This window comes from Pseudomonas sp. KB_12, from assembly GCF_052114545.1.
Classification (GTDB): domain Bacteria; phylum Pseudomonadota; class Gammaproteobacteria; order Pseudomonadales; family Pseudomonadaceae; genus Aquipseudomonas; species Aquipseudomonas brassicacearum.
On the sequence record NZ_JBFREY010000037.1, the window covers coordinates 1 to 50,422 of the forward strand.

Below are 50,422 nucleotides of genomic sequence, written 5' to 3' on the forward strand. Positions count from 1 at the left end.
CATTGCTCCGTGGGCCCGCCGCGAAGGGCCATCCATGGCCCAGCGCGGCTATCCCGGCATCCATGCCGGGATGCCCACTCCACAATGCCTGCGTTCGGCCAGCGTGGTTAACGGGGCGCCGAGATCAACGTCCACCGCGAGGCGGCCTAGTAGCCGGCCTGGCTCTTGCGGTCGTACACCCGTCAGATCTGTTTGAGCAGGACCTGTGGGAGCAAAGCTTGCTCGCGATTGCGGTGTGCCAGTCAACATCAAGTCGACTGAACGGACGCTATCGCGAGCAAGCTCGCTCCCACAGTTTGATCTTCAGTGACGGCCCGCTGCGGTGTGTCAAATGGCGCCGTCGGTGCGCAGTTTGGCGATCTGCTGCGCGTCGTAGCCAAGCTCGCCGAGCACTTGTGCGTTGTGTTCACCCAGTGCCGGCCCGACCCATTCGGAGGTGCCCGGGGTGTCGGAGAGTTTCGGTACGATCCCCGGCATCTTGAACGCCTTGCCGTCGGGCAACTTGGCCTGCAGGAACATTTCACGAGCCAGAAACTGCGGGTCGCTGAACATATCTTCGGCGCTGAAGATCCGACTGGCCGGCACCCCGGCCTGGTTCAATTGGTCGATAACGCTATCGAGCGGCAGCGAGTTGACCCAGCGATCGATGACGCCATACAGCTCGTCACGGCGGCTGTCACGGCCGTCGTTGCTGGCCAGTTGCGGGTCATTGGCCAGGTCGTCACGGCCGATGATCTGCATGAAGCGCTTGAAGATCGCGTCGCCGTTGGCGCCAATCTGCACGTGCTTGCCGTCAGAGCTGGTGTGGATGGACGAGGGGGTGATGCCGGGCATGATGTTGCCGGTGCGCTCACGGATGAAGCCGAATACGTCGAACTCCGGCACCATGCTTTCCATCATGGCGAAAATCGCCTCGTACAAGGCCACGTCCACCACTTGCCCGGTTCCGCCATTGATCTCGCGGTGACGCAGGGCCATCAATGCGCCGATCACGCCCCAGAGGGCGGCGATGGAGTCGCCGATGGAAATTCCGGTGCGCACCGGCGGACGGTCCTCGAAGCCGGTGATGTAGCGCAGGCCGCCCATGGACTCGCCTACCGCGCCAAACCCCGGCTGATCTTTCATCGGCCCGGTCTGGCCGAAGCCCGAAAGCCGCACCATCACCAGTTTCGGGTTCAGTGCGTGCAGGACATCCCAGCCCAGGCCGAGCTTTTCCAGTACGCCGGGGCGAAAATTCTCGATCAGGATATCGGCTTCGCCGATCAGTTTTTTCAGGATCGCCAGGCCTTCAGGGTGCTTGAGGTTCAAGGTCAGGGACTTCTTGTTGCGTGCCTGGACGAACCACCACAGCGAGGTGCCTTCGTACAGCTTGCGCCACTTGCGCAGGGGGTCACCGCCGTCGGGCGATTCAACCTTGATGACTTCGGCACCGAATTCGCCGCAGATGCGCGAGGCGAAGGGCCCGGCGATCAAGGTGCCGAGTTCGATGACTTTGACGCCGGCAAGGGGTTTGGCAGTAAGCGACATGACAGATCCTGTAGGACAAAGGCAGAACGAATAGAGCGTTTTATCATAGGCCAAGGCTGGTCGCCGCAGGTTGATGGTCGGCAATTCGTGGATTGCCCGCGTCATCGGTTAGACTTGCCGCCTTTCCTCGTATCAAGAAGCCCGTTCATGGCCCAGCCGTCCACGACCTATAAGTTTGAACTGAACCTCACCGACCTTGACCGCAATGTGTACGAGAGTGTGAAGCAGACCATCGCCCGCCACCCTTCGGAAACCGAAGAGCGCATGACCGTGCGCCTGTTGGCCTACGCGTTCTGGTACAACGAACTGCTGGCGTTTGGTCGTGGTCTGTCAGACGTCGATGAGCCTGCGCTGTGGGAAAAAAGCCTGGATGACCGTGTGCTGCACTGGATCGAAGTCGGCCAGCCGGATGCCGATCGCCTGACCTGGTGCTCGCGCCGGACCGAGCGCACCAGCCTGCTGGCCTATGGCAGCCTGCGGGTCTGGGAAGGCAAGGTGATCCCGGCGGTCAAGAACCTGAAAAACGTCAACATCGCCGCTGTACCCCAGGAAGTGCTCGAAACCCTGGCCCAGGACATGCCGCGGGTGATCAAGTGGGATGTGATGATCAGTGAGGGCACGATTTTCGTGACCGACGACCGTGGCCAGCATGAAGTCCAGCTGCAATGGTTGCTGGGCGAGCGTGGTTGAACCCACCGGGCCCTGTAGGAGCTGCCGAGCGAAGCGAGGCTGCGATCTTTCCCCTGGCGCTTGAGTCTCAAGCGAAAGATCAAAAGATCGCAGCCTTCGGCAGCTCCTACGGGGTCCAGCGTGAGCACGCGCTCTTGTCACAGTCTGCGATTCCTACAAAAAAATAGAGAAACGTCCGTTCCCCATGCGCATAGAACCCCGCCAACTGCCCGATACCCTGCCATTTCTCGGTGACCTGCCGCCCCTGTTGACCCGCCTGTACGCAGCGCGTGGTGTGCAGTCCGAGGCTGAACTGGACAAGAGCCTGGCGCGCTTGATTCCCTTCCAGCAGCTCAAGGGGATCGACGCCGCGGTGGATCTGTTGGTGACGGCGCTGGAGCAACGCCAGCGCATCCTGATCGTGGGCGACTTCGACGCCGATGGCGCGACCGCCAGCACCGTGGGCATGCTCGGGCTGCGCCTGCTCGGTGCGGCCCATGTCGATTACCTGGTGCCCAATCGCTTCGAATATGGCTACGGGCTGACCCCGGAAATCGTCGAAGTCGCCCTGGCCCGCGAACCGCAGTTGCTGATCACCGTGGATAACGGTATTTCCAGCGTGGAAGGCGTGGCGGCGGCGAAAGCGGCGGGGCTCCAGGTGCTGGTCACCGACCACCACTTGCCCGGCCTCGAACTGCCGGCAGCCGATGCCATCGTCAATCCGAACCAGCCGGGCTGCGAGTTCCCGAGCAAGGCCCTGGCCGGTGTCGGGGTGATTTTCTATGTGCTGATGGCCCTGCGGGCGCGTCTGCGCAGCCTGGGCTGGTATGCCAGCACACCCCAACCGAACATTGGCGAATTGCTCGACCTGGTGGCCCTGGGCAGCGTGGCCGACGTGGTGCCCCTGGACGCGAATAACCGGATCCTGGTGCACCAGGGCCTGGAGCGGATTCGCGCCGGACGCGCCCGGCCCGGCATCAAGGCGATCCTGGAAGTGGCCAAGCGCGATGCTTCACGGATTACCTCCACCGACCTCGGCTTTATCCTCGGGCCGCGTCTGAATGCGGCAGGGCGCCTGGACGACATGAGCCTGGGCATCGAATGCCTGCTCACCGACGACCCGGCCCTGGCGCGGGAGATGGCGGCGCAACTGGACGGCATGAACCAGGACCGCAAGTCCATCGAGCAGGGCATGCAGCGCGAAGCCCTGGCCCAGCTCAAGGACCTGCCGGTGGAGTCGATGCCGTTCGGTTTGTGCCTGTTCGATCCGCAGTGGCACCAAGGGGTCATCGGCATTCTCGCCTCGCGGATGAAAGAGCGCTATTTCCGTCCGACCATTGCTTTTGCCGATGCCGGGGACGGCTTGCTCAAGGGCTCGGGTCGCTCGGTGCCGGGTTTTCACATTCGCGATGCGCTGAGCGTGGTGGCGGCGCAGCACCCCACCCTGATCAGCAAGTACGGCGGTCACGCCATGGCGGCGGGGCTGACGCTGCCGGAGGCGAATTTTCCGTTGTTCGCCGAAGCGTTCGACGCGGAAGTGCGCCGGCAGTTGCGCGAAGAAGACCTGACCGGCCGGCTGTTGTCGGATGGCACCCTGGCGGTGGAGGAGTTCCACCTGGAACTGGCCCGGGCACTGCGCCACGCCGGCCCCTGGGGCCAGCATTTTCCTGAGCCGATGTTCCACGGCCTGTTCCAGTTGGTCGAACAGCGCGTGGTGGGCGAACGGCACCTGAAGGTCGTCCTCAAGAGCGAGTGCGGTTCGGTGAAGCTTGATGGCATCGCCTTTGGCATCGACCGCGAGATCTGGCCCAACCCTACTGTGCGCTGGGTGGAGCTGGCCTACAAGCTTGACCTCAACGAGTTCCGCGGTCAGGAAACGGTGCAGTTGATGATTGCCCATATCGAGCCGCGGTAGCCGATCGGCCTTTGTGGCGAGGGAGCTTGCTCCCGTTGGGCCTGTAGGAGCTGGCGAAGCCTGCGATCTTTTGATCTTGATCTTTCGCTCTCGACTCAATTGTCAGTGGAAAGATCGCAGCCTCGTTGCACTCGTCAGCTCCTACACAGCTCCTACTGCGTCCAGCGGGAGCAAGCTCCCTCGCCACAGGGTTTCAGGGGCGCCTTAAGTGAACTGCATTGCGCCACACCGTCGGTTTTTAAGTTCTGAACCCTCCGTCCTTGCGGGTTGTCGACTAGGCTCTAAGCACTGCTTGATAGCCCTTGTGACGTCTTGTCGAGTTTTTTGCCCGCGGGGGCGGGTGTTGCACCTTTTGTCACTCGTCGACTTTTCAAACAGAACCCTGGAGCCTGCCCACTGATTCGAGAGGTGCCCCATGAGTCTGCTGCTGGAACCCTATACCCTTCGCCAATTGACCCTGCCCAATCGCATCGCGGTATCGCCGATGTGCCAGTATTCGAGCACCGATGGCCTGGCCAACGATTGGCACCTGGTGCACTTGGGCAGCCGTGCCGTGGGCGGCGCCGGCCTGGTGTTCACCGAAGCCACCGCTGTTACCGCCGACGGCCGCATCACCGCCCAGGACCTTGGGCTTTGGAACGATGAACAGATCGAGCCGCTACAACGCATCACCCGTTTCATCACCGCTCAGGGGGCAGTGCCGGGCATACAACTGGCCCATGCCGGACGCAAGGCCAGCACCTGGCGACCCTGGCTGGGCAAGCATGGCAGCGTAAAACCGGCGGACGGCGGCTGGGTGCCGGTCGGCCCGTCGCCGATTGCCTTCGACCCACAACACACTCCTCCGGTGCAGTTGGACGAAGGACAGATCGCCGGTGTGATCCAGGCCTTCGTGGATTCGGCCAAGCGCGCCCTCACGGCCGGCTTCAAAGTGGTCGAGGTTCACGCGGCCCATGGTTATCTGCTGCATCAATTCCTCTCGCCCTTGAGCAATCAGCGGCGCGATCAATACGGCGGCTCGTTCGAGAATCGCATCCGCCTGGTGCTACAAGTCACCGAAGCGGTGCGGGCCGTATGGCCTGAAGAACTGCCGGTGTTCGTTCGCGTTTCCGCCACCGACTGGGTCGAGGACGGGTGGAACCCGGACGAAACCGTGGAGCTGGCGCGGCGCTTCAGGGCCCTGGGAGTGGATTTGATCGATGTGTCATCGGGTGGCACGGCCGCCAATGCGGAAATTCCCACCGGCCCGGGTTACCAGACACGCTTTGCCGAGCGGGTGCGCAAGGAGTCGGAAATCGCCACCGGCACTGTCGGCATGATCACCGAACCGGCCCAGGCCGAACACATCCTGCGCACCTGCCAGGCCGATATCATTTTCCTGGCCCGCGAATTGTTGCGCGATCCGTACTGGGCCCTGCATGCCGATGATGACCTGGGTGGTCGCAAGGCCACGTGGCCCGCGCAGTACCAGCGGGCAACGCATCGGGACCAGCCGATTCATGAGTCGGATTTGCGCGATTGAGTGTTTGGTAAAACAAAAAAGCCCCGGTCGTCATTGGCCGGGGCTTTTTGTTTATTGGGCTGGATTGTTCGGTGGTTGTACCGGCCTCATCGCGAGCAAGCTCGCTCCCACAGTGGATTTGTGTTGTTCACACATAACCTGTGGGAGCGAGCCTGCTCGCGATAGGGCCAGCCCAGATACCCGATCCCTATCAGGGATATTTGCGCTTATCCGGCGCCGGCGGGAAGTACTGGTACAACCAGGTCTCGCTCAAGGTGCGGTCCTTGGTACGAATGAACAGGCGCATCTGCACCGGCTCCACACTGTCGTCGGTCGGGTACCAGTCGAAGGTGATGCGGTAGCCCTTGATTGCATCCATCACCAGCACGTTGAAGTCTTTCACTTCACCGTGGGAGCAGGTCACCACCGGTTCGATGCCGGTGCCCGGCGGCAGTTGGTCGAGGCCACCGCCGCTGAAGTCGACGGCAAAGCGACGGGCCCAGACGGTCGGGTAATGCTCGCCCGGTGCCCAGCCTTCGATGAAACCGCCCATGCCTGAGCGGGTGGCGTCGACGTGGGCCAGGTCCGTGCTGACTGGCGGCAGCGCGCTCCAGTAGAGCTTGTAGCCATAGTTCAGCGAGTCGCCGGCGGCCACCGGTTTTTTCGGCGTCCAGAACGCGACAATGTTGTCCAGGGTTTCGCCGGTGGTAGGAATCTCCAGCAGGTCGACCGAGCCTTCGCCCCAGGCCGTCGTCGGTTCGACCCACAGGCTTGGGCGCTTGCTGTACCAGTCCACAGTGTCCTGGTAGCTGGCGAAGTCGTGGTCGGTTTGCACCAGGCCGAAACCTTTCGGGTCCTTGTCGGCGAAGGCGTTGAATTGCAGGGTGGCGGGATTGTTCAACGGCCGGCACACCCATTCGCCGTTGCCGCGCCACATGGCCAGCCGGTCGGAATCGTGGATTTGCGGGTGAATGGTGTCGCACATGCGCCGTTCGACGGTGCCACAGCTGAACATGCTGGTCATGGGCGCGATGCCCAACTGTTCGATGGCAGTACGGGCATTGATGTGCGCGTCGATCTCCATCACTACCCGGGTCGGCTGGCAATCAATGTCAAACCGATAGGCACCGGTGGCGCTGGGGGAGTCGAGCAGGGCGTAGACCACGAAGCGGGTGCTGTTCTTGTCCGGGGTTTCAAACCAGAATTTGGTGAAGTCCGGGAATTCTTCGCGCTTCTTGGCGTAGGTGTCGATGGCCAAACCGCGGGCCGACAGCCCGTATTGGCCGCTGGCATCCACGGCGCGGAAGTAGCTGGCCCCCAGGAACGAAAGGATGTCGTGCCGGTCCAGTTCCGGCGCCTTGAAGACGCGAAAGCCGGCGAAGCCCAGGTCACCCGTCAGTTGCGAGGTGTTGACCGTGGTTTTCTGATAGTTGAACAGCTCGGGGCGGAAGTGCACCTCACGGGCCATGCGCGTCTTCGGGTCGACGCTGTACATGCGCACCGGCTGCTTGAAGCCCATGCCGACGTGGAAGAATTGTGCGTCCAGTTGCCCGTCCAGCTCATTCCACAGCGAGTGATTGACGTCGTACTGGATGGCGTTGAACTGCAGCGGCGACATTTGGGCCAGGGTTTCTGGCAGGACTTGCTTGGTGTCGATATAGCGGCTCTCGGCCAGCCGCCGGGCCTGATCCTTCAAACCGTTGAAGTCGAAAGGACGGGCTTCGCCATCGGCAGTCTGATCGGCGGCCCAGGCGCGTGCGGCCATGAGCCCGGAGGCCGATAGCCCGGTGTAGGCGGCGAAGGCCATGGAGGCCTTGAGCAGATTCCTGCGGTGCATAAATACAACCTTTTCTCGAAACAGTCCCGAGCCGATCCTGGCAACAGCGACTGATAAGGGAGTTCGGACATGCCTTTGGCCAAACGCGACGAACGTTAGAACAGATGCCTGAGAGTTGGATCGGTTCACCGAGGCGCAAAATCATAGGGGAAATACGGGCTTTGAGAGCAAGGAAAGCGTGGCTTGGTCAAATTTTCTTACAGTTATTTCTTTTTTTATGTCGATTCCGACTTTTTTTGACTAATTACTCTAAAACTCCCTTTTCACGCTTTGAATCCTCCCTATTCTTTAGCGTGATAGGCGATCTAACCCGGATTCAGACGGCGCTATCAGGTCAACCTCGACGTAAAGAAGGACAACTCATGACAAAAATACAGGGCATTACCGAAATGCTGGGGATCTTTCCAGGCCTGACCAACCCACGCAGGACACGCCGGCTCAGCCTGGAAGAATTGAGACTGGTCGAGCGCTATCGGGAGTTGTCGGAAAACGACCGTATCGCCATGCGCTACCTAGTGGATGCGATGCGCAGTGTTTCGCGGTTTTGAAGCGTGGCGCAGGTGGGCGGCCGGAGCAGGAACGCCGGCCGACATCACTCCACCGACCAGTCCTGAGGGCGTTCGGTGCGCTGGTGCAGTATCCGCAGCACCTGCAGTTGTCCATGCTTGAGCCGGTAGGGGGCTACGAACGGGTAGCGGGTCAGCACCAGCTCTCGAATATCGGGAGCGACCGAAGGACGGCCCGAGCCGGGAAAGCGTTGCAGTTGGCGCAGTGTCTCGAGGATGGCGCTGATGACGTCATCGGCGTTTTGGTAATGTTCGTGGATCGAGTCGAGGTCACTCTGTGCTTTGTCGGTCAGTACGATGCTCGGCACGTTTTGCCCACTTAGCCTTCACGGCGTCCAGATCGGTCAGGTTTCCAGCGTCGGCATCGGCTATGCCTTCGCTGATGGCTTGCAGATGCCAGGATTCGGCTTCCACATATCGGACCAGTGCACGCTTGAGGTGATATTGACGGTCGCGGTCGGTGGCGGCGGCCAGCAAGTCCAGCTGTTGGGCCAGACCTTCTTCCACACGAAAGGACAAAACGGGCGAGGCCATGGCTGATCTCCAAGGTGTATACGTTGTAGACACCCTAGGGGCTGCCAGGATTTCCGTCAACCGGCGAGCGTGCACCGATCGACGAAAACCTTAGCAGGACGAACGCTGGGCAGGCGTGGGCATGTGTTGCCAAGGTTGTCTTGGTGTCAATGCTTGAACATCACATGCCGCACTACCGTGTAATCCTCCAGCCCATACATGGACATGTCCTTGCCATAGCCGGAACGTTTCTGACCGCCATGGGGCATTTCGCTGACGAGCATGAAGTGCGTGTTCACCCAGGTGCAGCCATATTGCAGGCGTGCCGACAGGCGATGGGCACGGCCAATGTCGGCGGTCCACACCGATGAGGCCAGGCCGTAGTCCGAATCGTTGGCCCAGGCCAGCACTTGTGCTTCGTCGAGGAACTGCGTGACGGACACCACTGGCCCGAAGACTTCCCGGCGGACGATTTCGTCATCCTGCAGAGCGTCGGCCAGCACCGTCGGCTCGAAGAAAAACCCGTTGCCGTCCACGGCCTTGCCGCCGGTGATCAGGCGGATATGCGACTGGGCGATGGCCCGTTCGACGAAACCGGCCACGCGGTCGCGGTGCTGGGCGGTGATCAGTGGGCCCATCTCGGTGTCTGGCGCGGTTTGCAGGCCGTACTTGATGCTGCCCACGGCGGCGCCGAGCTTCTCGACGAACTGCTCGTAAATGCCTTGCTGGGCATAGATGCGGCAGGCAGCGGTGCAGTCCTGGCCGGCGTTGTAGAAACCGAAGGTGCGGATGCCTTCAACCGCCGCGTCAATGTCGGCGTCGTCGAAAATGATCACCGGGGCCTTGCCGCCCAGTTCCATGTGCATGCGTTTGACGCTGTCGGATGTGCTGGAAATGATGTTCGAGCCAGTGGCAATGGAGCCGGTCAGCGACACCATGCGCACCTTCGGGTGGGTGACCAGCGGGTTGCCGACGGTTTGCCCACGACCGAATATCACGTTGAGCACGCCGGCCGGGAAAATTTCCGACGCCAATTCTGCCAGGCGCAGCGCCGTCAGCGGAGTTTGCTCCGATGGCTTGAGCACCACGGTATTGCCGGCAGCCAGGGCCGGGGCGATTTTCCAGGCGACCATCATCAGCGGGTAGTTCCACGGCGCGATGGAGGCGATGACGCCCACCGGGTCGCGGCGGATCATCGAGGTGTGCCCCGGCAGGTATTCGCCGCCTGCCGAACCACTCATGCAGCGGCTGGCGCCGGCAAAGAAGCGGAACACGTCGGCAATCGCCGGGATCTCGTCGTTCAGCGCGGCACTCAAGGGTTTGCCGCAGTTGTCCGACTCCAGTTCCGCCAGTTCTTCGCCGTGGGCTTCGATGGCATCGGCCAGCTTGAGCAGCAACAGGGAACGGTCCTTGGGCGGTACTTGCGACCAGGCCTCGAAGGCGGCATCGGCGGCGCGCACGGCGGCATCGACCTGGGCCTCGCTGGCTTCATTGATCTCCACCAGCACCCGGCCCAGCGATGGGTTGAACACCGCCTGGCCAGGGCCTTCGCCGTTCACCAGATGGCCGTTGATCAGCAGTTTGGTTTGCATGTCCATGTCCTCTTGAATGTTTCCCAAGTCCCCTGTGGGAGCGAGCTTGCTCGCGATAGCGGTGGATCATTCACCCTTTGCAGCGACTGACACGACGCCTTCGCGAGCAAGCTCGCTCCCACAGGATTTCGGTTCTGATTATTTCCCGCCGCTACCGGCCACGCTCTCACCGCCTCGGGTCAGGTAATACGCGCCCAATATCGGCACCATCGTGACCATCATCACCAGCATCGCCACTACGTTGGTCACTGGCACATCGCGAGGGCGGCTGAGTTGGTTGAGCAGCCACAGCGGCAAGGTGCGTTCGTGGCCGGCGGTGAAGGTGGTGACGATGATCTCGTCGAATGACAGCGCAAACGCCAGCATCCCGCCGGCCAGCAGCGCTGACCCCAGGTTGGGCAAGATGATGTAGCGAAAGGTCTGCCAGCCGTCGGCCCCCAGGTCCATCGAAGCCTCGATCAGGCTGTGGGAGGTTCGGCGCAGGCGGGCGATGACGTTGTTGTAGACGATCACCACGCAGAAAGTGGCATGGCCGACGACGATGGTGAACATCCCTGGTTCGATGCCCAAGGTCTTGAAGGTCGCCAGCAGCGCAATGCCGGTGATAATGCCCGGCAAGGCAATCGGCAGGATCAGCATCAGCGAAATGCCTTGCTTGCCGAAGAAATCGCGCCGGTACAGCGCCGCCGAGGCCAGGGTGCCAAGCACCATGGCGATCAGCGTGGCGATGGCCGCGACCTGCAACGACAGCTTGATCGCCTCCAGCACATCCGGGCGCGCGAAGGCGACGCTGAACCACTTCAAGGTCAGGCCCTTGGGCGGGAAGCTGAACGCGGCGTCCTCGGTATTGAAGGCGTAGAGGAAGATGATCAGGATCGGGAAGTGCAGGAACACCAGCCCGCCCCACGCCGCGATCCGCAAGCCCCACGAGGCCCGGTCTTGAGAGTCAGAGTGCATCGAAAGCTCCCAGTCGCTTGACGATGGATAAATACAGGGCGATCAGCACGATGGGCACCAGGGTGAACGCTGCGGCCATGGGCATGTTGCCGATGGCGCCTTGCTGGGCGTAGACCATGCTGCCGACGAAGTAGCCCGGTGGGCCCACCAACTGGGGCACGATGAAATCCCCCAGGGTCAGCGAGAAGGTGAAGATCGAGCCGGCGGCGATGCCGGGGATCGACAGCGGCAGGATCACCTGCATGAACGTCTGGTGTGGCCTGGCGCCCAGGTCGGCCGAAGCTTGCAGCAGCGATGGCGGCAGACGCTCCAGGGACGCCTGGATCGGCAGGATCATGAACGGCAGCCAGATGTAGACGAACACCAGAAAACGCCCCAGGTGTGAGGTGGACAAGGTGCTGCCACCCACGCCGGGAATCCCCAGCACGAACTGCAACACCGGCCCCAGGCCCAGGTGCTGGACGAACCATTGCGCCACGCCACCCTTGGCCAGCAGCAGCGTCCAGGCATAGGCCTTGACGATATAGCTGGCCCACATCGGCAGCATCACCGCGATGTAGAAAAACGCCTTGGTCTTGCCGCTGGTGTAGCGCGCCATGTAGTAGGCAATCGGGAACGCGACGATGGCGCTGGCGATGGACACCGCTATCGCCACGCTCAGGGTGCGCAAAATGATGTCGAAGTTCGACGGCTGGAACAGCGCCGCGAAATTCGCCAGGGTCAGGTCCGGCGTGACCGCCATGGTGAAGTCGTCGAAGGTGTAGAAACCTTGCCAGAGCAAGGTCAGCAGCGAGCCCAGGTAGATTGCGCCGAACCAGATCAGCGGCGGCACCAGCAACATCGACAGGTACAGGTTGGGGCGCCGGTACAGCAGGTTGGAAAAACGTCGCAACGGTGAACCGGGCGTGGGCGTTTGAGCGATGGCCAGGGTGTTCATCTCACACCTCGCCACTGACGGTGTCGTGCAGCGCGACCATCGCCTCCCGCGCCCAGCGTACGCTCAGGTGCTGGCCGGTCTGGTGCTGGGCGGTGTTGTCGAGCCACTGGGTGTTGGCCTGGCTGAGGTTCAGGGTCTGGCCGTTGGCAAGCTTCAACTCGTAGCGCGTGGCACTGCCCTGGTACTGGATGTCGTGCAGCAGGCCGTGGACTTCGATCTCACCACTGGCCAACGGACCCTCGGCGAAACGCACGTGTTCCGGGCGAATCGAGAACGGCTGTGGATAACCGCTCAGTTCCCGGGCCAGCTCGCCACGGATCACGTTGGACGTGCCGACGAATTCGGCGACGAAGGTGGTCGCCGGTTTCATGTACAGGTTGCGTGGGGTATCGACCTGTTCGATGCGGCCCTTGTTGAACACCGCCACGCGGTCGGACATCGACAGTGCTTCGGTCTGGTCGTGGGTGACGAAAATGAAGGTGATGCCCAGTTGGCGTTGCAGCTTCTTCAACTCGCCCTGCATCTGTTCGCGCAGCTTCAAGTCGAGGGCGCCCAAGGGTTCATCGAGCAGCAACACCCGCGGGCGATTGACCAACGCGCGGGCCAGGGCCACGCGTTGGCGCTGGCCGCCGGAAAGCTGCACCGGCTTGCGTTCGCCGTAGCCGCCCAGGGCAACCATCTCCAGCGCTTCGTCGGCGCGCTTGATGCGCTCGGCCTTGGCGACGCCTTTGACTTTCAGGCCGTAGGCCACGTTGTCGCGCACGTTCATATGGGGGAAAAGGGCGTAATCCTGGAACACCGTGTTGACGTCCCGTTGGTACGGCGCAAGCCCGGTGGCCTCTTCGCCATGGATGCGGATCGAGCCGGCACTGGGTTGTTCGAACCCGGCGATCAGTCGCAGGCAGGTAGTCTTGCCCGAACCGGACGGGCCCAGCATGGAAAAGAACTCGCCGTCCTGGATGTCGATGCAAACCCGGTCAACGGCTTTCACATCGCCGAACTGACGGGATACCTGGGTGAATTGGACTGCAAGCGTCATGGTGCGGGGCTCCAAAAAGCGGGACTGCTGTTGAATCGTTGCTGGGTTGCCGTGCACCAAACCTGTGGTAGCAGTGCTGTGGGAGCAAAGCTTGCTCGCGATACAGGCGCCTCGGCTCCCCGAGATACCGCGTCATCTTCATCGCGGGCAAGCCTTGCTCCCACACAAGAGCGGTGCTCAGCTCCAGTTTTTCGCCGACTGAGGCCTTACCGCCCGCCCATGATCGCAATGTAGTCCTGGGTCCAGCGGCTGTACGGCACGAACTTGCCGCCCTCGGCCTGTGGGGTTTTCCAGAAGGCGATCTTGTCGAACTGATCGAAACCGTTGGTCTTGCAGCCCTCGGCGCCCAGCAGTTCGCTGCCCTTGCACGCCGCCGGCACCGCCGGCAACGAGCCGAACCACGCGGCGACGTCACCCTGGACTTTCGGTTGCAGCGACCAGTCCATCCACTTGTACGCGCAGTTGGGGTGTTTGGCCTCGGCGTGCAACATCGTAGTGTCGGCCCAACCGGTGGCGCCTTCCTTCGGAATGGTCGAGGCGATCGGTTGCTTCTCGTTCATCAGGCCGTTGACCTGATACGGCCAGGCGCCGGATGCCACCACGCCTTCGTTCTTGAAATCGCTCATCTGCACGGTGGTGTCGTGCCAGTAGCGGTGGATCAGCGGCTGCTGGGCCCGCAGCAATTCCAACACTGCCTTGTACTGGGCTTCGTCGAGTTGGTACGGGTCCTTGATGCCCAGCTCAGGCTTGGCGGTCTTGAGGTACAGCGCCGCGTCGGCGATGTAGATCGGGCCATCGTAGGCTTGCACGCGGCCTTTGTTCGGCTTGCCGTCGGGCAGGTTCTGAGCGCTGAACAGCACGCTCCAACTGGTGGGCGCCTGCTTGAACACGTCGGTGTTGTACATCAGCACGTTTGGGCCCCACTGGTACGGGGTGCCGTAGGTCTGCTGGTTGACCACGTACCACGGTGCATCCTTGAGGCGCGGGTCGAGGTTTTTCCAGTTGGGGATCAGCGCGGTGTTGATCGGCTGCACGCGCTTGCCGGCAATCAGCCGCAACGAGGCGTCGCCCGAGGCGGTGACCAGGTCGTAGCCACCCTTGGTCATCAGGCTGACCATTTCGTCGGAGGTAGCGGCAGTTTTCACATTGACCTTGCAACCGGTTTCCTTCTCGAAACCGGTGACCCAATCGTAGGCCTTGTCGCTTTCGCCGCGCTCGATGTAACCCGGCCAGGCGACGATATCCAGTTGGCCCTCGCCGGCGCCGACGGCCTTGATAGGTTCGGCGGCCTGGAGGCTGACGCTGGTCAGCAGCGCCGTGGTGATTGCACTGAGCAATACGGTCTTGTGCGCGTACATGGAAATCCCTCTTGCTTTAATTATGGTCGGGGCAGTGTTCGAACAGGGTGAAGCGCCATGGGTGGCCTGTTATTAGAGTAGTGCTGTTATCTAGAGATGCTGGCCGTGGCGGGCCATGATGTGGCGCACCACGCTGTAGTCCTGGAGCGAATCGCTGGACAGGTCTTTGCCGTAGCCCGAACGTTTCAGGCCGCCGTGGGGCATTTCGCTGACCAGCATGAAATGGCTGTTGATCCAGGTGCAGCCGTATTGCAGGCGCGCCGCCACTTGCATGGCCTTGTCGAGGTTCTGGGTCCATACCGAGGACGCCAGGCCATATTCGGAGTCGTTGGCCCAGTCCACCGCCTGGCTGAGTTCGTCGAAGCGGGTCACGGTGACGACCGGGCCGAATACTTCGCGCTGGACGATTTCATCGCTTTGCTTGCAGCCGGCCAGCAGCGTGGGCTGGTAGTAGAAGCCGGCACCGGAATGCACCGCCGCGCCGGTAATGCGTTCGATGTGTGGTTGGCCGAGGGCACGCTCGACAAAACTGGCCACGCGGTCGCGCTGGCGAGTGCTGATCAGCGGGCCGATCTCATTGTCGGCGTCGCGCTTGCCGGCAAAGCGCAGGCTGCTGACCGCCGCGCCGAGTTCGGCCACCAGACGGTCGTGAATCCCGTCCTGGGCGTAGATCCGGCAGGCCGCGGTGCAATCCTGCCCAGCGTTGTAATAACCGTAGGTGCGCACGCCTTCGACCACGGCCTGGATGTCGGCGTCGTTGCACACGATCACCGGCGCCTTGCCGCCCAGCTCCAGGTGCGTGCGCTTGAGGGTTTTCGCTGCTGCCTGGAGGATCTTCTGTCCGGTGACGATATCGCCGGTCAGCGAGACCATGCGCACCTTGGGATGGCTGACCAGATGGCTGCCCACACCTTCGCCGCCCCCGCAGAGGATGTTGATGACGCCTCGTGGCAGGATCTGGGCCAGTGTTGGCGCCAGGGCCAGGATCGACAGCGGTGTGTGTTCCGACGGCTTGAACACCAGCGTATTGCCGGCGGCCAGGGCCGGGGCGATTTTCCACGCGGCCATCATGATTGGGTAGTTCCACGGTGCAATGGACGCCACCACGCCAATCGGGTCGCGGCGCACCATGCTGGTGTAGCCGGGCAGGTATTCGCCACTGAGCTGGCCGGTCTGGCAGCGCACGGCGCCAGCGAAGAAACGGAATACATCCACCGTCGCACTGAGGTCGTCCTGACGCGCCAGGTGCAGCGGCTTGCCGCAGTTCAGGGATTCGAGGCGGGCCAGCTCATCGGCGTTCCTTTCGATGGCGCTGGCGATGTCCAGCAGCAGGTTCGAGCGTTGTTGCGGCGTGGTGCGCGACCAGCCGTCGAAGGCCTGGTGGGCGGCGAGGATCGCAGCTTCGACCTGCTCGGTACTGGCCTCGGCGATGTGAGCCACTACTTCACCGGTGGCCGGGTTGAGAATCGGCTCGACGATGCCTGCACCGGGAACCAGCTCCCCATCGATCAGCAACGCGGTGCACAACGGGGTTTGCGTACCAGCCATTTTTATAGGTCTCAGTTGAAACAAAGAACCTGTGGGAGCGAGCTTGCTCGCGATAGCGGTCTGTCAGTCGAATCAATGTTGCCTGACCCACCGCTATCGCGAGCAAGCACAGCTCCCACAGGAAGGGGGCGCGTAGTCAGATTAGTGCTCAGCCACAAGGCCGACAAATTCGAAATACTCAAGGCTGCGTTCGATTAAATAGATGGCTTGCGCCCGCCATGGAGCTGTTCCCGGGCGACCGCCAGGAACGGGTCGACCGACGCCGGTCGCGCCGTGCCTCGGCGCCAGGCCAGGCCGACGTCAAGGGTCTGGTTGAGGTCGGCAATCGGTCGTGCTTCGATGATGTCGCCTTCCAGCGACCATGGACGGTAGGTCATGTCCGGCTGGATCGACACGCCCAATCCCGCCGCCACCAGGCTGCGCACCGCTTCGGTCGAGGCCGTGCGCAGGGTTATCTTCGGTTGCAGGCCGGCACCGCGCCACAGACGCTGGGCGTTGCGGTCCATTTCATCGACGTTCAGTTGGATCAGCGGTTCGCGGGCCACATCGGCCAGGTTGATGCTGTCGTGTTCCAGCAGTGGGTGCTGCGCCGGCAGCCACAAACGGTGTGGTGAGTGCGTCAGGACTTCGGTCTGCAGGGCGTGGCGGTCTTCCAGGTTGGACAGGATCAACACCCCGACGTCGATTTCGCCGCTGACCAGCAAATGCTCGATGTACGGGCGTTCGTCCTCCATCACGCGGATTTCCACGTTTGGATAGGCGCGCTGGAAACGGGTCAGCAGGTCAGCCAGGTAATAGCCGGCGACCAGGCTGGTAACGCCAATGGTGACTTGGCCGGCGATCTGGTCGGTGCTCTGTTGCAGGCTGCGCTTGGCGTTGTCGACGGTGGCCAGGATCAAATGGGCCTGGCGCAGGAATTGATGACCCTGGTGGGTCAGGGTCATGCCCTTGGCGTGGCGGTTGAACAGGCTGACGCCGATTTCCTGCTCCAGTTGCTGGATGGCCAGGGTCAGGGTGGATTGGGAAATGAACGCCGTTTGCGCAGCGGCGGAGATCGAGCCGGTTTCGGCCACGGCGATGAAATGGCGGATCTGGCGCAGGGTCATCATGGTCGAATACCCGGTGGGCGGTTTTATCAATGTGCTGGAGTGTATATCGTTTTTTTAGAAGGATAGGTGAGTGCGTCTTTGAATGAGCCAGGCAACATCTGGAAGCAATCTCGCCGCAGGCGCCGGGGCACTTTCGATCTAGGCTGGTGGCCTTACGTTGACCCGAAATGTGGAGACGACAAATGAACACCCGTGGATTGCTCGATCAGCTTCTCAAGTCCGGCCAGGAAATGTTGCAGAACAAGGCTGGCGGGTCCCAAGGCAAGTCGTCTGGCGGTCTGGGCGGATTGCTCGGCGGCTCCGGCAACCTGGGCGGGATGCTTTCCGGCGCGGGCGGCGGGGCACTGGCCGCCGGGGCCATGGGCCTGTTGCTGGGCAACAAGAAAGCCCGAAGTTTCGGCGGCAAGGCCCTGGCCTATGGTGGGCTCGCGGCCTTGGGCGTGATCGCCTACAAGGCCTATGGCAACTGGCAGGCCCAGCAAGGCACCGCGCCGAAAACCGAACCGCAGACCCTCGACCGTGTACCCCCGGCGCAGGTCGAGCAGCACAGCCAGGCGATCCTCAAGGCGCTGGTGGCGGCGGCCAAGGCCGACGGCCATGTGGACGAGCGTGAGCGGCAGTTGATCGAAGGCGAGTTCACCAAGCTCGACAACGACCAGGAACTGCAACACTGGCTGCACGCCGAACTGAACAAGCCCCTGGACCCCACCGACGTCGCCCGCGCCGCCAGCACCCCGGAAATGGCGGCAGAAATGTACATCGCCAGCGTGATGCTGGTGGACGAGGAAAACTTCATGGAGAAATCCTACCTCGATGAACTGGCGCGCCAACTCAAGCTGGAGCCGGGGCTGAAGGTGGAGTTGGAGAAACAGGTACGTCAGGCGACTGTATAGAACAGTCCCAACCACAGTCCCCTGTGGGAGCGAGCTTGCTCGCGAAGGTGCCCGGCCAGTCACAGCTGCGTTGCCTGACACCCCGCTATCGCGAGCAAGCTCGCTCCCACAGTGGTTTTGTGGTGTTTGGTAATCCTGTGTCCAACGCATTTCCTGTGGGAGCGAGCTTGCTCGCGATGGGGCCCGGTCAGTCACAGTGTTTTTGACTGATGCACCGCTATCGCGAGCAAGCTCGCTCCCACAGCTCAAAAATCCCCTCACACCGCCATACAGGCCCGACACCGCCCTCGGCTATACTCCCCAGCATTTCAAGTACCCGAGGTTTTACTGTGAAGAATTGGACATTGCGCCAACGCATCCTGGCGAGTTTTGCAGTGATCATCGCCATCATGCTGTTGATGGTGGTTGTCTCGTATTCGCGGTTGTTGAAGATCGAGGACAGTGAAGAAAACGTCCGGGTCGATGCGGTGCCAGGGGTGTATTACAGCTCCATGATTCGCGGTGGCTGGGTGGACAGCTACGTCTTGACCCAGCAAATCGTCGGCCTTTCGGGCAACCGGGAAATCACCGCCGAGGACAAGGCCCGCTACCAGGGCTTCGAGCAGCACCTGCGCGAAGAGATGCAGAACTACCAAAAACTGATCCAGAACCCGGCCGACCAAGCCTCTTTCGACGAGTTCGAGGTCAATCACCAGGCGTTCAACCAAGCCATGGCAAAGGTCCTGGACTTGTACCAGCGCAAGGACTACGAAGGGGCGCGGCAGGCCTTGGACAAAGAGCTGACGCCGGAATGGATCGGCGGCCGCGGGCATTTGAACCACATCATCGAGCGCAATCGTGAGCTGGCGGAAAACGCCACCCAGACCATCGGCGATGCGGTAACGGCGGCCAAGGTCGCCATGGGCCTGTCGTTTCTGGTCGCGCTGGTCGTCGCCGTACTCTGTGGCCTGTTGCTGATGCGGGCGATCATGGGGCCGATGAACCGCATCGTCGAGATCCTCGAGATCATGCGCAGCGGCGACCTGAGCGGGCGCCTGAACCTGGCGCGCAAAGACGAATTCGGCGCCGTGGAAACCGGCTTCAACGACATGATGGCCGAGCTGACCTCACTGGTGTCCCAGGCCCAACGCTCCTCTGTGCAGGTCACCACTTCGGTGACCGAGATCGCCGCCACCTCGCGCCAGCAACAGGCCACGGCCACCGAAACCGCCGCCACCACCACCGAGATCGGCGCGACGTCCCGGGAAATCGCCGCCACCTCACGAGACCTGGTGCGCACCATGACAGAGGTGTCCACCGCCGCCGACCAGGCCTCGGTGGCCGCCGGCTCCGGCCAGCAAGGCCTGGCGCGCATGGAGGAAACCATGCATTCGGTGATGGGCGCCGCCGACCTGGTGAACGCCAAGCTGGCGATCCTCAACGAGAAGGCCGGCAACATCAACCAGGTGGTGGTGACCATCGTCAAGGTGGCCGACCAGACCAACCTGTTGTCCCTCAACGCGGCCATCGAGGCCGAAAAGGCCGGCGAGTACGGTCGTGGTTTCGCCGTGGTCGCCACTGAAGTACGACGCCTGGCCGACCAGACCGCCGTGGCGACCTATGACATCGAGCAGATGGTGCGCGAGATCCAGTCCGCGGTATCGGCCGGGGTGATGGGCATGGACAAGTTCTCCGAAGAAGTGCGCCGGGGCATGGCTGAAGTGCAGCAGGTGGGTGAGCAACTGTCGCAGATCATCCATCAGGTCCAGGCCCTGGCACCGCGGGTGTTGATGGTCAACGAAGGCATGCAGGCCCAGGCCACCGGTGCCGAGCAGATCAACCACGCCTTGGTGCAGTTGGGCGATGCCAGCAGCCAGACCGTGGAGTCCCTGCGCCAGGCCAGTTCCGCCATCGACGAGCTGAGCCAGGTAGCCGTAGGGCTGCGCAGCGGCGTCTCGCGTTTCAAAGTCTGATGGGCGAACTCGAGACCCGGCGTGGCGCCGCACCGACGGCCCGCCAGTCGTTGTTCCTGGTGTTCTGCGTCGGCAACGAACGTTACGCCCTGCAGGCCATCGATGTGGTGGAAGTGCTGCCGCGCCTGCCTCTCAAGCCGATTGCCCGGGCGCCGTCCTGGGTGGCGGGGGTGTTTGCCTGGCGTGGCACGGTGGTGCCGGTGATCGACCTGTGCGCCCTGACCTTTGGCCAGAGCGCACAGGCCCGGACCAGTACGCGACTGGTGCTGGTGCGCTATCAGGGCGACGCGCAACAAACGGGACAGGTGCTGGGCCTGATCCTGGAACAGGCGACCGACACCGTGCGCTGTGACCCGGCCGATTTCAAACCCTATGGCCTGGACAACCGGCAGGCGCCGTACCTCGGCCCGGTGCGCGAAGATGCCCAGGGGTTGCTGCAATGGGTGCGGGTCAATGACCTGCTCGATGAATCCGTTCGGGCGCTGCTGTTTCCTGCGCCGCCGCTGAACCTCGACGACCTCGAGGCAACGCCATGAACAACGACCAGCGTTTTTTCGATTTTCTCAAGGAGCGCATCGGCCTGGATGTGACCTCCGTCGGCACCGCGATCATTGAGCGGGCCGTGCGCCAGCGCATCATTGCCGTGCCCGGGCGAACCGCCGATGAATATTGGCAGGGCCTGCAGTATTCGGCCCAGGAGCAGCAGGCGCTGATCGAAGCGGTAATCGTCCCGGAGACCTGGTTTTTCCGCTACCCCGAATCCTTCGCCACCCTCGCCAAGCTGGCAGTCAAGCGCCTGGCCGAGATCAAGCACCTGCGCGCGCTGCGCATCCTCAGCTTGCCGTGTTCCACCGGCGAAGAACCTTATTCGATTGCCATGGCCTTGCTCGATGCAGGCCTGGGACCGCATCAGTTCAAGGTGGACGGCCTGGACGTCAGCCCGCTGTCGGTGGCGCGGGCCAAGGAAGCGCGTTACGGCAGGAATTCCTTCCGTGGCGCGGAGCTGGGTTTTCGCGAGCGGTACTTCGACGCCGAAGACGAGGGCTACCGCCTCAGCGAGCGGGTGCGCGAACAGGTGCGTTTGCAAGTGGGCAACCTGCTGGATCCGGCCTTGTTGGTGAACGAGGCACCGTACGACTTTGTGTTCTGTCGCAACCTGCTGATCTATTTCGACCAGCCGACCCAACAGCAGGTGTTCGAGGTGCTCAAGCGCCTGACCCATCAGGACGGTGTGCTGTTTATCGGCCCCGCCGAGGGCAGCTTGCTGGGCCGACTGGGTATGCGCTCGATCGGGATCGCCCAATCGTTCGCCTTCAGCCGCCAGGGGGCTCCCGAGCCGCAACCGTTGCCGGCCTTGATGCCGACCCCGCTGCCGGTTCGTCAGCCACCGCCCCGCGTTGTCCCTCCGGTGATTCGACCGCGGCCGTTTGCGACGAGCGTGACGCCGATTGCCGAGCCCAAAAGCAGCGATGCCGCGACCTTGCTGGCCAATATTGCCGCCCTGGCCAACGCTGGCAAAAGCGCCGAGGCCCGCGTGGCTTGCGAGGCCTACTTGCGCAGCCACGCGCCAAACGCCCAGGTGTTCTATTGGTTGGGCCTGCTCAGCGACATGGCTGGCAGCGCCCTTGAAGCCCAGGGTTTTTATCGCAAGGCGCTTTATCTTGAACCGCAACACGCCGAGGCCCTGGTGCATCTGGCGGCGCTGCTGGCTTCCCAGGGAGACGCGGCCGGAGCCCGTCGATTGCAGGAACGCGCCGCCCGTAGCGGGCGCGCGGCAGACAGTGAGCACAAACGATGAGCGGTTCGGCTTCTTACACCGTCACCCATGACGATGCCCAGGCTATCGACGACTGCTGGAATCGCATCGGCGTGCATGGCGACAAATCCTGTCCGTTGTTGGTCGAGCATATTCACTGCCGCAATTGCTCGGTGTATTCGGCGGCCGCCACCCGGCTGCTCGACCGGTATGCCTTGCCACAGGATCAGCGGGATCTGTCCCTTGCCCCCGCGGACACCGATGTGGTCACGCGCTCGCTGCTGATGTTCCGCCTCGGCGAGGAATGGCTGGGCCTGACGACGCGCAGCCTGGTGGAAGTGGCGCCGTTGCAGCCGATCCATTCCTTGCCCCACCAGCGCTCGCGGGCCTTGTTGGGGGTGGCGAATGTACGCGGGGCGCTGGTGGCCTGCCTGTCGCTGGTGGAGCTCTTGGACCTGGAGCCCGGCGCAGCGGTGGTTGCCGGCGCACGGGTGATGCCGCGCATGTTGATTGTCGCGGCCAAGGGCGGGCCGGTGGTGGTGCCGGTGGATGAGGTGGACGGCATCCATGCCATCGATGAGCGCATCCTGGCGAGCGCTTCGCAATCGACGGGCAAGTACACCCGTGGCGTGCTGCCCTTCAAGGGTCGCAGCCTGCGCTGGCTGGATGAAGAACAACTGCTGTCCGCCGTGGCTCGGAGCCTGTCATGACCCCTGATCAGATGCGCGACGCCTCGTTGCTGGAACTGTTCAGCCTGGAAGCCGAAGCCCAGACCCAGGTGCTGAGCACCGGCCTGCTGGCCCTGGAGCGCGACCCGACCCAGGCCGAATACCTCGAGTCGTGCATGCGCGCGGCGCACTCCCTCAAGGGCGCGGCGCGCATTGTCGGGGTGGACGCCGGGGTCAGCGTGGCCCATGTGATGGAAGATTGCCTGGTCAGCGCCCAGGAGCGGCGCCTGGTGCTGGGCGCCGAGCACATCGATGCCTTGCTGCAAGGCACCGACCTGCTGACGCGTATCGCCACCCCGGGCAACAGCGTCGGCGCCCCGGACATCGACGCTTATGTGGGGTTGATGGGGCGGCTGCTTGATCCCAACGCGCCGCAGGCCCCGGCAATGGTCTTACCAAGCGTCGAGACACCGGTCGAGCCGCTACGCGTCGAGCTGCCGGAAGTGGAACTGCCCCCGACGACTGAGCCGGCCCCCAAGCGCAAACGGGTCACCGAAGGCGGCGAGCGGGTCTTGCGGGTCACGGCCGAACGCCTCAACAGTTTGCTCGACCTGTCGAGCAAGTCCCTGGTGGAGACCCAGCGCCTCAAGCCCTGGCTGGCGGCGATGCAGCGGCTCAAGCGCCAGCAAAGCAGCGGCTTGCGCGCCCTTGAAGAGCTGAACGTGCACCTCAAGGACCATGCCCTGAGCCTGCAAGCCCAGGAAGCCCTTGGCGATGCCCGCCGTTTGCTCGCCGAAACCCAGCAATTGCTGGCGCAGAAAACCGCCGAGCTGGATGAGTTCGCCTGGCAGGCCAGTCAGCGGGCGCAGGTGCTGTACGACACCGCGCTGGCCTGTCGCATGCGGCCGTTCGCCGATGTGCTTTCGGGTCAGGTACGCATGGTCCGTGACCTGGGCCGCAGTTTGGGTAAACAGGTGCGCCTGGAGATTGAGGGCGAGAAAACCCAGGTCGACCGCGATGTGCTGGAGCAGCTCGAAGCGCCGCTGACCCATTTGCTGCGCAACGCCGTGGACCATGGCATCGAACCCCCGGAGCAACGAATACTGGCCGGCAAGCCCGCCGAAGGCCTGATCCGCCTGCGGGCTTCCCATCAGGCTGGCCTGTTGGTGTTGGAGTTGGCGGACGATGGCGCCGGGGTGGACCTGGAACGGGTGCGCCGCAGCATCGTCGAGCGCGGCCTTTCCCCTGAGCAAACCGCCGCCAGCCTGAGCGAAGAGGAGCTGCTGACTTTCCTGTTCCTGCCCGGTTTCAGCCTGCGTGACAAAGTCACCGAAGTGTCCGGGCGCGGCGTCGGCCTGGACGCCGTCCAGCACATGGTCCGGCAACTGCGCGGTGCGGTGGTGCTGGAGCAGACGGCGGGCGAGGGCAGTCGTTTCCATCTCGAGGTGCCGCTGACGCTGTCGGTGGTGCGCAGCCTGGTGGTGGAGGTCGGCGATGAAGCGTACGCCTTTCCCCTGGCCCACATCGAACGCATGTGCGACCTGGCGCCGGAAGACATCGTCCAGCTCGAAGGTCGCCAGCATTTTTGGCACGAAGGCCGGCATATCGGGCTGGTGGCCGCCAGCCAATTGCTCAATCGCCCGGCGACGCAAGGCAGTAGCCAGACCCTCAAGGTCGTGGTGATCCGCGAGCGCGAGACGATCTACGGCGTGGCGGTGGAGCGCTTCATCGGCGAGCGGACGCTGGTGGTCCTGCCCCTGGACGAACGCTTGGGCAAGGTCCAGGACATTTCCGCCGGGGCCTTGCTCGACGACGGTTCAGTGGTGTTGATTGTCGATGTCGAAGACCTGCTGCGTTCGGTGGACAAGTTGCTCGATACCGGGCGCCTGGAGCGTATCGCCCGGCAGAACCAGGCCCAGGCCCCGCGCAAGCGGATCCTGGTGGTGGACGACTCCCTGACCGTGCGCGAGCTGCAACGCAAGTTGTTGCTCAATCGCGGCTACGACGTGGCGGTGGCGGTGGATGGCATGGATGGCTGGAATGCATTGCGCTCGGAGGATTTCGACTTGCTGATCACCGACATCGACATGCCACGCATGGACGGCATCGAGCTGGTGTCGCTGTTGCGGCGCGACAACCGCTTGCAGTCGCTGCCGGTGATGGTGGTGTCCTACAAGGACCGCGAAGAAGACCGCCGTCGTGGTCTCGACGCCGGGGCCGACTATTATTTGGCCAAGGCGAGTTTCCACGACGACGCCTTGCTCGATGCCGTGGTCGAATTGATCGGAGGGGCACGCGCTTGAAGATCGCCATCGTCAATGACATGCCCCTGGCGGTCGAAGCCCTGCGCCGCGCCCTGGCGTTCGAGCCGGCGCATCAACTGGTCTGGGTGGCCGCCAACGGCGCCGAGGCGGTGCAGCGTTGCGCCGAATACACCCCGGACCTGATCCTCATGGACTTGTTCATGCCGATCATGGATGGCGTGGAAGCCACCCGGCGGATCATGGCCGACAGCCCGTGCGCTATCGTGATTGTCACCGGTGACAGCCAGCAGAATGTCCACCGGGTGTTCGAGGCCATGGGCCATGGCGCGTTGGATGTGGTCGACACCCCGGCCCTGGGCGTCGGTAACCCGGCAGATGCGGCGGCGCCGCTGCTGCGCAAGATTACCAACATCGGCTGGCTGATTGGTGAGCGCAACAAGCGTGAACGACCTGCGCCAGCGGCGCAGCGTGCGGCAGTGTCGCGCAAGAGCCTGGTGGCCATCGGGTCGTCGGCGGGCGGGCCGGCGGCGCTGGAGGTGCTGCTCAAGGCGCTGCCGCGTGACTTTGCCCCGGCCATCGTGCTGGTCCAGCATGTGGACGAGGTGTTCGCTGCAGGCATGGCCGAGTGGCTGGGCAGTGTCTCGGGCCACACGGTGCGCCTGGCCCTGCACGGCGAGACGCCGCAGAGCGGCACGGTGTTACTGGCCGGGACCAATCATCATCTGCGTTTGTTGAAGGACGGCACCCTGGCCTACACCGCCGAGCCGGTGAACGAGATCTACCGGCCCTCCATCGACGTGTTTTTCGACAGTGTCGCCCAGTACTGGAGCGGTGATGCGGTGGGTGTATTGCTCACTGGCATGGGCCGCGACGGTGCACAAGGGCTTAAGCTCATGCGAGAGCAGGGCTATGTGACCATCGCCCAGGATCAGCGCAGCAGCGCGGTGTACGGGATGCCCAAAGCGGCGGCCGCCATCGACGCCGCCGCCCATATTCTCGCCCTGGATGCTATCGCGCCACGGTTGTTGGAGATTTTTACCCCATGATGAACCCCGCCAGCCTTGCGCCAGGGCGTACTCAGGTAAGCCACCATGAATGATCTGCAGCTCGACGAATTCAAGCGCGATGAAAACGCCGCCATGGTCTTGCTCGTCGACGACCAGGCGATGATCGGCGAGGCCGTGCGGCGTGGCTTATCGAATGAAGAAAACATCGACTTCCACTTCTGCTCCGACCCTCACCAGGCCATCGCCCAGGCCGTTCGCATCAAGCCGACGGTGATTCTCCAGGACTTGGTGATGCCCGGCCTGGATGGCTTGAGCCTGGTGCGCGAGTACCGTAACCATCCCGCTACCCGTGATATCCCGATCATTGTCCTGTCCACCAAGGAGGACCCGCTGGTCAAGAGCGCGGCGTTCGCCGCCGGGGCCAACGACTACCTGGTCAAGTTGCCGGACAACATCGAATTGGTGGCGCGTATCCGCTATCACTCGCGTTCCTACATGATGCTGTTGCAACGCGATGCGGCCTTTCGCGCACTGCGGATCAGCCAGCAGCAACTGCTCGACACCAACCTGGTGCTGCAACGGTTGATGAACTCCGACGGCCTGACCGGCCTGTCCAATCGCCGGCACTTCGACGAATACCTGGAGCTGGAATGGCGCCGGGCGATGCGCGACCAGAGCCAACTGTCGCTGCTGATGATCGATGTGGATTATTTCAAGTCCTTCAACGACAACTTCGGCCACCTGGAGGGCGACGAAGCCCTGCGCCAGGTCGCCACGGCGATCCGCGAGGCGTGCAGCCGTTCGTCCGACTTGCCGGCCCGCTACGGCGGCGAGGAGTTCGCCCTGGTCCTGCCGGGCACCTCGCCGGGCGGCGCCCGGCTGATGGCCGAGAAACTGCGCCAGAGCGTCGTCGCCCTGAAGATCCCACACACCACGCCCAACGCCGGCGCGAACCTGACCATCAGCATCGGCGTCTCGACCTTTACCCCCCAGCAGGGTAGCGATTGCCGGCAACTTATCTTGGCGGCGGACAAGGGGCTGTACATGGCCAAGCACAATGGGCGTAATCGGGTGGGGGTTGAATAAACCATCCTGAACAGCAGCAAGGTTGCTTTTGTGGCGAGGGAGCTTGCTCCCGCTGGGCTTGTAGGCGCTGTGTAGGAGCTGTCGAGTGCAACGAGGCTGCGATCTTTCCCCAGCCAATTGAGTCCCAAGCGAAAGCTCAAGATCAAAAGATCGCAGGCTTCGCCAGCTCCTACAGGACCCAGCGGGAGCAAGCTCCCTCGCCACAGGACCTGTAGCGTACAAGGAATTGGTGTTCCTAAAGCCGCCAGGCGGGCTGCCGCTGGCGCTTGATTACGTTATACTCGCCGGCTTTCAAAAGTTCGCCAACGAGTGCTGCCCGCCATGGAAATCAACCCGATCCTGAACACCATCAAGGACCTGTCCGAGCGCTCCGAAACTATTCGGGGGTATCTTTGACTACGATCAAAAGCATGAGCGTCTGACCGAAGTCAATCGCGAGCTTGAAGATCCGAATGTCTGGAACAACCCTTCGTACGCCCAGGAACTGGGCCGCGAGCGTTCTGCGCTGGCGCAGATCGTCGAGACCCTGGACGAGTTGTCCAGCGGCCTGGCCGATTGCCGCGACCTGCTGGACATGGCTGTCGAAGAGAACGATGAAGGCGCGGTCGGCGATGTAGTCGCCGAGCTGACACGCCTCGACGAGAACCTCGCCAAGCTGGAATTCCGTCGCATGTTCAGCGGCGAGATGGACATGAACAACGCCTACCTGGACATCCAGGCCGGTTCCGGCGGCACCGAAGCCCAGGACTGGGCCAACATCCTGCTGCGCATGTACCTGCGCTGGGCTGACAAACGCGGTTTCGACGCCACCATCATGGAACTGTCGGCCGGTGAAGTCGCCGGGATCAAGGGCGCCACCGTGCACATCAAGGGCGAATACGCCTTTGGCTGGCTGCGGACCGAGATCGGCGTGCACCGCCTGGTGCGCAAGAGCCCGTTCGACTCCGGCAACCGCCGCCACACCTCGTTCTCGGCCGTATTCGTTTCGCCGGAAATCGATGACAACATCGAGATCGAGATCAACCCGGCGGACTTGCGCATCGACACCTACCGTTCCTCCGGGGCCGGTGGCCAGCACGTTAACACCACCGACTCGGCCGTACGGATTACCCACGTACCGACCAACACCGTGGTCAGCTGCCAGAACGAGCGTTCCCAGCACGCCAACAAAGACACCGCGATGAAGATGCTCCGGGCTCGCCTTTACGAGCAGGAAGTGCAGAAGCGCAACGCGGCGTCCCAGGCGCTGGAAGACACCAAGTCGGACATCGGCTGGGGTCACCAGATCCGTTCGTACGTGCTCGATGCCTCGCGGATCAAGGATCTGCGGACCAGCATCGAACGCAGCGATTGCGACAAGGTGCTCGATGGCGATATCGATGAATACCTGATCGCCAGCCTCAAACAAGGGCTGTAACGCGACACCCATGCGGCGGGCAGGCACGCTTCCATCAAGGAGCATGACTCGCCCGCAAACTCCGGCCCGGGGCCGGGGGCAACGAACCTGTGATGGAATCCTTAAAGACATGAGCGACCTAGAACTCGACCCGCAAGCCCTGCAACAGGAAGAAAACTCCCTGATCGCCCTGCGCAAGGAAAAGCTTGCTGCCGAGCGCGCCAAGGGCCAGGCCTTCCCCAACGACTTCCGCCGCGACGCCTACTGCGACGTCTTGCAGAAGCAGTATGCGGACAAGACCAAGGAAGAGCTGGCCGAGGCGGCGATTCCAGTCAAGGTGGCCGGTCGTATCGTGCTCGATCGTGGTTCGTTCATGGTGATCCAGGACATGACCGGGCGCCTCCAGGTCTACGTCAACCGCAAGACCCTGCCGGAAGAAACCCTGGCCGCCGTCAAGACCTGGGACCTGGGCGACATCATTGCCGCCGAAGGCACCCTGGCCCGCTCCGGCAAGGGCGACCTGTACGTCGAGATGACCAGCGTGCGCCTGCTGACCAAGTCCCTGCGCCCGCTGCCGGACAAGCACCACGGCCTGACCGACACCGAGCAGCGCTATCGCCAGCGCTACGTCGACCTGATCGTCAACGAAGACGTGCGCCAGACGTTCCGCGTGCGCTCGCAAGTCATCGCCCACATCCGCAGCTTCCTGATGAAGCGTGACTTCCTGGAAGTCGAGACGCCGATGCTGCAGACCATCCCCGGCGGTGCGGCGGCCAAGCCGTTCGAAACCCACCACAACGCCCTGGACATGGAAATGTTCCTGCGTATCGCGCCGGAGCTGTACCTCAAGCGTCTGGTTGTGGGTGGCTTCGAAAAAGTCTTCGAGATCAACCGCAACTTCCGTAACGAAGGCGTTTCGACCCGGCACAACCCCGAGTTCACCATGCTCGAGTTCTACCAGGCCTACGCCGACTACGAAGACAACATGGACCTGACCGAGGAACTGTTCCGCGAACTGGCGCAGCTGGTTCTCGGGACTACCGACGTGCCGTATGGCGACAAGGTGTTCCATTTCGGCGAGCCGTTCGTGCGCCTGTCGGTGTTCGACTCGATCCTCAAGTACAACCCTGAACTGACGGCCGATGACCTGAACGACATCGAAAAGGCTCGCGCGATCGCCAAGAAGGCCGGTGCCAAGGTGCTCGGCTTCGAAGGCCTGGGCAAGCTGCAAGTGATGATTTTCGAAGAACTGGTCGAGCACAAGCTGGAACAGCCGCACTTCATCACCCAGTACCCGTTCGAAGTGTCGCCGCTGGCCCGTCGCAACGACGAGAACCCAAGCGTGACCGACCGTTTCGAGCTGTTCATCGGTGGCCGTGAAATCGCCAACGCCTATTCCGAGCTCAACGATGCAGAAGACCAGGCCGAGCGTTTCATGGCCCAGGTGGCTGACAAGGACGCCGGCGACGACGAAGCCATGCACTACGATGCCGACTTCGTGCGTGCCCTGGAATACGGCATGCCGCCGACCGCTGGCGAAGGCATCGGCATCGATCGCCTGGTGATGTTGTTGACCAACTCGCCGTCGATCCGGGACGTGATTCTCTTCCCGCACATGCGGCCTCAAGCGTAAGTGCTTCAACTAAAAAGCCGCCTGGAAGGGCGGCTTTTTATTGCCTGTCTGGTACAAACGTATCAATTGGTTACTTTTTCAAAGAGCGAGGAAGACCTGTCGTGAATCGTGCAATGGCTTCAGAAGGTGCAGCGGGCGTCGCCACGGCTGTCGCTGAAAGTGTTCAGTACCAAGGCCGCAAGGCCAGCCGACAGGGCAGTGAGCAGCGTCGCCAGGAGATTCTCGACGCGGCCATGCGCATTGTGGTGCGCGATGGCGTGCGAGCCGTGCGCCACCGCGCAGTGGCCGCCGAAGCCGGCGTGCCGCTGTCGGCCACCACGTATTATTTCAAGGACATCGATGACTTGCTCACCGATACCTTCGCCCAGTATGTGGAACGCAGCGCGGCGTTCATGGCCAAGCTGTGGACCAACAACGAAGGCCTGCTGCGGGAAATGGTCGCTTACGGTGACGGCAGCGCCCAATCGCGTTCGCAGCTGGCGGACGACATTGCCCGGATGACCGCCGACTACGTGCAACACCAATTGGACAGTCGCCGTGAGTACCTGATGGCCGAACAGGCCTTTCGCCAGGAAGCGCTGCTCAACCCGCGCCTGGCGGTGTTGGTGCGTTCCCACCAGCAGATTTTGCTGCACGGCACCTGTCAGTTTTTCCAGGTATTGGGCTCCCGTGAGCCGCAACAGGATGCCAAAGTGTTGACGGCGATTATCGGACGGATGGAATATCAGGGCTTGCTCAATGGCGCCGAGCCGGTAGCCGATGAAGATATGCTCGGCATCCTGACCCGCTACATGCACCTGGTACTGGCGTCGGTGTAACCCCTTGTGGGAGTAGGCTAGGTGGGAGCAAAGCTTGCTCGCGATGAACGATAACGCGGTCCCTCGATAGACCGAGGTGCCTTCATCGCGAGCAAGCTTTGCTCCCACACACACCTGCTCCCATATGTAAGGACGAGGCGCTGTGCCATAGGGAGTTCAAATGAAAGCCTGGCGTGCCGTTGTACTGGCCGTGTCGTTGCTGCTGCTCAGTGGTTGCCTGGTGTCGTTCAAGGCGCCGTTGCCTGACAGCGAAGCCGCGCCCGAGGGCCTGCTCGGTCACTGGACCAGCACCAATGCCTGGGGCGAACCGTTGAACCTGGAGCTGACGAAGGTCGGCAAGCACCGCTACCAGGCCATCAGCTACTTCAGGGCCAGGCCCCATGAGCGCGAAGCCATCCCGCTGACTGTTTCCCGTCATGGCAGCCGCTGGTATGTGTCGGCCAAGGTGCCGGCCCGGTTTGGCGGCCACTATTTGATCGCCGGTTTCGAGTTGACCGACAAGCAAGAGCTGGTGGTCTACAACCTGGACGTGGATCAGATCAACCAGGCCATCGTCCAGAAACGCCTCAGCGGCCAGCCGAACCAGAGCGAGGAAGGTGACGGGGTGCTGGTGGACAGCGACATGAACAAGGTTTTCAGTTACCTCGACGACCCGGCCAATTCCGATGTGTTCTCGGAGGCCGTGCGCTACCAGCGGCTGGTCAAATCCCAATAACAGCAACAAGCGGACGTTTTTTCACAGGAGTTCCGGGTGGACGATTACCAGCAGACGATACGCACCTTGTCCGATCGCATTGTGCTGGCGCAAACGCCGATTCGCATCCTCGACGCGGTGAAGTGGGACGAGAACATCCGCAAGGGCTTTCTCAAGGCCAAGGGCAAGGAAATGCCCGCGGTGGATCGCGACTATTACCTCAACCGGCCATTGTCCTTCGATTCGAGCAAGGTGAAGCTGGAGTTCCAGAACATCGAGCGTGACATCACCCGCCAGCTTGGGCAGTTCAACCCGGTTGGCCAGATCATGCGTCGCATGTGCAAGGAATACCGCATGGTGGTGCGCATGCTCGAGGCGCGTGGCACCGAGGATTTCGGGCTGATCTCCCAGGAACTCTATGGCGCCGCCTCCGATGCCTTCCACGCCGGCGACCCGACCCTGGCCGACCTGGGCCTGATGCTCTCCGATTACCTGAACAACATCGATGGCCGTGGCGACCTCAAGGACGAGCCCAAAGTCCTCAGCGCCAAGGAAGCCGTCAGCCTGCTGCAACACCGCCTCAACCGGGTGTTTGGCGAAGCCGAGGAAACCATCCGGGTGTTCGAGTCCGATGGCATCGTGGCCGACGCAGCGGCGGGTGCGGACTACATCAAGATCCGCACCGATGCGATGTTCAACGAGCGCGACGTGCGGGCGTTGGAAGTCCACGAAGGCCTGGTGCACGTCGGCACGACGCTCAACGGCCTCAACCAGCCGATCTGCACTTTCCTGTCCAAGGGCCCGCCCTCGTCCACGGTGACCCAGGAAGGCCTGGCGATCCTGATGGAAATCATCACCTTCGCCTCCTACCCGAGCCGCCTGCGCAAACTGACCAACCGCACCCGGGCCATTCACATGGTGGAGGAGGGCGCCGATTTCCTGCAGGTCTTCGAGTTCTTCCGCGAGCAGGGTTTTGAAATGGCCGAAAGCTACGGCAACGCCAGTCGGGTTTTCCGAGGGTCGGTGCCGACAGGGCTGCCATTTACCAAAGACTTGTCCTACCTCAAGGGCTTCATCATGGTTTACAACTACATTCAGTTGGCCGTGCGCAAGGGCAAGCTGGAACAGGTGCCGCTGCTGTTCTGCGGCAAGACCACCCTCGAGGACATGCGCACGTTGCGGCAACTGGTGGACGAAGGCCTGGTCGTCCCGCCCAAGTACCTGCCCGAGCAGTTCCGCGACATGAACGCCCTGTCGGCCTGGATGTGTTTCTCCAACTTCCTGAACCACCTGAGCCTGGACCGGATCGAAGCGGATTATTCCAATATCCTTTAATCGCACCACCAATCCCTGTGGGAGCGAGCTCGCTCGCGATAGCGTCAGTACAGGCAGTACGGCTGTGACTGACCCGCCGCTATCGCGAGCAAGCTCGCTCCCACAGGGGGACTGCGTTTACTTCTGACTTGCGAGGCTTCACCGGATGCGAACCCTCGGCATCATTTGCCTGTTGCTGGCCCTGAGCGGTTGCAGCTCCCTGCTGTTTTACCCCGAGCACGGCCTGCCGTTCACCCCGGAGCGGGCCAGGCTCGAGTACCGCGACGTCACCCTGACCACCGCCGACGGTCTCAAGCTCCACGGCTGGTGGCTGCCCGTCAAACCGGGTGTGGAGGTCAAGGGCACGGTCCTGCATTTGCACGGCAACGGCGGCAACCTGGCTTGGCACTTGGGCGGGAGCTGGTGGTTGCCGGAGCAGGGCTACCAGGTGTTGATGGTCGACTACCGGGGTTATGGCCTGTCCGAAGGCGAGCCGAGCCTGCCGGCGATTTACCAGGACATTGACGCCGCGTTCCAATGGCTGGACCAGGCGCCCGAGGTGCAGGGCAAGCCGCTGGTGCTGCTCGGCCAGAGCCTGGGCGGCGCGCTGGCGGTGCATTACCTGGTCGAGCATCCGCAGCGCCAACGGCAGCTCAAGGCCCTGGTGCTCGATGGCGTGCCCGCCAGTTATCGCGACGTCGGCCGGTTTGCCCTGAGTACCTCGTGGCTGACCTGGCCGTTCCAGGTGCCGTTGTCCTGGCTGGTGCCGGACGGTGACAGCGCGATCAGTTCCGTGGCGCAATTGAATGGCGTGCCGAAATTGATCTACCACAGCCTGGACGACCCCATCGTGCCCCTTTCCAATGGCATCCGCCTGTATCAAGCTGCGCCGCCGCCGCGGGTCCTGCAGTTGACACGCGGCGGCCATGTGCAGACATTCGCCGACCCGACCTGGCGCACCGTGATGCTGCGCTACCTCGACGACCCCCAGCACTTCGACGGCCTGCGCCGCCTGGGCGAGGTCCCGAATTACCCGAAATCACCCGTTGAATCACCTGAGAGCCCGCAATGAGCGAAGAACGTAACGCCATCCCCCTGATCATTACCGGTATCTGCAGCATCCTCGGCACCGTTGCGACGCTGTGGTACTACGGCTACCTGCACTTCGCCAAGCCCGAGGACGCGTTGCTGCTCAACCAATTCACCATGCTCAAGACCGTGCCGGGCGAGGACTACAAGGTTTCCCTGGAACCGGCCCCCCAGGTCGCCCAATGCATCGATGGTGTGCTGGTATTGTTCGACACCGAGCAGAAAGGCCTGACTGGCGTGCTGATCAACGAGAAGAAACGCGCGGTGCGCTGCATGGGCCAGGAAACGCCGCAAAAATTGCAGCCATAAGCGAGCCCCCTGTGGGAGCGAGCTTGCTCGCGATAGCGGTGGTTCAGCAGCCTAAATAGTGCCTGACACTCCGCCATCGCGAGCAAGCTCGCTCCCACAGGGAATGGATATTTGGCCATGAAAAAGCCCCGCCTGATTGAAGTCAGGCGGGGCTTTTTTGTTGCACTCAGCCGATCAGTTGGCGCTCATGGTCGAACGCGGGGCGACGGGTTGGTTGTCGTTGGAGATGGTCACTTCCACGCGACGGTTCATGGCACGGCCCGAGACGCTGGTGTTGTCAGCCACCGGGAACTCCTTGCCGTAGCCCTGGGTCACGATGCGAGCCGGATCGACGCCCATCTTCACCAGCGCGAGTTGCACTGAGCTGGCGCGGCGCTCGGACAGGGACTGGTTGTAGGAGTCCGAACCGGTGCTGTCGGTGTAGCCTTCGATGATCACCTTGCGGTCCGGGTTTTCCTGGAGGAACTGCGCGAGTTTGCTCACATTCGTCATGCCGCTGGCGCGCAGGTCGGACTTGTTGGTGGCGAACAGCACGTCGCCGAAGGTCACCAGCGTACCGCGTTCGGTCTGCTTGGCGTTGAGGCTGTCCTGCAGTTGCTTGATCTGCGCGTTGCGCGCATCGAGCAAGGCACGCGCACGTTCGTCACCGGCGTTTTTCAGCTCGGCTTCGGCGTTGCGCAGGGCGATGGTCTGCTTGGCCACTTCGACGCGCTGGTTGGTCAGGTAGGCCAACTGGTCGACCTTGGCTTCGTCTTCCTTGTCCATATAGGCCTTGTCAGCCTTGGCCAGGAAGTCGGCGGCGTCCTTGGTTTCCAATGCAGCCACTTTGGTCGCCGCTGGATCAGCCTGCAGGCCGTTGTAGTTGGTCCGTGCCTGTTCCAGGTTCGCGTTCGGGTCGTGGGAGCAAGCGGCCAGGGCTACGCAGGCAGCGAGCAGGGCGGGCATCATCAAGTGTTTGTGCATCATAGTCTGTCGTCCTTTTATCAATGAGAAGTACGTCGTGGCGTGAACGGCTTACTGAACCTTGTTCATGCCTTCCTGACGCAGTTCCTGAACCCCTTTCTGAGAATCCTTGAGTGCTTGTTCGGCCTTGGCGGCCTGAGCCTTGCGCTCGGCGACGCGGGCGTCCCACTCGGCTTGTTCGGCCAGACGCTTGGCTTCGTCGTATTTCTTGTCATGCATGGCGATTTCCGCCTGCTTGAGTTTGTCCTGGGCCGATTTCATTTCCACAGCAGCGAATTCGGTACCGCCGGCGCTGACGGCGCTGTTGACCGCCGATTGGGTCACCGCGTACTGCTCCGAAGGTGGATTACCGGCGCAACCGGCGAGAATGAAGCTGCTACCGATCGCCAGGGCAGCCAACTTCAAGCCGCGCAGGCCAGTGGATGAGGGTTTGGCAGTGCAGGTATTCATAGGCTTCAACTCCATTGGAAAACTCCTGAAAAAACGACAAATCCATGCTGGGACCGAAGCCGTGACGTCTGGTTTGGCGCTGGCGCCAAGGCGCGTTTATTTAAACAACCGTTCCAGTATGGTTACTCGGTGTGACCCGAGGCGTTTTTCAAAAGTTCAGCGAAGATGGCCATTCGCCAAAAGAATTACTGACTGATCGGTCAGCGGCAGAAAAGCTGAACTTTCAAGGCGCGCAGCGGTATTCCCGGCTTAGGGAAACCCTGCGTTTTTTTGGCGGGCGCGGATGTAGGAGCTGCCGAAGGCTCGGGCCGCGTTCGGACGATCTTTTGATCTTTCGCTTGGGACTCAAGCGTCAGGGGAAAGATCGCAGTCTCGCTTCGCTCGTCAGCTCCTACAGGAGTCAATGCAGGAATCAGTGTTTGGATTTGTCGTTCTGCGAGGAAAGTTCGTGCAGATGCCGGCGGGACAACGCGAGGAATCGCGGGGTCGGGCCCACGTCCTCGTACAGCGGGTCGCCTTCTTCATCGGTGGCGACGACTTGCGAACCCTTGATGTAGGGGAAGCTTGCTTCCAGCTCTTCCAGCGCCGCCCCGATCAGCTCGCCGAGCAGTTCCTCGGGATGGCGCTTGGGGTACATGTCGCAGATTGCTGCCAGCCGGGCGGCGGCTTCCACGTCCAGATGAATCGTGTAGCCAGTCTGGGTCAGACGGCCCTTGGCGTTTTCTTCCCAATGCTGGGCAAGCTCACGAATTTTCATGATGACCTCAATAAGCCTGCTCGTGGCAGGCGCGGTGAGTGACAAGCCGTTGTGTGGCTTAATCATGAGACTAGCTTTGTCCTGCAAGGTTTAAAGTCCCTTCGTCGCTTGTCATAAGCGACGGGCATCGGCACTCTCTGATCCAAGAGCTGTCCGGACTTTTTTGCTGGAGAAATGCTGATGACCGATATCGATGCCCGCTTGCGCGAGGACGTCCACCTGCTCGGCGAACTGCTGGGCAATACCATCCGCGAACAATACGGGGATGCGTTTCTCGACAAGATCGAGCAGATCCGCAAGGGCGCCAAGGCTGACCGACGCGGTTCCGTGGACGCCGAACTCAGCGCCAGCCTCAACCAGTTGAGCGAGGACGAACTGCTGCCGGTGGCGCGGGCGTTCAACCAGTTTCTCAACCTGGCCAACATCGCCGAGCAATACCAACTTATCCACCGCCGCGAAGAATCGCAGCCGGAACCCTTCGAGGCGCGGGTGTTGCCCGAGCTGCTCGCCCGGTTGCGGGCCGAGGGCCATGGCGCCGAGGCCCTGGCCCGGCAATTGGGGCGGTTGGAGATCGAACTGGTCCTCACGGCCCACCCCACGGAAGTGGCTCGCCGTACGCTGATCCAGAAATACGACGCCATCGCCGCGCAACTGGCGGCCCAGGATCATCGCGACCTGACCAGCGCCGAGCGCGCGCAGATTCACGAGCGCCTGCAACGCTTGATCGCCGAAGCCTGGCACACCGAAGAAATCCGCCGCACCCGGCCGACCCCGGTGGACGAGGCCAAGTGGGGGTTCGCGGTGATCGAGCACTCGTTGTGGCAGGCCATTCCCAATTACCTGCGCAAGGCCGACCAGGCCCTGCATGCCGCGACCGGCTTGCGCCTGCCACTGGAGGCCGCGCCGATCCGTTTTGCTTCGTGGATGGGCGGTGACCGTGACGGCAACCCGAATGTCACCGCCGCCGTGACCCGCGAGGTGCTGTTGCTGGCGCGGTGGATGGCGGCGGACCTGTACCTGCGTGATGTCGATCAACTGGCGGCCGAGTTGTCCATGCAACACGCCAGCGAGGCCTTGCGCGCCCAGGCTGGCGACAGCGCCGAACCTTATCGCGCCGTGCTCAAGCAACTGCGTGAACGCCTGCGCGCCACCCGCAACTGGGCCCACGCCTCCCTGAGCGCCGCCACGCCGCCTAGCGCCGATGTGTTGCAGCACAACCGCGAGCTGCTGGACCCCCTGGAGCTGTGCTACCACTCGTTGCACGAATGCGGCATGGGTGTGATTGCCGACGGGCCGCTGCTCGATTGCCTGCGCCGGGCGGTGACCTTCGGCCTGTTCCTGGTGCGCCTCGACGTGCGCCAGGACTCGACGCGCCATACCGCCGCCATGACGGAAATAACCGACTACCTGGGCCTGGGGCGCTATGAGGATTGGAACGAGGAGCAGCGCATCAGCTTCTTGCTGGCGGAACTGAGCAACCGGCGTCCGCTGCTGCCGGCCCATTTCAAACCATCGGCCGACACGGCGGAAGTTTTGGCGACGTGCCGGGAAGTGGCTGCGGCGCCGGCGGCGTCCCTGGGTTCCTACGTGATTTCCATGGCCGGTGCGGCTTCCGATGTCCTCGCGGTGCAGCTGTTATTGAAGGACGCCGGCGTGTTGCGGCCAATGCGCGTGGTGCCGCTGTTCGAGACCCTGGCCGACCTGGACAACGCCGGGCCGGTGATCGAGCGGCTGTTGCTGCTGCCCGGTTATCGCTCGCGGCTGCAAGGCCCTCAGGAAGTGATGATCGGCTATTCCGATTCGGCCAAGGACGCCGGGACCACCGCGGCGGCCTGGGCGCAGTATCGGGCCCAGGAGCGGCTGGTGGACATCTGCCGCGAGCAGCAAGTCGAACTGCTGTTGTTCCATGGTCGCGGCGGCACGGTGGGCCGTGGCGGCGGTCCGGCGCACGCGGCGATCCTGTCCCAGCCACCGGGTTCGGTGGCCGGGCGTTTCCGCACCACTGAGCAAGGCGAAATGATTCGTTTCAAATTCGGCCTGCCGGACATCGCCGAACAGAACCTCAACCTTTATCTCGCTGCGGTGCTTGAAGCGACGCTGCTGCCACCGCCGCCGCCCACGCCGCAGTGGCGGGACCTGATGGACGAACTGGCGGCCGATGGCGTCCGTGCCTATCGCGCCGTGGTGCGGGAAAACCCGCAATTTGTCGAGTACTTCCGCCAGTCCACCCCCGAGCAGGAACTGGGGCGCCTGCCCCTGGGCAGCCGTCCGGCCAAGCGTCGGGCCGGTGGCATCGAAAGCCTGCGGGCGATCCCGTGGATCTTCGGCTGGACCCAGACCCGCCTGATGCTGCCGGCCTGGCTCGGCTGGGAAACCGCGCTGAGCAAGGCCCTGGAGCGCGGCGAAGGTGAGTTGCTGGGGCAGATGCGCGAGCAATGGCCGTTCTTCCGGACCCGCATCGATATGCTGGAGATGGTGCTGGCCAAGGCCGACGCCGATATTGCCCGCTCCTATGACGAGCGTTTGGTGGAACCTGGGCTGCTGCCTTTGGGTGCGCAGTTACGCGACCTATTGTCGCAGGCCTGCTCGGTGGTCCTTGGGTTGACCGGTCAGTCGCAGCTACTGGCACATAGCCCTGCCACGCTGGAATTCATTCGCCTGCGCAACACGTACCTCGACCCGCTGCACCTGTTGCAGGCCGAACTGTTGGCGCGCTCGCGGCAACAGGATGTAGCCCAGGGCAGCCCCGTGGAACAGGCGTTGCTGGTGTCTGTGGCAGGGATTGCCGCCGGTTTGCGCAATACCGGCTAAGATCAGGCAGCGCACCGAAACGGCTCGCCCGGTGTTCCCGGGCGTTGTCCGCCGGGGGAGGGAACGGGTTGGCCAGGTGACAGTTCGTTGCCCGGTTGCGACTCTCGCCACCCCCTCCGAAGGTCGTATCGGGCGCGGGTTCCTCCGACTTTCGGCGGCTTGTGTGGGTCGGGCCTGCTGTGTATCTTGATCAGCCTTTGGCCGTTTGGGCGGTCACGATCCTGTTTTTCGAAGATTGGCCCCACGAGGCGAATCCGAGCGTTTTACATAAAAAATTGAGGAGCACATCGATGCGCGTCATTCTGCTGGGAGCTCCCGGGGCCGGTAAAGGTACTCAGGCAAAGTTCATCACCGAAAAATTCGGTATCCCGCAAATTTCCACTGGCGACATGCTGCGTGCCGCGGTCAAGGCGGGCACTCCACTGGGCGTTCAAGCCAAGGGCATCATGGATGCCGGCGGCCTGGTGTCGGATGACCTGATCATCGCCCTGGTCAAGGATCGTATCGCTCAAGCCGATTGCGCCAACGGCTTCCTGTTCGATGGCTTCCCGCGCACCATTCCCCAGGCCGAAGCCCTGGTGACTGCCGGTGTTGAGCTCGATCATGTGGTCGAAATCGCGGTCGACGACGAAGAGATCGTCCAGCGCATTGCCGGTCGTCGTGTCCACGAGCCGTCCGGCCGTGTCTACCACACCGTCTACAACCCGCCGAAAGTCGCGGGCAAGGACGACGTCACCGGTGAAGAGCTGGTGCAGCGCAAGGACGACACCGAAGAAACCGTGCGTCATCGCCTGTCGGTCTACCATTCCCAGACCAAGCCGCTGGTGGCGTTCTACCAGAACCTGTCGGCTGCCCAGGGCAAGCCGAAGTACAGCCACATCCCGGGCGTTGGCTCGGTCGATGCGATCACCGGCAAGGTGCTCGAAGCGCTGAGCTGAAAAGTCTGATCAGTTGCATCAACTACGGCCCGCTTGCGGGCCGTAGTTGTTTATACTGGCGCACTTTTTTCCACCTGATTTACGGACACATCGATGAGTACCTTGCTGGCCCTGGACACCGCGACTGAAGCTTGCTCCGTTGCCTTGCTGCACGACGGCAAGGTCACGAGCCATTACGAGGTGATCCCGCGCCTGCACGCGCAGAAACTGTTGCCGATGATCCAGAAACTGCTGAGCGATGCCGGGACGACCTTGCAGGCAGTGGACGCGATTGCCTTCGGTCGCGGGCCGGGGGCTTTTACCGGCGTGCGCATCGCCATCGGTGTGGTGCAAGGGCTGGCGTTTGCCCTGGAGCGGCCGGTGTTGCCGGTGTCGAACCTGGCAGTGCTGGCCCAGCGCGCCTTGCGCGAACAAGGCGCCCGCCAAGTCGCAGCGGCCATCGATGCGCGCATGGACGAGGTGTACTGGGGCTGCTATCGCGAAACCGACGGCGAAATGCGCCTGGTCGGTGCTGAAGCGGTATTGCCGCCCGAAGCGGCGGCGTTGCCGAGCGGCGCCGATGGCGACTGGTTCGGTGCCGGTACCGGCTGGGGCTACGGCGAGCGCATCGCCGTCAACCTCAGTGGCCAGGACGCCACCTTGCTGCCTCACGCCGAAGATCTGCTGGCCCTGGCCCGCTTCGCCTGGGCCCGTGGTGAAGCCATTGTGGCCGACGATGCGCAACCCGTTTACCTGCGGGACAAAGTCGCCACGCCAAAATCCGAGCGGTAAACCCAGGCTTGACCACACTCCCAAGTGGGCATAGTTGTGGCGAGGGAGCTTGCTCCCGCTGGGCCCTGTAGGAGCTGGCGTAGCCTGCGATCTTTTGATTTTGATCTTTCGCTTTCGATTCAATTGTTCGGGACAAGATCGCAGCCTCGTTGCACTCGACAGCTCCTACGGCGCAGCTCAGCGGGAGCAAGCTCTCTCGCCACAAAGGCATTGCTCGCCGCCAAAGCGGTGTTCTCACAAAAGTCAGTTTCGCCCCCAAAAGTCACACCCAATATTGCCAGTCGTCACTTTTTTCAGCCCGTTTTTAAACCTTTTGGGCTTTATGTGTTCTAGTTATCACTTGCGCATTTGCGCGGCTGCGAAAGTGCCGCTAAATTGCCATCATTGATACCGAGCATTCTGTTATGCGTATAGACGGCTTTTCATCCCAGTCCTATCCCATCAAGCGCAAGCCTCGTGCAGGCAAAGTCGCTGAGCAAGAGTCCTTCGATGAAGATATCGATGGCGAACTGGAGTTTCCGTCTGAAGAGCAACTGGCTGCCCGCGCCGCCAAAGCCTCCGCGCAACGCCTGAGCAATCTTCCCGCCCGCCAGCAAGACATGCTTTACCACCGTGCGATGAGCCGCAGTGTCGCCACGGCCCTGGCGAGCTACCTGAGCACCGCCGGTTTCGTCGATTGGGATATGGAAGTGTTGGGTCTCGATCTCTACATCTGATGGTCTTGCCTTACTACCTGGGCTGTCCGTCCTGGAGCGAAAACGCCTGGCGTGATTATCTCTATCCCCAGGGCGCGAAAAGCACCGATTTCCTGAATCTCTATTCCCAAGTGTTCAATGCCGTGGAAGGCAATACGACCTTCTACGCCAGCCCATCTGCGGCCACGGTCCAGCGCTGGGCCGAAATCATGCCCGAGCATTTTCGCTTCACCGCCAAGTTTCCCGGTGACATCAGCCACAACGGCGACTTGCGTGAGCGCCTGGTGGCCACCGAAACCTTCCTGCAGCTGCTCAACCCCTTGGGTGAGCGCGTCTCGCCGTACTGGCTGCAACTGTCCAAGGCCTTCACCCCGAATCGGTTGCCGGAACTGGCAGGGTTCATCGACGCCTTGCAGCGTCCGTTGGCCGTGGAGGTCCGTCACGATGAGTTCTTCGCCAAGGGCGATGCCGAACGGCGCCTCAATCGCCTGTTGCTTGATCGTGGTGTCGAACGCATCTGTCTCGATCCCCGGGCCTTGTTCAGTTGCACCTCGCTTGATCCTGCGGTGCTTCACGCGCAATCGAAAAAGCCCCGCGTGCCGCCCCGGCCTGCGGCGTTCACCCAATGTCCGCAAGTGCGCTTCATCGGGCATCCGGTGCTGGAAGCCAATGAACCGTTCCTGACGCCGTGGGTAGAGAAAATCGCTGGATGGATCGAAGAAGGGCGCACGCCCTATATCTTCCTGCACACCGCCGACAACCTGTTGGCAGCGAAACTCGCGCAGCGCTTCCACACTCGCCTGATGAGTCGTTTGCCTGGCTTGCCGGCCCTGCCTGAGCTATATAGAGAGCCCGCCGCCGAGCAACTGGGTTTGCTCTGAGGCTAACACTCTCTTTTCAGGAGCGAACGACATGGATGCGCAAACTCGCCGAGCCCAGGCGTTCAAGGCCTTGCACGAACGTGAAGGGGCTTTTGTCATTCCCAACCCGTGGGATGCCGGTTCGGCCAAGATGTTGGCCAGCCTCGGCTTTGAAGCCCTGGCGACCACCAGTGCCGGCCACGCTTTTTCCTTGGGCCGGCCCGATGGCGCGTTGGGCCTGGAGAACACGCTGGCCAATGTGCGGGCGATTGTGGCGGCCACCGACCTGCCCGTGGCCGTGGACCTGGAGAACGGTTTTGCCGATGCCCCCGACGATTGCGCGCGTAACCTGCTCCGTGCGGCAGAGGCTGGTGCGGTGGGTGGTTCGATCGAAGATGCCACGGGGCGCGAAGACAGCCCGATCTATTGCTTCGACCATGCCGTAGCGAGGGTCAAGGCCGCCGCGGACGCCGTGCGCAGCTTGCCGTATCCCTTCCTGCTGACGGCCCGGGCGGAGAACTTCCTGCACGGCAATCCGGACCTGGACGACACCATTCGCCGCTTGAAGGCCTTCGCAGACGCGGGGGCCGACGTGTTGTACGCCCCGGGGCTGAGCAGCGCCGAGCAAGTGCTTGCAGTGGTGCGGGCCGTGGCGCCGAAACCGGTGAACGTGCTGATGTCCGGGGCGCTGGACCTGACCGTCGCGCAGTTGAGCGAGTTGGGCGTCAAGCGAATCAGCGTCGGATCGGCGTTGGCCCTGGCCGCGTATGGCGAGTTCTTCCGCGCCGCCGAAGAAATCCAGCAACAGGGCACGTTCACCTTCACGCGCCGCTCGATGCCGTTCAAGCAGGCCAACCAATTTTTCAAGGGTTGATGCCCGAGGCAACGTCGTGCGGTTTTTGAAAGTTCTGGCTGTAGTGGCGCTGCTCGTTGGCGTCGCAGTGCTGGGGGTATGGCGCGGCTGGGTGGCTGTGCCGCCCCAATGGAATCCCTGGGCGCCCCTGGACGTCAACCTTGCGCCGAACCTGCTGACCCGCTTCAAGCTCATGGCCCTGCGCAACGACCCGCAGTTGTGCGACCAGGCCCTCGCCACCTCGGGGCTGCGCACCGCTCGCCAGGCTGACAGCGGCGCCAATTCGACGTGCCCACTGACCAACGTACTGAGGGTGCAGGGCGGTGAAGTGGCGCTGAGCAGCAGTTTTCTCGCCAGTTGCCCGCTGGCCGTGGCCTTCGCGCTGTTCGAGCGCCATGGGTTGCAGCCGGCGGCAATGGCGGTCTACGGGCAGAAAGTGACGCGAGTCGATCACCTCGGCAGTTTCGCCTGTCGCAACATGTACGGTCGTGAGAGCGGGGCGCGCAGCCAGCATGCCACCGCCAGTGCGCTGGACATCGCCGGGTTTCGCCTGGCCGATGGGCGCACGGTCAGCGTGCTCAAGGACTGGCCCAAGGACGATGCCGATGCGCGGTTTTTGCGTCAGGCCCGCGACGGCGCCTGCGATATGTTCAGTGTGGTCTTGAGCCCGGATTACAACGCGGCGCACCGCAACCATTTTCATCTGGACGTGGGGCCATGGTGGATCTGTCGTTGATTTAAGCGGCGATACGCAGGTTCTGCAGCACGATCGGACGTGCCCAGCGGGTGTCGAAGTCCAGTTGTTTCTGCTGCGCCACCAATTCCTCTTCCGGGAAGGATGGGAACGGCTTGTCCAGCAGGTCGAGTTCGAACTCGGCGATTGGCAGGTGCAGTGGGCGCGGTTGCGGTGCCGGGCCGGGCTCCGGCAGCGGTTGGCCGGCGGTGAGGACGAGTGGGCGAACCCAGTTGCTTTCGAAGGTCTGCTGTTTTTGCTGGGCGGCGATTTCTTCCGCTGGGAAAGGCGGGAAGGGCTTGTCCAGCAGATCGAGTTCGAATTCGGCGATGGGCAGGAACAGTGGCTCAGGCGGCTTGACCGGTGTTTCGGTCACTTCGCAGGTGCGCTGGCTGACGATGTGTTCCAGCAACTCGGCGCCGAGGGTCGGTTCAACGGCCTCATCGAGGGCCACTGGCTGGTAGCTGCCAGGTGCCGGTGCGTTATCACCCAGTTGATCGGCCAGGGCCCGGGCAAAAAAATCCTGCCACAGGTGACTGACGCCGCTCAGCGCTTGGGTGTTACGCAGGCTGTAATCGCCGTAAGGGGAGATAACGCCTATCGATGTGGATTGAATGTCTGACATTTTTCTCGGTCGACGCTCAGCTCTGGCAAAATGCCGTTCACCGTTGTTATCGGCCGTTTTTGCCGATCCTTAATTTTTTGAGCATGTTTCCAAGAATGAACAACTTCCATGAGTGAGCAACCCGCAGTCTGCCGCATCCATGTCGAGGCCCTGGCCCCGGCCTTCCAACCGCAGGCCGAGCACTGGGCCGAGCGGCTTGGCCTGCCTTTGCAAGTGGACGATGGCGAGTTTGCCTTGCAGATTTGCGAGCAGGGGTTGCAGTTGCAGCAACTGGGCCCGGACGCGCCAGGACCGGTGCGGGTGGACTTCGTTGAGGGCGGAGCGGCCCATCGTCGTTTGTACGGTGGCGGCAGCGGCCAGATGATCGCCAAGGCGGTCGGCATTGCCCAAGGTGTGCGTCCGCGGGTGCTGGATGCCACGGCCGGGTTGGGCAAGGATGCGTTTGTGCTGGCCAGCCTGGGCTGCGAAATGAGCCTGATCGAGCGTCAACCGCTGATCGGAGCCCTGCTGGAGGATGGCCTGGCCCGCGCGGCGGAGGACTTCGACGTGGCGCCGATCGTGGCGCGCATGCGTTTGCTCAAGGGCAACTCCATCGAGGTGATGCGCAACTGGGAAGGCGAGCCGCCCCAGGTGATCTACCTGGACCCGATGTTTCCCCATCGGGAGAAAACCGCCCTGGTGAAGAAGGAAATGCGCCTGTTCCGCCCCTTGGTGGGCGATGACCCGGACGCCCCGGCACTGCTCGCCGCGGCCCTGGCCCTGGCGACTCACCGGGTGGTGGTCAAGCGCCCACGCAAGGCCCCCTGTATCGAAGGGCCGAAGCCAAGCCATGGGCTCGATGGCAAATCCAGTCGCTACGACATCTACCCCAAGAAAGCGCTCAAGCCCTGAGACCGTGTCGCCTGCATCGCGAGCAAGCTCGCTCCCACATTGGATTTGTGGTGTTCATCAAACCCTGTGGGAGCGAGCTTGCTCGCGATGAGGCCCTGCCAGCCAGCGAAAGGCTACCGGTCGAGCTAAGGCCGATAGGCCCGCATGAACAACCCCACCACTTCCTGCACATGAGCCTCGGCGGCTTCCGGTTCCGGGGCCGGGCCGCAGCCAGACAACAACCGGAAATTCGCCGCGCCCTTGATCAGGCAGAAGAAATGCTCGGCAGCATTGCGCGGTTTATCGATGCTCAGGGCACCGCTCTGGTTGATCTTGCTCAGCAGCCGCTCCATGCCTGAGAGCATCCGCTGTGGGCCTGCTTCGTAGAAAATCGTCGACAGCTTCGGATCCTGGCTACCCAGGGCCATGATCAGCCGATGCAGGTTCAACGATTCCTCGCTGCTGACGAGCTGGTGAAAGCCACGGGCGATGTTCAGCAGCACGTGTTCGATCGGAACGCCGTCCGGCCATTCGAAAAACAGCGGCGGCACCTGTTCTTCGCACTTGGCGATCACGGCAGCGGAAAACAGCGTCTCCTTGTCGTTGAAGTGACTGTAGACCGTCAGCTTCGAGACCCCGGCCTCGGTAGCGACGGCGTCCATGCTGGTACTGGCGTAACCCATGCTCAGGAACAAGCGTTTCGCCGCGTCGAGAATGGCCTGGCGCTTGGCCAGGTCCTTGGGACGGCCAGGGCCGGAAGGGATTGGAGGATTGTTCGACATTTCTTCGCTTTAATACTGGACTGGTGAGTTTGCTATTAATAACATACTCGCCAGTATAATTATTCCAAGCACCATTAGCGAAAGGTCACTCGCCATGTTCCGCTATGCCCTGCCCCTCGCCGTGCCAATCACCCTGGCTTTTTTATTGTCTGCGTGCGGTCATGACGAACCGGTCCCGGTCGCCGTGCGCCCCGCCATGGTGGTGAAACCACAGCCTTCAGCCCAGGCGATGGACAGTTACCCCGGTGAAGTGCGAGCACGTTTCGAGCCCGACCTGGCCTTTCGGATTGGCGGCAAGGTGAGTCGACGACTGGTCGAAGAGGGCCAGCGGGTCAAGGCCAATCAGCCGCTGGCTGAACTCGATCCCGAAGATGTGCGCCTGCAACTGGAAGCCTCCCGTGCCCAGGTCGCCGCCGCCGAGGCCAACCTGAACCTGGTGCGGGCCGAGCGTGACCGCTACAAAACCTTGATGGAACGGCAGATGGTCAGCCGCTCCCAGTACGACAACGCCGAAAACCTTTACCGCTCCGGCACCGCGCGGCTCAAGCAGATCAAGGCCGAGTTCGATGTCGCCAACAACCAGGCCAGTTATTCGATATTGCGTGCGCCCCAGGATGGCGTGGTTGCCCGGCGTTCGGTGGAAGTCGGGCAGGTGGTGTCGGCCGGGCAAACCGTCTTTACCCTGGCCACCGACGGCGAGCGTGAAGTGCTGATCAGCCTGCCGGAGCAGGGTTTCGGCCGGTTCAAGATCGGCCAGCCGGTTTCGGTCGAACTGTGGAGCCAGCCCGATCAGCGTTTCAGCGGACACATTCGCGAGCTGTCGCCGGCCGCCGACCCCAAGTCTCGCACCTTCGCCGCCCGCGTGGCCTTCACCGCCGGCAGTGTTCCGGCCGAGCTGGGCCAGAGCGCGCGGGTGTTTGTCCAGACCGCCGACAAGGTGCCGCTGTCGGTACCCTTGTCGGCCCTGACGGCTGAAAACGGCGCGACGTATGTCTGGGTCGTTAACGCCAATAACACCCTGAAGAAAGTCCCGGTGCGGGTCGGCGCCTTCGGCGAAAAGACCGTTCCGGTGCTGGAAGGCCTCAGCCCCSATGACTGGGTGGTGGCGGCCGGTGTGCATGTGCTCCTCGACGGCCAGCAGGTGCGGCCGGTGGATCGCTCCAACCGCGTGGTCAATCTGACGGCCAAGGAGTAATCCCCGATGGGTTTCAATCTTTCCGAATGGGCGCTGCGCAATCGCCAGATCGTACTGTTCCTGATGCTGTTGCTGGCCATCGTTGGCGCGCTTTCCTACACCAAGCTCGGCCAGAGCGAAGACCCACCGTTCACCTTCAAGGCCATGGTCATCCGCACCAGCTGGCCGGGCGCCACGGCCGAGGAAGTCTCGCGACAGGTCACTGAGCGCATCGAAAAGAAACTGATGGAAACCGGCGATTTCGAAAGGATCGTCTCGTTCTCCCGTCCGGGCGAGTCCCAGGTGACCTTCGTGGCCCGCGACTCCCTGCATTCGGTGCAGATCCCCGAGCTGTGGTACCAGATCCGCAAGAAGATCAGTGACATCCGCCACACCTTGCCGCCGGGTATCCAAGGGCCATTTTTCAACGATGAATTCGGCACCACCTTCGGCAACATCTATGCACTGACCGGTGACGGCTTCGACTACGCCGTGCTAAAGGACTACGCCGACCGCGTCCAGATCCAGTTGCAACGGGTCAAGGACGTGGGCAAGGTCGAACTGCTCGGTTTGCAGGACGAGAAGATCTGGATCGAGCTGTCGAACGTGAAGCTGGCGACCCTCGGCCTGCCCTTGGCGGCGGTCCAGCAGGCCCTTGAAGAGCAGAACGCCGTATCGACCGCCGGCTTCTTCGAAACCGGCAGCGAGCGATTGCAGCTACGGGTTTCCGGGAATTTTCAGTCCGTGGAAGAGATCCGCAACTTCCCGATCCGGGTCGCCGATCGTACGTTCCGCATCAGCGATCTGGCGGATGTGCGCCGGGGGTTCAACGACCCACCGGCGCCACGCATGCGTTTCATGGGGGAAGATGCCATCGGCCTGGCCGTGGCCATGAAGGAAGGTGGTGACATCCTGGTGCTGGGCAAGGCCCTCGAGGTCGATTTTGCCCGGATCCAGGACACGCTCCCGGCCGGCATGCAATTGCGCAAAGTGTCGGACCAGCCGGCGGCGGTGAAGACCGGGGTCGGTGAGTTCGTCCAGGTGTTGGTGGAAGCGCTGACGATTGTGTTGCTGGTGAGCTTCTTCTCCCTTGGGCTGCGCACCGGGATGGTAGTGGCCCTGGCGATCCCGCTGGTACTGGCAATGACGTTTGCCGCGATGTACTACCTGGGCATCGGCCTGCACAAGATTTCCCTCGGCGCGCTGGTATTGGCGCTGGGGTTGCTGGTGGACGATGCGATCATCGCCGTGGAGATGATGGCGATCAAGATGGAGCAGGGTTTCGACCGGATCAAGGCCGCCAGCTTTGCGTGGACCAGCACGGCGTTCCCGATGCTCACCGGTACGTTGATCACCGCGGCCGGCTTCCTGCCAATCGCCACTGCGCAATCGGGCACCGGTGAATACACCCGTTCGATTTTCCAGGTCGTGACCCTGGCATTGGTGGCGTCCTGGGTGGCTGCGGTGGTGTTTGTGCCGTACCTGGGGGAAAAGCTCCTGCCGGACCTGGCGAAAATTCACGCGGCCAAACATGGCACGGCTGACGGCCAGACCGACCCTTACGGCACGCCGTTCTATCAGCGTGTCCGGCGGATGGTGGAGTGGTGCGTGCGTCGCCGCAAAACCGTCATCATCCTGACCGTGCTGTTGTTCGTCGGCTCGGTGGTGTTGTTCCGTTTCGTGCCGCAGCAGTTCTTCCCGGCATCGGGGCGGCTGGAGCTGATGGTTGACCTGAAGCTGCAGGAAGGCGCCTCCCTGAACAACACCGCCGAGCAGGTCAAGCGCCTTGAAGCGCTGCTCAAGGACCACGCGGGCATCGACAATTACGTGGCCTACGTCGGCATCGGTTCACCGCGCTTCTACCTGCCGCTGGATCAACAACTGCCGGCGTCCAGCTTCGCCCAGTTCGTGGTGCTGGCCAAGACCATCGAAGACCGCGAGCCTTTGCGCAGTTGGCTGATCGCGACCCTGAACGAACAGTTCCCAACCCTGCGCTCGCGGGTCACGCGCCTGGAAAACGGCCCGCCGGTCGGCTACCCGGTGCAGTTCCGCGTCACGGGCGAGCACATCGAAAAGGTTCGCGCCCTGGCGCGCAAAGTGGCGGCGAAAGTTCGCGAAAACCCTTACGTGACCAATGTGCACCTGGACTGGGAAGAGCCGAGCAAGGTGGTGTACCTGAACGTCGATCAGGACCGTGCCCGAGCCCTGGGCGTGAGCACTGCCAACCTGGCGAGTTTCCTGCGCAGCTCCCTCACTGGCTCCAGCGTCAGCCAGTATCGGGAAGACAACGAATTGATCGAAATCCTGCTGCGTGGCACGGTGCATGAGCGCACCGAACTGTCGTTGCTGCCAAGCCTGGCGGTGCCGACCGACAACGGCAAGAGCGTTGCCCTGTCGCAGATCGCGACCCTGGAATACGGTTTCGAAGAAGGCGTGATCTGGCACCGCAACCGCTTGCCGAGCGTGACGGTACGGGCCGATATCTACGGCAAGGAACAACCGGCAACCCTGGTACAGCAGATCTTCCCGACCCTGGAGCCGATTCGTGCGCAGCTGCCGGACGGTTACCTGCTGGAGGTGGGCGGTACGGTAGAAGATTCGGCCCGCGGCCAGAAATCGGTGAACGCCGGGGTGCCGTTGTTTATCGTGGTGGTGTTGACGTTGCTGATGCTGCAACTGCGCAGTTTCTCACGCACGGCCATGGTGTTTCTTACCGCGCCGCTGGGGTTGATCGGTGTCACGCTGTTCCTGTTGATGTTCCGCCAGCCATTCGGTTTTGTCGCCATGCTCGGCACGATCGCGCTGTCGGGGATGATCATGCGCAACTCGGTGATCCTGGTGGACCAGATCGAACAGGACATCAAGGCGGGGCTGACGCCCTGGCAGGCGATCATCGAAGCGACGGTGCGCCGCTTCCGCCCGATTGTGCTCACCGCACTGGCGGCGGTGCTGGCGATGATCCCGCTGTCACGCAGCCTGTTCTTCGGCCCGATGGCGGTGGCGATCATGGGCGGCTTGATCGTGGCGACGGCGTTGACGCTGTTGTTCCTGCCGGCGTTGTATGCGGCGTGGTTCAGGGTCAAGAAAACCTGATTAACAGGTGCACACCGAACCTGTGGCGAGGGAGCTTGCTCCCGCTCGGTTGCGCAGCAACCGCAAAAGCTTGGGGCCGCTGCGCAGCCCAGCGGGAGCA

At 62.5% G+C, this 50,422-nt stretch carries 45 protein-coding genes; 29 read left to right on the plus strand and 16 right to left on the minus strand.

Translation table 11 applies throughout. The features are described from left to right. Positions 1–327: 327 nt before the first annotated feature. The gene (locus AB4Z20_RS23780; RefSeq protein WP_253471803.1) at positions 328–1,527 is read right to left on the minus strand and encodes a CaiB/BaiF CoA transferase family protein; all 1,200 of its coding nucleotides are present in this window, start codon (positions 1,525–1,527) and stop codon (positions 328–330) included. Positions 1,528–1,674: 147 nt separating this feature from the next. Between AB4Z20_RS23780 and AB4Z20_RS23785 the strand changes: the two genes are divergently transcribed. From AB4Z20_RS23785 to AB4Z20_RS23795, 3 genes are all read left to right on the plus strand, one after another. Beyond that, positions 1,675–2,217 carry a YaeQ family protein gene (locus tag AB4Z20_RS23785; protein ID WP_018611098.1) on the plus strand — a complete coding sequence of 181 codons (543 nt, stop codon included), beginning with the start codon at positions 1,675–1,677 and terminating at the stop codon, positions 2,215–2,217. A gap of 184 nt (positions 2,218–2,401) precedes the next feature. Further along, positions 2,402–4,111, plus strand: a complete 1,710-nt coding sequence (recJ, locus tag AB4Z20_RS23790; RefSeq protein ID WP_018611096.1) for a single-stranded-DNA-specific exonuclease RecJ — start codon at positions 2,402–2,404, stop codon at positions 4,109–4,111. A 415-nt stretch (positions 4,112–4,526) separates the two neighbouring features. Then, positions 4,527–5,633, plus strand: a complete 1,107-nt coding sequence (locus AB4Z20_RS23795; RefSeq protein WP_214511341.1) for an NADH:flavin oxidoreductase/NADH oxidase — start codon at positions 4,527–4,529, stop codon at positions 5,631–5,633. 190 nt (positions 5,634–5,823) lie between these two features. Here the strand turns inward: AB4Z20_RS23795 and AB4Z20_RS23800 are convergent, their stop codons facing one another. Further along, positions 5,824–7,449, minus strand: coding sequence for a glucan biosynthesis protein D (locus AB4Z20_RS23800; protein ID WP_253471805.1), 1,626 nt, complete (start codon positions 7,447–7,449; stop codon positions 5,824–5,826). Between the two features lie 362 nt (positions 7,450–7,811). Between AB4Z20_RS23800 and AB4Z20_RS23805 the strand changes: the two genes are divergently transcribed. Further along, complete coding sequence (locus AB4Z20_RS23805; protein ID WP_003198116.1) at positions 7,812–7,997, plus strand: hypothetical protein; 186 nt, start codon at positions 7,812–7,814, stop codon at positions 7,995–7,997. Between the two features lie 44 nt (positions 7,998–8,041). Here the strand turns inward: AB4Z20_RS23805 and AB4Z20_RS23810 are convergent, their stop codons facing one another. The 9 genes from AB4Z20_RS23810 to AB4Z20_RS23850 all read right to left on the minus strand — a co-directional run bounded on the left by AB4Z20_RS23810 (position 8,042) and on the right by AB4Z20_RS23850 (position 17,068). Next, positions 8,042–8,323 carry a type II toxin-antitoxin system RelE/ParE family toxin gene (locus AB4Z20_RS23810; RefSeq protein ID WP_442090693.1) on the minus strand — a complete coding sequence of 94 codons (282 nt, stop codon included), beginning with the start codon at positions 8,321–8,323 and terminating at the stop codon, positions 8,042–8,044. Then, entirely contained in the window at positions 8,286–8,549 is a 264-nt protein-coding gene (locus AB4Z20_RS23815) for a CopG family ribbon-helix-helix protein (RefSeq protein WP_003198119.1), read from the minus strand. Before AB4Z20_RS23815 ends, AB4Z20_RS23810 begins: the two co-directional genes overlap by 38 nt. Before the next feature lie 146 nt (positions 8,550–8,695). Continuing rightward, positions 8,696–10,120 (minus strand): gamma-aminobutyraldehyde dehydrogenase, encoded by a 1,425-nt coding sequence (locus tag AB4Z20_RS23820; protein WP_253471809.1) that lies wholly within the window; start codon positions 10,118–10,120, stop codon positions 8,696–8,698. A gap of 138 nt (positions 10,121–10,258) precedes the next feature. Then, positions 10,259–11,077, minus strand: coding sequence for an ABC transporter permease (locus AB4Z20_RS23825; protein WP_018611084.1), 819 nt, complete (start codon positions 11,075–11,077; stop codon positions 10,259–10,261). Continuing rightward, positions 11,067–12,014 carry an ABC transporter permease gene (locus AB4Z20_RS23830; RefSeq protein ID WP_442090694.1) on the minus strand — a complete coding sequence of 316 codons (948 nt, stop codon included), beginning with the start codon at positions 12,012–12,014 and terminating at the stop codon, positions 11,067–11,069. The genes AB4Z20_RS23825 and AB4Z20_RS23830 overlap by 11 nt, the downstream gene beginning before the upstream one ends. A gap of 1 nt (position 12,015) precedes the next feature. Beyond that, on the minus strand, positions 12,016–13,053 hold the full coding sequence (locus AB4Z20_RS23835; RefSeq protein WP_014336742.1) for an ABC transporter ATP-binding protein: 1,038 nt from the start codon (positions 13,051–13,053) through the stop codon (positions 12,016–12,018). Positions 13,054–13,259: 206 nt separating this feature from the next. Then, the gene (ydcS, locus tag AB4Z20_RS23840) at positions 13,260–14,411 is read right to left on the minus strand and encodes a putative ABC transporter substrate-binding protein YdcS (RefSeq protein ID WP_253471811.1); all 1,152 of its coding nucleotides are present in this window, start codon (positions 14,409–14,411) and stop codon (positions 13,260–13,262) included. Positions 14,412–14,501: 90 nt separating this feature from the next. Next, positions 14,502–15,959 carry a gamma-aminobutyraldehyde dehydrogenase gene (locus AB4Z20_RS23845; RefSeq protein ID WP_320389962.1) on the minus strand — a complete coding sequence of 486 codons (1,458 nt, stop codon included), beginning with the start codon at positions 15,957–15,959 and terminating at the stop codon, positions 14,502–14,504. A gap of 194 nt (positions 15,960–16,153) precedes the next feature. Further along, on the minus strand, positions 16,154–17,068 hold the full coding sequence (locus tag AB4Z20_RS23850) for a LysR family transcriptional regulator (protein WP_320389963.1): 915 nt from the start codon (positions 17,066–17,068) through the stop codon (positions 16,154–16,156). Positions 17,069–17,250: 182 nt separating this feature from the next. Here AB4Z20_RS23850 and AB4Z20_RS23855 point away from each other — a divergent pair, with 182 nt between their 5' ends. The 15 genes from AB4Z20_RS23855 (at position 17,251) to AB4Z20_RS23925 (ending at position 33,947) form a co-directional block, all read left to right on the plus strand. Then, positions 17,251–17,961 (plus strand): tellurite resistance TerB family protein, encoded by a 711-nt coding sequence (locus AB4Z20_RS23855; RefSeq protein WP_003198134.1) that lies wholly within the window; start codon positions 17,251–17,253, stop codon positions 17,959–17,961. 329 nt (positions 17,962–18,290) lie between these two features. Further along, positions 18,291–19,913 carry a methyl-accepting chemotaxis protein gene (locus tag AB4Z20_RS23860; protein WP_253471815.1) on the plus strand — a complete coding sequence of 541 codons (1,623 nt, stop codon included), beginning with the start codon at positions 18,291–18,293 and terminating at the stop codon, positions 19,911–19,913. Further along, entirely contained in the window at positions 19,913–20,449 is a 537-nt protein-coding gene (locus tag AB4Z20_RS23865) for a chemotaxis protein CheW (RefSeq protein ID WP_258690418.1), read from the plus strand. The genes AB4Z20_RS23860 and AB4Z20_RS23865 overlap by 1 nt, the downstream gene beginning before the upstream one ends. Continuing rightward, a complete protein-coding gene (locus tag AB4Z20_RS23870) occupies positions 20,446–21,711 on the plus strand; it encodes a CheR family methyltransferase (RefSeq protein WP_258690419.1) in 1,266 nt (421 codons plus the stop codon). Before AB4Z20_RS23865 ends, AB4Z20_RS23870 begins: the two co-directional genes overlap by 4 nt. Continuing rightward, positions 21,708–22,379: a chemotaxis protein CheW gene (locus AB4Z20_RS23875; RefSeq protein WP_214511354.1), complete on the plus strand. Its 672-nt coding sequence runs from the start codon at positions 21,708–21,710 to the stop codon at positions 22,377–22,379. The genes AB4Z20_RS23870 and AB4Z20_RS23875 overlap by 4 nt, the downstream gene beginning before the upstream one ends. Beyond that, on the plus strand, positions 22,376–24,640 hold the full coding sequence (locus AB4Z20_RS23880) for a hybrid sensor histidine kinase/response regulator (RefSeq protein WP_442090695.1): 2,265 nt from the start codon (positions 22,376–22,378) through the stop codon (positions 24,638–24,640). Before AB4Z20_RS23875 ends, AB4Z20_RS23880 begins: the two co-directional genes overlap by 4 nt. After that, entirely contained in the window at positions 24,637–25,647 is a 1,011-nt protein-coding gene (locus tag AB4Z20_RS23885) for a chemotaxis response regulator protein-glutamate methylesterase (protein ID WP_214511356.1), read from the plus strand. The genes AB4Z20_RS23880 and AB4Z20_RS23885 overlap by 4 nt, the downstream gene beginning before the upstream one ends. A 45-nt stretch (positions 25,648–25,692) precedes the next feature. Beyond that, positions 25,693–26,694 (plus strand): diguanylate cyclase, encoded by a 1,002-nt coding sequence (locus tag AB4Z20_RS23890; protein ID WP_253471824.1) that lies wholly within the window; start codon positions 25,693–25,695, stop codon positions 26,692–26,694. 321 nt (positions 26,695–27,015) lie between these two features. Then, positions 27,016–28,111, plus strand: a protein-coding gene (gene prfB, locus AB4Z20_RS23895) for a peptide chain release factor 2 (RefSeq protein ID WP_095963568.1) whose coding sequence is annotated in 2 segments (ribosomal slippage) — positions 27,016–27,087 and positions 27,089–28,111 — 1,095 coding nt in all. Because the reading frame shifts where the segments join, the coding sequence is not laid out codon by codon here. Between the two features lie 109 nt (positions 28,112–28,220). Further along, entirely contained in the window at positions 28,221–29,723 is a 1,503-nt protein-coding gene (gene lysS / locus AB4Z20_RS23900; protein WP_003198151.1) for a lysine--tRNA ligase, read from the plus strand. 101 nt (positions 29,724–29,824) lie between these two features. Further along, positions 29,825–30,541, plus strand: coding sequence for a TetR/AcrR family transcriptional regulator (locus AB4Z20_RS23905; RefSeq protein ID WP_003198153.1), 717 nt, complete (start codon positions 29,825–29,827; stop codon positions 30,539–30,541). 160 nt (positions 30,542–30,701) lie between these two features. Then, the gene (locus AB4Z20_RS23910; protein WP_253471826.1) at positions 30,702–31,256 is read left to right on the plus strand and encodes a hypothetical protein; all 555 of its coding nucleotides are present in this window, start codon (positions 30,702–30,704) and stop codon (positions 31,254–31,256) included. A 36-nt stretch (positions 31,257–31,292) separates the two neighbouring features. Next, positions 31,293–32,570, plus strand: a complete 1,278-nt coding sequence (locus tag AB4Z20_RS23915; RefSeq protein ID WP_003185001.1) for a flavohemoglobin expression-modulating QEGLA motif protein — start codon at positions 31,293–31,295, stop codon at positions 32,568–32,570. Between the two features lie 145 nt (positions 32,571–32,715). Then, a complete protein-coding gene (locus AB4Z20_RS23920) occupies positions 32,716–33,621 on the plus strand; it encodes an alpha/beta hydrolase (RefSeq protein WP_003198158.1) in 906 nt (301 codons plus the stop codon). Beyond that, positions 33,618–33,947: a hypothetical protein gene (locus tag AB4Z20_RS23925; protein ID WP_003198160.1), complete on the plus strand. Its 330-nt coding sequence runs from the start codon at positions 33,618–33,620 to the stop codon at positions 33,945–33,947. Before AB4Z20_RS23920 ends, AB4Z20_RS23925 begins: the two co-directional genes overlap by 4 nt. A 174-nt stretch (positions 33,948–34,121) precedes the next feature. On the opposite strand, the gene AB4Z20_RS23930 is transcribed toward AB4Z20_RS23925, so the two are convergent. The 3 genes from AB4Z20_RS23930 to AB4Z20_RS23940 all read right to left on the minus strand — a co-directional run bounded on the left by AB4Z20_RS23930 (position 34,122) and on the right by AB4Z20_RS23940 (position 36,117). After that, positions 34,122–34,910, minus strand: coding sequence for an OmpA family protein (locus tag AB4Z20_RS23930; RefSeq protein WP_027913149.1), 789 nt, complete (start codon positions 34,908–34,910; stop codon positions 34,122–34,124). A 51-nt stretch (positions 34,911–34,961) separates the two neighbouring features. Continuing rightward, positions 34,962–35,375 (minus strand): DUF4398 domain-containing protein, encoded by a 414-nt coding sequence (locus AB4Z20_RS23935; protein WP_003198164.1) that lies wholly within the window; start codon positions 35,373–35,375, stop codon positions 34,962–34,964. 397 nt (positions 35,376–35,772) lie between these two features. Further along, the gene (locus AB4Z20_RS23940) at positions 35,773–36,117 is read right to left on the minus strand and encodes a hypothetical protein (protein ID WP_025212083.1); all 345 of its coding nucleotides are present in this window, start codon (positions 36,115–36,117) and stop codon (positions 35,773–35,775) included. 180 nt (positions 36,118–36,297) lie between these two features. On the opposite strand from AB4Z20_RS23940, the gene ppc reads away from it, so the two are divergent. From ppc to AB4Z20_RS23975, 7 genes are all read left to right on the plus strand, one after another. Further along, on the plus strand, positions 36,298–38,928 hold the full coding sequence (ppc, locus tag AB4Z20_RS23945) for a phosphoenolpyruvate carboxylase (protein ID WP_214511360.1): 2,631 nt from the start codon (positions 36,298–36,300) through the stop codon (positions 38,926–38,928). A 290-nt stretch (positions 38,929–39,218) separates the two neighbouring features. Then, positions 39,219–39,866 (plus strand): adenylate kinase, encoded by a 648-nt coding sequence (gene adk / locus AB4Z20_RS23950; RefSeq protein WP_214511361.1) that lies wholly within the window; start codon positions 39,219–39,221, stop codon positions 39,864–39,866. Between the two features lie 93 nt (positions 39,867–39,959). Next, positions 39,960–40,637: a tRNA (adenosine(37)-N6)-threonylcarbamoyltransferase complex dimerization subunit type 1 TsaB gene (tsaB, locus tag AB4Z20_RS23955; RefSeq protein WP_258690422.1), complete on the plus strand. Its 678-nt coding sequence runs from the start codon at positions 39,960–39,962 to the stop codon at positions 40,635–40,637. Positions 40,638–41,041: 404 nt separating this feature from the next. Continuing rightward, complete coding sequence (locus AB4Z20_RS23960; protein WP_214511363.1) at positions 41,042–41,353, plus strand: hypothetical protein; 312 nt, start codon at positions 41,042–41,044, stop codon at positions 41,351–41,353. Then, the gene (locus AB4Z20_RS23965; RefSeq protein WP_442090696.1) at positions 41,353–42,213 is read left to right on the plus strand and encodes a DUF72 domain-containing protein; all 861 of its coding nucleotides are present in this window, start codon (positions 41,353–41,355) and stop codon (positions 42,211–42,213) included. Before AB4Z20_RS23960 ends, AB4Z20_RS23965 begins: the two co-directional genes overlap by 1 nt. 31 nt (positions 42,214–42,244) lie before the next feature. Further along, the gene (locus AB4Z20_RS23970; RefSeq protein WP_258690424.1) at positions 42,245–43,066 is read left to right on the plus strand and encodes an isocitrate lyase/PEP mutase family protein; all 822 of its coding nucleotides are present in this window, start codon (positions 42,245–42,247) and stop codon (positions 43,064–43,066) included. Positions 43,067–43,082: 16 nt separating this feature from the next. Beyond that, the gene (locus AB4Z20_RS23975) at positions 43,083–43,781 is read left to right on the plus strand and encodes an extensin-like domain-containing protein (RefSeq protein WP_442090697.1); all 699 of its coding nucleotides are present in this window, start codon (positions 43,083–43,085) and stop codon (positions 43,779–43,781) included. Between the two features lies 1 nt (position 43,782). Here AB4Z20_RS23975 and AB4Z20_RS23980 read toward each other — a convergent pair whose 3' ends face one another. Next, positions 43,783–44,403: an energy transducer TonB gene (locus AB4Z20_RS23980; protein WP_253471838.1), complete on the minus strand. Its 621-nt coding sequence runs from the start codon at positions 44,401–44,403 to the stop codon at positions 43,783–43,785. Between the two features lie 108 nt (positions 44,404–44,511). Here AB4Z20_RS23980 and AB4Z20_RS23985 point away from each other — a divergent pair, with 108 nt between their 5' ends. After that, positions 44,512–45,294, plus strand: a complete 783-nt coding sequence (locus AB4Z20_RS23985) for a class I SAM-dependent methyltransferase (RefSeq protein ID WP_258690426.1) — start codon at positions 44,512–44,514, stop codon at positions 45,292–45,294. Positions 45,295–45,419: 125 nt separating this feature from the next. On the opposite strand, the gene AB4Z20_RS23990 is transcribed toward AB4Z20_RS23985, so the two are convergent. Beyond that, the gene (locus tag AB4Z20_RS23990) at positions 45,420–46,055 is read right to left on the minus strand and encodes a TetR/AcrR family transcriptional regulator (protein ID WP_253471840.1); all 636 of its coding nucleotides are present in this window, start codon (positions 46,053–46,055) and stop codon (positions 45,420–45,422) included. Between the two features lie 94 nt (positions 46,056–46,149). Between AB4Z20_RS23990 and AB4Z20_RS23995 the strand changes: the two genes are divergently transcribed. Beyond that, complete coding sequence (locus AB4Z20_RS23995; RefSeq protein ID WP_442090698.1) at positions 46,150–47,250, plus strand: efflux RND transporter periplasmic adaptor subunit; 1,101 nt, start codon at positions 46,150–46,152, stop codon at positions 47,248–47,250. Between the two features lie 6 nt (positions 47,251–47,256). Beyond that, on the plus strand, positions 47,257–50,322 hold the full coding sequence (locus tag AB4Z20_RS24000; RefSeq protein ID WP_253471842.1) for an efflux RND transporter permease subunit: 3,066 nt from the start codon (positions 47,257–47,259) through the stop codon (positions 50,320–50,322). Positions 50,323–50,422: the final 100 nt, after the last annotated feature.

What these genes read in the sequence shown, in the direction of transcription:
- AB4Z20_RS23835 (WP_014336742.1), bottom strand. Translation starts at nt 13,053, where the DNA reads ATGACGCTTGCAGTCCAATTCACCCAGGTATCCCGTCAGTTCGGCGAT.
- AB4Z20_RS23880 (WP_442090695.1), top strand. Translation starts at nt 22,376, where the DNA reads ATGACCCCTGATCAGATGCGCGACGCCTCGTTGCTGGAACTGTTCAGC.
- AB4Z20_RS23990 (WP_253471840.1), bottom strand. Translation starts at nt 46,055, where the DNA reads ATGTCGAACAATCCTCCAATCCCTTCCGGCCCTGGCCGTCCCAAGGAC.
- AB4Z20_RS23920 (WP_003198158.1), top strand. Translation starts at nt 32,716, where the DNA reads ATGCGAACCCTCGGCATCATTTGCCTGTTGCTGGCCCTGAGCGGTTGC.
- AB4Z20_RS23940 (WP_025212083.1), bottom strand. Translation starts at nt 36,117, where the DNA reads ATGAAAATTCGTGAGCTTGCCCAGCATTGGGAAGAAAACGCCAAGGGC.
- AB4Z20_RS23830 (WP_442090694.1), bottom strand. Translation starts at nt 12,014, where the DNA reads ATGAACACCCTGGCCATCGCTCAAACGCCCACGCCCGGTTCACCGTTG.
- AB4Z20_RS23815 (WP_003198119.1), bottom strand. Translation starts at nt 8,549, where the DNA reads ATGGCCTCGCCCGTTTTGTCCTTTCGTGTGGAAGAAGGTCTGGCCCAA.
- AB4Z20_RS23795 (WP_214511341.1), top strand. Translation starts at nt 4,527, where the DNA reads ATGAGTCTGCTGCTGGAACCCTATACCCTTCGCCAATTGACCCTGCCC.
- AB4Z20_RS23910 (WP_253471826.1), top strand. Translation starts at nt 30,702, where the DNA reads ATGAAAGCCTGGCGTGCCGTTGTACTGGCCGTGTCGTTGCTGCTGCTC.
- AB4Z20_RS23875 (WP_214511354.1), top strand. Translation starts at nt 21,708, where the DNA reads ATGAGCGGTTCGGCTTCTTACACCGTCACCCATGACGATGCCCAGGCT.
- AB4Z20_RS23870 (WP_258690419.1), top strand. Translation starts at nt 20,446, where the DNA reads ATGAACAACGACCAGCGTTTTTTCGATTTTCTCAAGGAGCGCATCGGC.
- ydcS (WP_253471811.1), bottom strand. Translation starts at nt 14,411, where the DNA reads ATGTACGCGCACAAGACCGTATTGCTCAGTGCAATCACCACGGCGCTG.
- AB4Z20_RS23965 (WP_442090696.1), top strand. Translation starts at nt 41,353, where the DNA reads ATGGTCTTGCCTTACTACCTGGGCTGTCCGTCCTGGAGCGAAAACGCC.
- AB4Z20_RS23930 (WP_027913149.1), bottom strand. Translation starts at nt 34,910, where the DNA reads ATGCACAAACACTTGATGATGCCCGCCCTGCTCGCTGCCTGCGTAGCC.
- AB4Z20_RS23850 (WP_320389963.1), bottom strand. Translation starts at nt 17,068, where the DNA reads ATGATGACCCTGCGCCAGATCCGCCATTTCATCGCCGTGGCCGAAACC.
- AB4Z20_RS23925 (WP_003198160.1), top strand. Translation starts at nt 33,618, where the DNA reads ATGAGCGAAGAACGTAACGCCATCCCCCTGATCATTACCGGTATCTGC.
- recJ (WP_018611096.1), top strand. Translation starts at nt 2,402, where the DNA reads ATGCGCATAGAACCCCGCCAACTGCCCGATACCCTGCCATTTCTCGGT.
- AB4Z20_RS23960 (WP_214511363.1), top strand. Translation starts at nt 41,042, where the DNA reads ATGCGTATAGACGGCTTTTCATCCCAGTCCTATCCCATCAAGCGCAAG.
- AB4Z20_RS23820 (WP_253471809.1), bottom strand. Translation starts at nt 10,120, where the DNA reads ATGCAAACCAAACTGCTGATCAACGGCCATCTGGTGAACGGCGAAGGC.
- AB4Z20_RS23985 (WP_258690426.1), top strand. Translation starts at nt 44,512, where the DNA reads ATGAGTGAGCAACCCGCAGTCTGCCGCATCCATGTCGAGGCCCTGGCC.
- lysS (WP_003198151.1), top strand. Translation starts at nt 28,221, where the DNA reads ATGAGCGACCTAGAACTCGACCCGCAAGCCCTGCAACAGGAAGAAAAC.
- AB4Z20_RS23935 (WP_003198164.1), bottom strand. Translation starts at nt 35,375, where the DNA reads ATGGAGTTGAAGCCTATGAATACCTGCACTGCCAAACCCTCATCCACT.
- AB4Z20_RS23865 (WP_258690418.1), top strand. Translation starts at nt 19,913, where the DNA reads ATGGGCGAACTCGAGACCCGGCGTGGCGCCGCACCGACGGCCCGCCAG.
- AB4Z20_RS23855 (WP_003198134.1), top strand. Translation starts at nt 17,251, where the DNA reads ATGAACACCCGTGGATTGCTCGATCAGCTTCTCAAGTCCGGCCAGGAA.
- ppc (WP_214511360.1), top strand. Translation starts at nt 36,298, where the DNA reads ATGACCGATATCGATGCCCGCTTGCGCGAGGACGTCCACCTGCTCGGC.
- AB4Z20_RS23805 (WP_003198116.1), top strand. Translation starts at nt 7,812, where the DNA reads ATGACAAAAATACAGGGCATTACCGAAATGCTGGGGATCTTTCCAGGC.
- AB4Z20_RS23980 (WP_253471838.1), bottom strand. Translation starts at nt 44,403, where the DNA reads ATGTCAGACATTCAATCCACATCGATAGGCGTTATCTCCCCTTACGGC.
- AB4Z20_RS24000 (WP_253471842.1), top strand. Translation starts at nt 47,257, where the DNA reads ATGGGTTTCAATCTTTCCGAATGGGCGCTGCGCAATCGCCAGATCGTA.
- AB4Z20_RS23785 (WP_018611098.1), top strand. Translation starts at nt 1,675, where the DNA reads ATGGCCCAGCCGTCCACGACCTATAAGTTTGAACTGAACCTCACCGAC.
- AB4Z20_RS23890 (WP_253471824.1), top strand. Translation starts at nt 25,693, where the DNA reads ATGAATGATCTGCAGCTCGACGAATTCAAGCGCGATGAAAACGCCGCC.
- AB4Z20_RS23800 (WP_253471805.1), bottom strand. Translation starts at nt 7,449, where the DNA reads ATGCACCGCAGGAATCTGCTCAAGGCCTCCATGGCCTTCGCCGCCTAC.
- adk (WP_214511361.1), top strand. Translation starts at nt 39,219, where the DNA reads ATGCGCGTCATTCTGCTGGGAGCTCCCGGGGCCGGTAAAGGTACTCAG.
- tsaB (WP_258690422.1), top strand. Translation starts at nt 39,960, where the DNA reads ATGAGTACCTTGCTGGCCCTGGACACCGCGACTGAAGCTTGCTCCGTT.
- AB4Z20_RS23825 (WP_018611084.1), bottom strand. Translation starts at nt 11,077, where the DNA reads ATGCACTCTGACTCTCAAGACCGGGCCTCGTGGGGCTTGCGGATCGCG.
- AB4Z20_RS23845 (WP_320389962.1), bottom strand. Translation starts at nt 15,959, where the DNA reads ATGGCTGGTACGCAAACCCCGTTGTGCACCGCGTTGCTGATCGATGGG.
- AB4Z20_RS23780 (WP_253471803.1), bottom strand. Translation starts at nt 1,527, where the DNA reads ATGTCGCTTACTGCCAAACCCCTTGCCGGCGTCAAAGTCATCGAACTC.
- AB4Z20_RS23970 (WP_258690424.1), top strand. Translation starts at nt 42,245, where the DNA reads ATGGATGCGCAAACTCGCCGAGCCCAGGCGTTCAAGGCCTTGCACGAA.